At 58.0% G+C, this 42,820-nt stretch carries 36 protein-coding genes, 1 pseudogene and 1 riboswitch; of the genes and pseudogenes, 18 read left to right on the forward strand and 19 right to left on the reverse strand.

Annotated elements, in window-relative coordinates; translation table 11 throughout:
• The first annotated feature begins 199 nt into the window (after positions 1 to 199).
• A riboswitch (cobalamin riboswitch) is annotated at positions 200 to 412 on the forward strand.
• A 76-nt stretch (positions 413 to 488) separates the two neighbouring features.
• Positions 489 to 1,172: an energy-coupling factor ABC transporter permease gene (locus ACR0AY_RS20470; protein WP_170512128.1), complete on the forward strand. Its 684-nt coding sequence runs from the start codon at positions 489 to 491 to the stop codon at positions 1,170 to 1,172.
• Positions 1,173 to 1,277: 105 nt separating this feature from the next.
• On the opposite strand, the gene ACR0AY_RS20475 is transcribed toward ACR0AY_RS20470, so the two are convergent.
• Positions 1,278 to 1,517: a transglutaminase-like cysteine peptidase gene (locus ACR0AY_RS20475; protein WP_480454534.1), complete on the reverse strand. Its 240-nt coding sequence runs from the start codon at positions 1,515 to 1,517 to the stop codon at positions 1,278 to 1,280.
• Positions 1,518 to 1,774: 257 nt separating this feature from the next.
• Here ACR0AY_RS20475 and ACR0AY_RS20480 point away from each other — a divergent pair, with 257 nt between their 5' ends.
• Together ACR0AY_RS20480 and ACR0AY_RS20485 are read left to right on the forward strand one after the other, a co-directional pair.
• Positions 1,775 to 3,025, forward strand: a complete 1,251-nt coding sequence (locus ACR0AY_RS20480) for an aminotransferase class V-fold PLP-dependent enzyme (RefSeq protein ID WP_170511586.1) — start codon at positions 1,775 to 1,777, stop codon at positions 3,023 to 3,025.
• Between the two features lie 21 nt (positions 3,026 to 3,046).
• Complete coding sequence (locus ACR0AY_RS20485) at positions 3,047 to 5,491, forward strand: FAD-dependent oxidoreductase (RefSeq protein WP_170511588.1); 2,445 nt, start codon at positions 3,047 to 3,049, stop codon at positions 5,489 to 5,491.
• Between the two features lie 16 nt (positions 5,492 to 5,507).
• Here the strand turns inward: ACR0AY_RS20485 and ACR0AY_RS20490 are convergent, their stop codons facing one another.
• Positions 5,508 to 6,395, reverse strand: coding sequence for a LysR substrate-binding domain-containing protein (locus ACR0AY_RS20490; RefSeq protein ID WP_170511590.1), 888 nt, complete (start codon positions 6,393 to 6,395; stop codon positions 5,508 to 5,510).
• Positions 6,396 to 6,598: 203 nt separating this feature from the next.
• On the opposite strand from ACR0AY_RS20490, the gene ACR0AY_RS20495 reads away from it, so the two are divergent.
• From ACR0AY_RS20495 to ACR0AY_RS20530, 8 genes are read left to right on the forward strand one after another with little or no spacing between them, the layout of a single operon-like run.
• Complete coding sequence (locus ACR0AY_RS20495; protein WP_170511592.1) at positions 6,599 to 7,954, forward strand: MmgE/PrpD family protein; 1,356 nt, start codon at positions 6,599 to 6,601, stop codon at positions 7,952 to 7,954.
• A gap of 16 nt (positions 7,955 to 7,970) precedes the next feature.
• On the forward strand, positions 7,971 to 9,212 hold the full coding sequence (locus tag ACR0AY_RS20500; RefSeq protein WP_170511594.1) for an FAD-dependent oxidoreductase: 1,242 nt from the start codon (positions 7,971 to 7,973) through the stop codon (positions 9,210 to 9,212).
• A 1-nt stretch (position 9,213) separates the two neighbouring features.
• Positions 9,214 to 9,477 (forward strand): sarcosine oxidase subunit delta, encoded by a 264-nt coding sequence (locus ACR0AY_RS20505; protein WP_170511596.1) that lies wholly within the window; start codon positions 9,214 to 9,216, stop codon positions 9,475 to 9,477.
• Positions 9,477 to 10,010, forward strand: coding sequence for a 2Fe-2S iron-sulfur cluster-binding protein (locus ACR0AY_RS20510; RefSeq protein ID WP_480454535.1), 534 nt, complete (start codon positions 9,477 to 9,479; stop codon positions 10,008 to 10,010). The genes ACR0AY_RS20505 and ACR0AY_RS20510 overlap by 1 nt, the downstream gene beginning before the upstream one ends.
• Positions 9,971 to 12,313 carry a glycine cleavage T C-terminal barrel domain-containing protein gene (locus ACR0AY_RS20515; RefSeq protein ID WP_480454536.1) on the forward strand — a complete coding sequence of 781 codons (2,343 nt, stop codon included), beginning with the start codon at positions 9,971 to 9,973 and terminating at the stop codon, positions 12,311 to 12,313. The genes ACR0AY_RS20510 and ACR0AY_RS20515 overlap by 40 nt, the downstream gene beginning before the upstream one ends.
• Positions 12,314 to 12,315: 2 nt before the next feature.
• A complete protein-coding gene (locus ACR0AY_RS20520; RefSeq protein WP_170596374.1) occupies positions 12,316 to 12,864 on the forward strand; it encodes an aminomethyltransferase family protein in 549 nt (182 codons plus the stop codon).
• Entirely contained in the window at positions 12,861 to 13,826 is a 966-nt protein-coding gene (locus tag ACR0AY_RS20525) for a D-2-hydroxyacid dehydrogenase (RefSeq protein WP_170511600.1), read from the forward strand. The genes ACR0AY_RS20520 and ACR0AY_RS20525 overlap by 4 nt, the downstream gene beginning before the upstream one ends.
• Positions 13,827 to 13,830: 4 nt before the next feature.
• A complete protein-coding gene (locus ACR0AY_RS20530; protein WP_170511602.1) occupies positions 13,831 to 15,369 on the forward strand; it encodes a trimethylamine methyltransferase family protein in 1,539 nt (512 codons plus the stop codon).
• 42 nt (positions 15,370 to 15,411) lie between these two features.
• Here ACR0AY_RS20530 and ACR0AY_RS20535 read toward each other — a convergent pair whose 3' ends face one another.
• The 5 genes from ACR0AY_RS20535 to ACR0AY_RS20555 all read right to left on the reverse strand — a co-directional run bounded on the left by ACR0AY_RS20535 (position 15,412) and on the right by ACR0AY_RS20555 (position 22,826).
• On the reverse strand, positions 15,412 to 16,152 hold the full coding sequence (locus ACR0AY_RS20535; RefSeq protein ID WP_170511604.1) for an aspartate racemase/maleate isomerase family protein: 741 nt from the start codon (positions 16,150 to 16,152) through the stop codon (positions 15,412 to 15,414).
• A complete protein-coding gene (locus tag ACR0AY_RS20540) occupies positions 16,149 to 17,216 on the reverse strand; it encodes an aminotransferase class I/II-fold pyridoxal phosphate-dependent enzyme (protein WP_170511606.1) in 1,068 nt (355 codons plus the stop codon). Before ACR0AY_RS20540 ends, ACR0AY_RS20535 begins: the two co-directional genes overlap by 4 nt.
• Entirely contained in the window at positions 17,213 to 18,865 is a 1,653-nt protein-coding gene (locus ACR0AY_RS20545) for a hydantoinase B/oxoprolinase family protein (protein WP_170511608.1), read from the reverse strand. The genes ACR0AY_RS20540 and ACR0AY_RS20545 overlap by 4 nt, the downstream gene beginning before the upstream one ends.
• A complete protein-coding gene (locus ACR0AY_RS20550) occupies positions 18,865 to 20,961 on the reverse strand; it encodes a hydantoinase/oxoprolinase family protein (protein WP_170511610.1) in 2,097 nt (698 codons plus the stop codon). Before ACR0AY_RS20550 ends, ACR0AY_RS20545 begins: the two co-directional genes overlap by 1 nt.
• 257 nt (positions 20,962 to 21,218) lie before the next feature.
• A complete protein-coding gene (locus ACR0AY_RS20555; protein WP_170511612.1) occupies positions 21,219 to 22,826 on the reverse strand; it encodes an ABC transporter substrate-binding protein in 1,608 nt (535 codons plus the stop codon).
• Between the two features lie 218 nt (positions 22,827 to 23,044).
• Between ACR0AY_RS20555 and ACR0AY_RS20560 the strand changes: the two genes are divergently transcribed.
• From ACR0AY_RS20560 to ACR0AY_RS20570, 3 genes are read left to right on the forward strand one after another with little or no spacing between them, the layout of a single operon-like run.
• Positions 23,045 to 24,025, forward strand: a complete 981-nt coding sequence (locus tag ACR0AY_RS20560) for an ABC transporter permease (protein ID WP_170511614.1) — start codon at positions 23,045 to 23,047, stop codon at positions 24,023 to 24,025.
• Entirely contained in the window at positions 24,022 to 24,942 is a 921-nt protein-coding gene (locus tag ACR0AY_RS20565; protein ID WP_170511616.1) for an ABC transporter permease, read from the forward strand. The genes ACR0AY_RS20560 and ACR0AY_RS20565 overlap by 4 nt, the downstream gene beginning before the upstream one ends.
• Positions 24,932 to 26,572, forward strand: a complete 1,641-nt coding sequence (locus ACR0AY_RS20570) for an ABC transporter ATP-binding protein (RefSeq protein ID WP_170511618.1) — start codon at positions 24,932 to 24,934, stop codon at positions 26,570 to 26,572. The genes ACR0AY_RS20565 and ACR0AY_RS20570 overlap by 11 nt, the downstream gene beginning before the upstream one ends.
• 46 nt (positions 26,573 to 26,618) lie before the next feature.
• Here the strand turns inward: ACR0AY_RS20570 and ACR0AY_RS20575 are convergent, their stop codons facing one another.
• Positions 26,619 to 26,861 (reverse strand): hypothetical protein, encoded by a 243-nt coding sequence (locus ACR0AY_RS20575; RefSeq protein WP_170511620.1) that lies wholly within the window; start codon positions 26,859 to 26,861, stop codon positions 26,619 to 26,621.
• 506 nt (positions 26,862 to 27,367) lie between these two features.
• Here ACR0AY_RS20575 and ACR0AY_RS20580 point away from each other — a divergent pair.
• Positions 27,368 to 27,679 (forward strand): helix-turn-helix domain-containing protein, encoded by a 312-nt coding sequence (locus ACR0AY_RS20580; RefSeq protein WP_480454537.1) that lies wholly within the window; start codon positions 27,368 to 27,370, stop codon positions 27,677 to 27,679.
• Between the two features lie 83 nt (positions 27,680 to 27,762).
• Here the strand turns inward: ACR0AY_RS20580 and ACR0AY_RS20585 are convergent, their stop codons facing one another.
• The 7 genes from ACR0AY_RS20585 to dctP form a co-directional block, all read right to left on the reverse strand.
• Positions 27,763 to 28,437, reverse strand: coding sequence for an adenylate kinase (locus ACR0AY_RS20585; RefSeq protein WP_170511624.1), 675 nt, complete (start codon positions 28,435 to 28,437; stop codon positions 27,763 to 27,765).
• Positions 28,438 to 28,558: 121 nt separating this feature from the next.
• The gene (locus tag ACR0AY_RS20590; RefSeq protein WP_170423167.1) at positions 28,559 to 28,966 is read right to left on the reverse strand and encodes a universal stress protein; all 408 of its coding nucleotides are present in this window, start codon (positions 28,964 to 28,966) and stop codon (positions 28,559 to 28,561) included.
• A gap of 127 nt (positions 28,967 to 29,093) precedes the next feature.
• Entirely contained in the window at positions 29,094 to 30,608 is a 1,515-nt protein-coding gene (locus ACR0AY_RS20595) for a malonate--CoA ligase (RefSeq protein ID WP_170511626.1), read from the reverse strand.
• A gap of 5 nt (positions 30,609 to 30,613) precedes the next feature.
• Positions 30,614 to 31,870 (reverse strand): malonyl-CoA decarboxylase, encoded by a 1,257-nt coding sequence (locus ACR0AY_RS20600; RefSeq protein ID WP_170511628.1) that lies wholly within the window; start codon positions 31,868 to 31,870, stop codon positions 30,614 to 30,616.
• Entirely contained in the window at positions 31,867 to 33,183 is a 1,317-nt protein-coding gene (locus tag ACR0AY_RS20605) for a TRAP transporter large permease (protein ID WP_170423173.1), read from the reverse strand. The genes ACR0AY_RS20600 and ACR0AY_RS20605 overlap by 4 nt, the downstream gene beginning before the upstream one ends.
• Before the next feature lie 5 nt (positions 33,184 to 33,188).
• Complete coding sequence (locus tag ACR0AY_RS20610; protein ID WP_170423175.1) at positions 33,189 to 33,731, reverse strand: TRAP transporter small permease; 543 nt, start codon at positions 33,729 to 33,731, stop codon at positions 33,189 to 33,191.
• Between the two features lie 101 nt (positions 33,732 to 33,832).
• Complete coding sequence (gene dctP / locus ACR0AY_RS20615; protein WP_170511629.1) at positions 33,833 to 34,819, reverse strand: TRAP transporter substrate-binding protein DctP; 987 nt, start codon at positions 34,817 to 34,819, stop codon at positions 33,833 to 33,835.
• Between the two features lie 138 nt (positions 34,820 to 34,957).
• Between dctP and ACR0AY_RS20620 the strand changes: the two genes are divergently transcribed.
• Positions 34,958 to 35,614: a GntR family transcriptional regulator gene (locus ACR0AY_RS20620; protein ID WP_170511631.1), complete on the forward strand. Its 657-nt coding sequence runs from the start codon at positions 34,958 to 34,960 to the stop codon at positions 35,612 to 35,614.
• Positions 35,615 to 35,703: 89 nt separating this feature from the next.
• Here the strand turns inward: ACR0AY_RS20620 and ACR0AY_RS20625 are convergent, their stop codons facing one another.
• Entirely contained in the window at positions 35,704 to 35,883 is a 180-nt protein-coding gene (locus ACR0AY_RS20625) for a hypothetical protein (protein WP_170511633.1), read from the reverse strand.
• 510 nt (positions 35,884 to 36,393) lie between these two features.
• On the opposite strand from ACR0AY_RS20625, the pseudogene ACR0AY_RS20630 reads away from it, so the two are divergent.
• Together ACR0AY_RS20630 and ACR0AY_RS20635 are read left to right on the forward strand one after the other, a co-directional pair.
• A pseudogene (locus ACR0AY_RS20630) lies at positions 36,394 to 36,817 on the forward strand (IS5/IS1182 family transposase); the annotation flags it as partial.
• A 198-nt stretch (positions 36,818 to 37,015) separates the two neighbouring features.
• The gene (locus tag ACR0AY_RS20635; protein ID WP_170511637.1) at positions 37,016 to 38,995 is read left to right on the forward strand and encodes a bifunctional 2',3'-cyclic-nucleotide 2'-phosphodiesterase/3'-nucleotidase; all 1,980 of its coding nucleotides are present in this window, start codon (positions 37,016 to 37,018) and stop codon (positions 38,993 to 38,995) included.
• 89 nt (positions 38,996 to 39,084) lie between these two features.
• Here ACR0AY_RS20635 and ACR0AY_RS20640 read toward each other — a convergent pair whose 3' ends face one another.
• The 3 genes from ACR0AY_RS20640 to ACR0AY_RS20650 form a co-directional block, all read right to left on the reverse strand.
• Positions 39,085 to 40,233, reverse strand: coding sequence for an amidohydrolase (locus ACR0AY_RS20640; protein WP_170511639.1), 1,149 nt, complete (start codon positions 40,231 to 40,233; stop codon positions 39,085 to 39,087).
• 108 nt (positions 40,234 to 40,341) lie between these two features.
• On the reverse strand, positions 40,342 to 41,358 hold the full coding sequence (locus ACR0AY_RS20645) for a GlxA family transcriptional regulator (protein ID WP_170394570.1): 1,017 nt from the start codon (positions 41,356 to 41,358) through the stop codon (positions 40,342 to 40,344).
• Positions 41,359 to 41,675: 317 nt separating this feature from the next.
• Positions 41,676 to 42,671, reverse strand: a complete 996-nt coding sequence (locus ACR0AY_RS20650) for a helix-turn-helix domain-containing protein (protein ID WP_170511641.1) — start codon at positions 42,669 to 42,671, stop codon at positions 41,676 to 41,678.
• Positions 42,672 to 42,820: the final 149 nt, after the last annotated feature.

The raw sequence follows: 42,820 nt of genomic DNA on the forward strand, positions 1-42,820 counted from the left end.
CACAAGTTGAATGTATTTGCATCGCATTTTTGCGATCAAATTTGAGTCTTAAAGCCTCTAGCAGCTAGAGCTTCAAGAGGTTTCAGGTAACGCTTGGTTTACCCTGTCGATCAAGTGACCGGTTGCGTGAATCCTGCTTCGGTCGAGTTTACATTGGAATAGGTCGCAAAGACAATTGACACAGGCGAAGCCGCCATTGTAGCGGTGATTTGTTTTCGGTTCCTGATGGCGGAAGCCAAAAGGATTAAAAGGGAATACGGTTCGGTGCTTTCAATGGCGCCAATTCCGTAACTGCCCCCGCAACTGTGAGCGGAGAGCGATGCCAAGACACCACTGGTTCGTAATGGAACCGGGAAGGTTGGCGGAGCGAGCACCCGCGAGTCAGGAGACCTGCCGTAAAGCGCCGGGCTATGCCCAGACTGAACCTGTCGGCCTTGTGGTCGATTCAACCTGACAAGCCGCCGGGTGAGGCGGTAGGGAGAAAGAACATGCATATCGAACCGGGCATCGTGAATGGTGCCAAAATCGCGCTTTCCTATGTTACCGCCGCAGGTGCGGCTACTTACGCAGCGAAAGAAACGTTTTCCACATTGCGTGCGAATGGACCTGCATCTTTTGTTATGCGCTCGGTGCTCGCCACCGTTGGGGTTTTCCTTTTCTTCGAAGTCCTGCCGCATTTCCCGGTTGGTGTCTCTGAAGTCCACTTCATCCTGGGGTCGACGCTGTTTCTGCTTCTCGGTGCTGCACCCGCGGCTTTTGGATTGGCAGCTGGTCTCCTGATTCAGGGTGTGTTTTTTGCCCCGTTCGATCTTCCGCAGTACTTCATCAACCTGACCACTCTGCTGGTGCCGCTATTTGCGCTACAGGCACTGGCCAGCCGCATCATCGCACCCGGCACAGCATATGTTGACCTCAAATATGGCCAAGCTCTTGCCCTAAGTGCGACGTATCAGGGAGGAGTAGTCGCATGGGTTGGGTTCTGGGCCTTCTACGGCCAGGGTTTCGGCGCAGAAACCATGGCGTCGGTTCTGTCCTTTGGCGGCGCTTATATGCTGGTAATTGTCATTGAGCCGATTGCTGATCTGGCAGTGCTTGCGGCAGCCAAGGCAATGCGCGGTTTGAACAGTACAGGTCTGGTGACTCCGCGTTTGTACAACGCTGCGAAAACTTGACCAAAGTTTGAAGCGGTGTCCTAAACTTGGGTTGCCGCGAAACAACCAATAGTCGCAGGACCAAAATTTTATTGTGGCGCGTCTCGAGGGCGCGCCACATTGTTTTTAGCCGCTAGAAACCTGTACCCAACGATCAGGGTGATTTGGGTCCTGTATTCGTAGGAAAAGATACCTCGTTTCCTTCCACGATTTGATCCTGTTGGTGACACTGTCCAGAATCAAATCGCCATCACTCGAGCGACAAACTAGAACAGCATGGCCACTGCGATTGGTGTCCAAGTCGGTAGCAATCAGTAGCTTCGCAGGATCCAAGCCGTCCTGCATTAGCTCAAACTTCTTTTGCAAGGCGATGTCTCTAAAGCGACGCTCAGGTTACAGACCGTCGGCCTGACCAGCGGTTTCGCAACCGAGCGAAGGCATGCGCGAGGGTGTGATCGGGCCGACGAAATTGAAATTCGCGAACCATATTGTTCTTGTGGCTGAGCTCTCTTGGCTCGATGGTCTCAATTTCCACCCACAATGCCCCAAGTTTTTTTGTGAGTAGTTTTGCAAAAGGGCGCATATATCTTGCCAGAATGACATTTTCGCAGGAATGGTTCCCGATGACCAAGATCACTCCAGAATTGCTTGAACAAATCCGTGCCCGATTTGCGCAGGTTGACCACTGCCCGCAGCAGGGACCGCGTATTTTCTTTGAAAACGCGGGTGGGGCGCTGACGCTGAATTCGGTTGTGGGCACCTCGCAGGCTTATGCTGCGATCCCTGACAATCAGGGCCGCGACAACCCGGGAAGTCACGAACTGGTGCGGGTAATCAACAAGGCCAAAGAAGATATGGCCGTGTTCATGAACGCCCCCGGTGGCCAGTTCTTTGTCGGTGAAAGCGGGACCGAGCTGCTGTTTCGTTTGATCATGAACGCCTGTCTGGGCACCGCCACTGGTCGGGTACTTGGCACAACGCTGGAACATCCCGCGACCCGAAGCGCTTGCACGCGTTGGGCCGGGGTGGCCGGGCAAGATCATGTTCTGGTGGTCCATGACGACGCCACAGGCACCGTCACCGCAGATGCTTATGCGGCGCAGGTAACGCCGGACACAAAGGTTGCGACTATCGTGCACACCTCGCCGGTGACCGGTATGGGCGTGGATGTAGCGGCTGTGGCTGCCGAGATCCGCGCCGTTGCGCCCAATTGCTTCATCATAATCGACGGTATCCAGCACGCCGCGCATGGCCGGATCGACCTGACCGCCTATGATGTCGATGGCTATGTGATCTCGCCCTACAAGGTGTTCTCGCGCCATGGTTACGGGGTGGCCTGGATTTCTGACCGGCTGACCAAGCTGCCACATAACAGCTTGATCGACGGCCCCGCCGACAATTGGGAAATGGGGACGCGCGATACCGGCTCTTACGCTACAATGTCTGACGTAATCAGCTATTTCGAATGGTTGGGCGCACAGGTCAGCGACGCCACCGACCGGCGCGCAAAATTCGTTGCTGCCGGAGAGGCGATCCATGAGCAGGAAAAAGCGCTGACTGATGCGATGATCCACGGAACCGGCAACCTGCCCGGGCTGGCCGAGATGGAGAAGGTGACCATTCTGGGCGGTGTCGATAACCCAGCACGCGAGGGGCTGGTGTCACTGCAGGTCGAGGGCGTGCCGTCGGTCGATGTGGTCAAGCAACTGAACGAACAAGGCATCCGTACGCATTTGCGCAAGGCCGATCACTATTCGGGCAACATCCTCACACCGCTTGGCATGGACAGCTGCGTGCGTGTTTCGATGTGCCACTACAACAGCGTCGCCGAAGTGGCCCAGTTTCTGGGTGCAATGAAAACCATCGCCGCCTGAGGCATTTGAGAGGGTAAGCACATGAAAACGCATGCGCAAGCGGTTGTAATCGGCGGCGGCCTAGCCGGCTGTTCAATTCTGTATCATCTCGCCAAGTTGGGTTGGACCGATGTGGTCCTGCTAGAGCGGGACGAACTGACCAGCGGCTCGACCTGGCACGCGGCGGCCAACATTCATGGGCTGCATGACAACAACAATATTACCCGCATCCAGCACTATACGATGAATCTGTATAAAGAGCTGGAACAGGAAACCGGTCAAAGCTGCGGTGTGTTCCAGCCAGGTTCGCTCTATTTAGCGCAAACCGAAGAACGTGAGCATCAGCTGCGCCTGCAGGAAGCCAAGGCTAAATTTTATGGTTTGAACTTCCACGAGGTCAGTCGCGAGCAGGCCAAGGAACTGCACCCGCTGGCGCAGTTCGACGATATCCGCTGCATCATGTATGAACCCGATGGCGGCAATGTGGATCCCTCGGGCGTGCCCCACGCCTATGCTGCCGGTGCCCGCGCCATGGGAGCAACCATAGAACGGTTCTGTCCGGTGCTAGGTACGGATCAGCAACCCGACGGGTCTTGGATCGTGCGTACCGCAAAGGGCGATATTCACACGCAATGGGTGGTGAATGCCGCTGGTCTTTGGGGCCGCGAAGTTGCGGCGCTGGCGGGGCTGACTCTGCCGTTGCAACCGACCGAGCACCAGTACTTCGTGACTGAATCCATCGAAGAAGTTGCCAATCTGGGCCGTCGCCTTCCGTCAATTGCAGACCGGGATGGCGAGTACTATTTCCGTCAGGAAGGCAACGGATTGCTGATCGGGGCCTATGAGAAGGACATGAAGTTCTGGGCCGAGGACGGCACGCCGCTGGACTTTGCCCATGACCTGTTCCCCGACGATTTGGATCGGATCATGGAAAACGTGATCCGCGCTACCGAACGTGTGCCAGTTGCCGCCACCGCAGGGGTCAAACGGGTGATCAACGGGCCGATGATCTGGTCTCCGGACTCCAGCGCCTTGTGGGGTCCGGTGCCCGAACTGAAGAACTATTTCCTCTGCGGCGGACTGATCCCGGGTTTCTCGCAATCGGGTGGTCTGGGCCTGCTGGCGGCGCAGTGGATGATCGAGGGCGAGCCGCAATACGACATGTTTGCATGGGATCTGGCCCGCTTCGGCGACTGGGCCGACAAAAAATTCACCAAGGCACGGGTTGAGGACCAGTATACCCACCGTTTTGCCATCCACTTCCCGAACGAGGAGCGTAGTGCAGGTCGCCCCGCCCGAGTCCGCCCTGCCTATGAAATGCAGAAAGACATGGGCTGTGTCTTTGGTCTGAACTGCGGCTGGGAGCATCCCCTATGGTTCGCCGATCAGCCCGGCGTGCAGGAAACCAACGGCTTCACACGCCAGAACTGGTGGGAGCCGGTGGGACGTGAGGTACAGATGCTGCGGGAGAATGTGGGCGTCATCGACATATCGAATTTTGCGAACTACATCATCAAAGGACCCGGTGCGCAAGATTGGCTGGATCGCTTGGTCGCCAACCGCGTACCGACCGTGATTGGGCGGTCTTGCCTGACGCCGCTGATCTCTGTCCGTGGCGGCGTGGCTGGAGATTTCACCATAACCAAGGTGGCCGATGACGAATACATGATGATCGGATCGGGCATGGCCGAGCGCTATCATCAACGCTTTTTCAACATGATCGACCTGCCAAAGGACACAACCTTCGAAGTCGCCACCGACCGCATAGCAGGGTTCAACGTCGCCGGTCCGAAAGCGCGTGACCTGCTGCAGCGGCTGACCAATGCAGACCTGTCGAACGAGGCGTTCCGCTTTATGCGCTCGGCCACAATCGAGGTTGCAGGTGTCACCTGTCTGGCCATCCGCGTCAGCTTTACCGGCGATCTAGGGTGGGAGTTGCACTGCGCCGAAGAAGATCAGACCCGCCTGTACGCTGCGCTGCTGGATGCGGCCAAGCTGCTGGATGGCGGCCCCGTTGGCGGCCGCGCGCTGGGGTCGTTGCGGATCGAAAAAGGTTATGGCTCATGGGGCCGTGAGTATTCGCAGGAATACTGGCCGCAAGAGGTCGGGCTGGCGGGCCTGATCAAGCTAGACAAGGATTTCCTGCACAAGGATGCGTATCTGTCGGTCAAGGACAACGCCGCGCGCGAAGTGCTGTCAATCTTCGAGGTCGAAGTCTCCGAGGATGCCGACGCTACCGGCGGTGAGCCGATTTTTACCCCGGATGGTACCCCGGTTGGCCGCGTGACATCCGGTGCATACGGCTATTCGGTCGGCAAATCGCTAGCGCTTGGCTATATAAGTCCTGAGGTCGCGCAATCTGGTGATACGGTCGAAGTGTTCATCCTTGGCAAGCCCCATAAAGCGAAAATCCTGTCCGAGCCTCCTTTTGACCCGGATGGAAACCGCCTGCGTGATGTTAAACCGGCACTGGAAGGGGCTGCCTGAGCAGCCCCGTTGCAGGTCAGCGGTTCATGCTGGCGGCGGCGTTTAGCAGCCAGTCCTGAAACAGCCTGACCGACGGTGAAACGGGTTTTTCCTTGAGACGCACGAAATAGGCCCAGGGGCTGTCCAAATCGAATTCGAACGGTTCGATCAGCAGCCCCCGGTCCACATAAGACCCGGCCAAAGAGCGGGGTAGAGCGACGCAGCCCAACGACTGCGCCGCCATCTCCATTGCCAGATTTGAAGCGTTGGTCCGCAGCCCTTCCTTCTGGTTCAGGTCTGCCAGATCAAAATGACGTGCGACCCGTTCCCAATAAGCTGGACGACCCAAAATATGGATCAGAGGTGCCTCTTGCAGTTGCGCCGGATCGGTCAGCTGCGCGCCATTGACTGTGAATTCGGGCGCACACACGACCGCAAGCTTTTCGGCCCACAGCTGCCGTGCGCCCACCGTCACATCGTCAATATGATTGACCGTTATCGAAATGTCCGAGACGTTCGGCTCGACATCAATCCAGACGGTGCCGTGTACCGTCAGGTCGATATCCGGGTGCTGGTAGCTAAAGCCCCGGATTACGTCCGGTAGCCAATTCTCGGCCAGGCTGACCGGGCAAGACACGACGACTTTGCGGGTGTGTGACCGCTGGATGACCGATTGTGTGGCCACGTCAATCTCATGCAGAGCATGCCGCACTGAAGGCAGATACGCCTCGCCCACGTCGGTCAGCGACAATGACCGGGCATGGCGCACGAACAGAGGCCGCTGCAAAAACTCTTCGAGCGAACGCACATGGTTGCTGACGGCCGATTGGGTGCAGTTCAGCTCATCTGCCGCGCTGGTAAAGCTGAGGTACCGGGCGGCGGCCTCGAAGGATCGCAGGAAGATCAGGTGGGGCAGGTTCATCATGGCGACATATTCCTGGGCGGGCGGATGGGTGGTGCGCCGGGAATCCTGTTTCGCGGCGGGAATTGATCTGGTTCATATGCTACAATGGAGCGGAGCCAAAGCTACAAATTTTCCGGGGCCATTGCCCTCGTATTGTTTTCGTGCTGCGATGGGCAAACACACTTAGGTTTTGGCCGAACCCGAAACCTCATCTGTAGGGCATCGTGACCAACACATTTCAAACTATCGCAAAGTTTGCGCTAAATCGAAGGGTGCAGGATTTCCCCGACAGCGCGCTCGAAGCGGCAGCACTGATGCTGCTGGACACGCTGGGGATCACCATCGGGTCCGGACCGATGCAGGCCGGTCAGATCGCGCGTGACAGCGCAGTGGCGCTTTACGGTGCGGGCGATCCGGGCCTTAGCGCACGGATGCTGTTCGATGGCCGCAAGGTTAGCGTTGCCGGCGCGGCTTATGCCGCTGCGACTCAGACCGATAATCTGGATGGCCATGACGGCTATAACCCCACCAAGGGCCATATCGGTGTTGCCGTTGTGCCGGCTCTGGCGGCTTTGGCGGAAACGGTCGCGGATTTTTCCGGCCCCGAGGCGTTGGCGACCGTAACTATTGGATACGAAATCGCCGGGCGCGCCGGGATTTCGTTGCATGACACAGTCAGCGACTACCACACTTCCGGCGCATGGAACGCGTTGGGAGTTGTGGCCGTTGCCGCCCGTCTGCGCGGGCTGAGCGCAGAACGGATGCGGCAGGCCATGGGCATCGCCGAATATCACGGGCCGCGCAGTCAAATGATGCGCGAGATTGCCAACCCCACCATGCTGCATGACGGCTCGGGCTGGGGCGCGCTGGTGGGTGTATCCTCGGCAGTGCTGGCCGAGAAGGGATTTACCGGCGCGCCGGCGATCACCATAGAGGCGGATGAGGTCGCGCATCACTGGCGGGATCTGGGCAGCTTCTGGCAGATGGAAAATCAATATGTGAAGCCCTATCCGATCTGTCGTTGGGCCCATGCAGCGATCGACGCCACCAGGGCGCTGATGCGTGAATATGGCCTGTCTCATCAGGACATTGCCGCGATTCAGGTGAACACTTTCCACGAAAGTGCCTGCCTGTTTCAGGGTATGCCGGATGACACTTCGAAGGCGCAGTATTCGCTGCCCTTCGCTGTGGCGACGATGGTCGCGCACGGCCGTATCGGGGTCGAGCATATCACCGGCGCGGGCCTCTCCGATCCGCTGGTCGCGGCGATTGTCGACCGTATCTCGGTGGCCGAGACCGCGCGCCATTCCGACCGCTTTCCTCAAAGCCGCGTTGCTGATGTCGTCATGACCTTGACGGATGGGCGGGAACTGGCGTCGGGCGACGTCCACGCGCGCGGCGGGCCCGAGGCACCCATGGACCGTGACGACGTGATTGCCAAGTTCATGGAGTTCGCCACTCCACCGCTGGGGGTCAGCCGTGCCGCCGCCATACGCGACGCGGTTCTGGGGTTGCAGTCGCCGGACGCCAAATTCTCGGATCTCGGCGCGCTGATTTATGACGCCGCTGACAACCGCTGAAATCAGGACAACAAAAATGCCGCTAAGGCTGCTGAAATACGGGCTATCCGCCGATTACCCTGTCACCGGAGACATTCCGGCCACGCCAGAGCTTAAATCCAGTTACGATGTGGTCATCGTAGGTGGTGGCGGCCACGGACTGGCCTGTGCCCACTACCTATCAAAGTATCACGGCATCACCAATGTGGCTGTGCTGGAAAAGGGTTATCTGGCGGGCGGCAACACCGCGCGGAACACCACTACCATCCGCTCGAACTACATCACCAAAGAGGGCATCGCGTTCTACAAGGAAGGTGTGCAGCTTTACGGGGAGATGAGCGAAGAGCTGGATTTCAACGTCATGTTCAGCCAGCGCGGTCAACTGACGCTGGCCCATACCGAGGCGACGCTACGCTCGTTCCATCTGCGGGCCGAGATGGGTAAACACGCGGGCACCCGGATCGAGGTCGTTGATGCACAGACGGTCAAGGACCTGTCCCCGCATCTGAATATGGATGAGGGCGGGCCGCTGGAAATCATCGGCGGTTTGTGGCACGCCGATGGAGGCACTGCGCGGCATGATGCGGTGGCCTGGGGCTATGCAGCGCAAGCCAGTAGGCGCGGGGTGGAAATTCATCAACGTACCGAGGTTGAAGGGTTCGACGCTGCCGGCGGCAAGATCACAAAAGTGCGCACCAATCGCGGTGATATCAGTGCCGGGCAGGTGATGATTGCTGTCGGGGGCATGAACTACGATATGGCGATGAAAGCCGGGGTAGAATTGCCGATCCGTTGCTATCCGTTGCAGGCGATGGTCACGCAGCCGCTGAAACCGTGGCTGCACACGCTGGTCAGTTCGGTCAGCCTGCAAACCTATCTGGTGCAGTCATCGCGAGGCGAGATCGTGATCGGCGGTGGCTCGGACCCTTATCAGCTGTATTCCACCCGCTCGACACTGGACATGAAAGAACATCTGGCCGAAGGCGCGGTACATTTGTTCCCGTTCCTGCACGGGGTGCGTCTGCTGCGACAATGGGCCGGGATTACCGACATGACGCCCGATTACTCACCCATCATGGGTGCCAGCCCATTGTCCAACCTATGGCTAGATTGCGGTTGGGGCACCTGGGGGTTCAAAGCCACTCCGGTGGCGGGCAAGTACATGGCGCAGTCCATCGCCAACCAGAAGGTCGCGCCGATACTCGAACCCTTCACAATGGAGCGTTTCGCCACCTTTGATCTGCTCAATGAAATGGGCGCAACTGCCGCGAGCCACTGACATGAAGATCCTGATCTGCCCGATGAACGGGCCCCGCAATATTAATGAATTCCAGAGCTTCGGCCCCCTGCGCGCCAACCCCGACCCGGATGCAACCAGCGATCAGGACTGGGCACGTCACCTGTTCCGTGCCAACAATTCACGTGGAACGCTGGTGGAATGGTGGCGGCACGTGCCCTCGAACTATTTCTTTCTGGCCGAGCGCAACGCCACCACGAACGAGGTGATCCGCACTTTTGACCCCTCAGAGCTGGAGCAAAGGTGATGGCCCGACTTCCCGCACCCTGGGGCAACAGGATCAATCGAGATGCGCCGGTATCGTTCGGCTTTGAAGGGCAGGCGTTTCAGGGATACGAAGGTGATGTGATCGCCTCGGCTTTGGCCGGGCAGGGGAAGTGGATGCTGTCGCGCTCGTTCAAATACCACCGACCGCGCGGTGCGATGTCGATGGCGGGCACCGAGGCCGATACGCTGGTGCAACTGCCCTCGGACCCGAACGTGCAGGCCGACCGGCATCCGATTTCGGCAGGGCTGCAAGTTAAGGCGCAGAACGTCAACGGATCACTGGCGCGAGACCGCGACGCATTCATGGACAAGCTGGGGCGATTCATGCCGGTGGGGTTCTATTATCGCACCTTCATGGGCCCGACGCGCAATAGCTGGCTGAAACTGTGGGAGCCGCTGATCCGCAAGAAGGCGGGGCTGGGCGTTCTGGATATCAACGCACCGCATGAAGACTACGAAAAGGCCAACCTGTTTTGCGATCTGCTGGTCGTCGGCGCGGGCTGGCCGGGTTGACCGCCGCCATCGAAGCCGCCGAAGCCGGGGCTGACGTCATCCTGGCCGAGCAGGAGCCGGTCTTGGGCGGTGCGCTGACCTATGGCCGCGATGCCGACAGGCTGTCCGACCTGCTGGCGAGAGTGCAAAGCCTGCCGAACCTCCGCATCATGACCGGTACAGTGGTGAACGGCTGGTTCGAGGACAACTGGCTGCCGCTGATCCGGGGCAACAAGCTGTTCAAGACGCGCGCGCGCGAGGCTCTGCTGGCCACCGGCTGCATCGAACAGCCCGCGATCTTCCGAAACAATGACCTGCCGGGCAACTTGCTGGGCACTGGTGCGCAACGGCTTATGCGGCACTATGGTGTGAATCCGGGCAAGCGCGCGGTGGTTCTGGCCGCCAATCTCGACGGTTATCGGGTGGCGCAGGATCTGTTGGACGCAGGCGTAGAACTGGCGGCGGTGGTTGATCCGCGCCCCGGCGGCAGCGGCGGCGAGCTTGGCCAGCTACTGTCAACAAGGGGGACGCGTGTCATTCACGGCACCGTGGGCGAGGCGCGTGGCAAGACCCATGTTACCGGCGTAAAGGTCGGCGGCGACTGGATGGATTGCGATCTGTTGGTGATTTCGGTCGGCTATGCGCCAATGTGGCAACTGCCCTGTCATGCTGGCGCGAAACTTGGGTACAATGAAACGGCGGCGCGGTTTTCCCTGTCTCTGCCAGACGCTCCGCTGGGCATTGCCGGGGGTGTTGCCGGAGTCTTTGCGCCTGATGCGGTGGTAGCCGATGCGCAACGCGCGGCACAGACGGCGTTGACTCGTCTGGGGCTGCCAACCCGCGACATCGCGCAGGTCGAAGATGTCGAGGCTGCGTTGACGAATTTCGAACCTGCAATCGCCGGGCATCCCAAGGGCAAGGATTTTGTCGACCGGGACGAGGATATTCAAATCAAGGACCTGCAAAACGCGGTTAAGGAAGGCTATCGCGAGTTGGAGCTGATCAAGCGCTTTACCACCGTCGGTATGGGGCCGTCACAAGGGCGGCACTCGGCGCTGGCCACCGCCCGGGTGGTGGCCAAGGCGACCGACCGCACCATCGGGCAGATCGGCGTGACTACGGCCCGTCCGCCCTTTGGCCCCGAAACGCTGGGCGTGCTGTCCGGTCATCATCACCCGGCAGACAGGCGCACAGCGCTGCATCACGAACATATCCGGTTGGGGGCGGACATGCGCCCGGTCGGAGCGTGGTGGCGGCCTTATTTCTACGGCCCCAAACAAGACGCCAAGCGCCTCATCGAAGAAGAGGTGCATGCGGTGCGCAATGGGGTCGGCGTGCTGGATGTTTCAACTCTGGGCGGGCTCGAGGTGCGTGGCCCGGATGCGGGCGAATTCCTCAACCGCATTTACACCATGGCCTACAAAAAGCAGCCTGTGGGCCGTTGCCGGTACTGCCTGATGACAAACGAAATGGGCACGGTGATCGACGATGGCGTGGCGTATCGACTGGCCGAGGATCTGTTCTATGTCACCGCCACCACCGGGGCCGTGGCGCGGGTTTATTCGGATATGTTGTTCTGGAATGCGCAGTGGCGGTTGGATGTGGATGTGCTGAACGTCACCTCGGCCTTCTCGGGCTTCAACATTACCGGTCCCAAGGCGCGCTCCGTAGTCGAAGCGCTGGACAGCGACATCGATTTCTCGCGCGATGGCTTTGCCTATCTCGACGGACGTAGCGGCATGGTGGCCGGGGTGCCGGTGCGCGCCATGCGGATTGGGTTCACCGGCGAGTTGAGCTACGAGCTGCACTGCCCCACCAGCTATGCCCACACCCTGTGGGATGCGGTGATGACGGTGGGTCACGCGCACGAGTTGCGCCCTTACGGGCTGGAAGCCAGCCGGATTCTGCGGTTGGAGAAAGGCCATATCCTGATTGGTCAGGACACTGACGCGCTGACCTCGCCCGATGAGCTGGGATTCGAATGGGCGATCTCGAAGACCAAGCCGTTTTTCGTGGGCAAGCGCTCAACCGAGATGCGCCGAAACAAAGGCCTGCCGCGCAAGCTGGTCGGGCTGACATTCGACGGGCCAGATGTACCGGGGGAAAGCTGTCTGGTACTGAGGGACGATGTACCGGTGGGGCATGTGACCTCGGTCCTGTGGTCGCCGACGCTGAACACTCATATCGCGCTGGCATATGTGCATGGTGATGACGCTACGCAAGGATCGCAGGTCAAAGTGAAGTGCCGCAATGGCAAGCGCGTCGTAACAACTGTGCGCGGCCACACCTTTTTTGATCCTGAAAACAAACGGCAGGAGGTGTGATGATGCGAACCTATCCGCTTGATCCAAAGGGCGCTGCTGAAGGCACACCACTGGTTTCCGGGCAGATTATCGTGCAGGACCTGACCCATACGCCGCGTTTTGGCCTCAAGGGCCGAGGCACCGTGGCGTTTTTGCAATCGCAGGGCCTGAAGGTGCCAGACGTCAACGAAACCGCCGATGGCCTTCTGCGTCTGGGTCAGGAAGAGGTGGTGGTACTGGATGCGCCTGCCGACCTGTATGCCCGGTGGCAGGTCGCCGCCACGCCAAAGGGCTATTATTCCTGGCGCGAGGAAACCTGGGCCATGATGCACCTGACCGGCCCGCGCCTGTTCAATCTGCTGGCCAAGATTTGCCCGGTCGACCTGTCGCCCGGTGCCTTTCCAGTGGGAAAGATCGCCCAGACCCGCGTGGGCTATGTCGAGGCAATCACATGGCGCAACGACCGCAAAGGTGTGGGGTTCGATGTCCTTTTCGACATCGCCGCCACTGCTTTTTTCGCCAACGCGGTAGCCATTGCCAGCGCTGAGTTCCAACCGGAGGTACCCGCATGAAATCCCCCACCGTGATCTTGCACACCGATAACCCCGACGCTGCCCGTGCGGTTCTTGCTGAAGGTCATCCCGATCTGCCGATCCACACCTGCGACAGCTATGAGGCGCTCACGGGTTTGATCGAGGATACAGGAGCTGAGGTTGTATATTCCGTTCGCTTTGCGGGCACCCCCGGCTTTCCACGCGCAGCACTGGTCGAGAACCCGCAAATCAAATGGGCTTCGGTCGGCGGCTCGGGCACCGATCACCTGAACCCTTGGAACCCTGATGAGGTAACGGTGACAAATGCCGCCGGGGTCGCCGCCGATATGATGGCACAATATGCGCTGGGGGCGATGCTGCATTTCACGCTGGATTTCCCGGGCTTTCGTGCCGCGCAGGCGCGGCGGGACTGGATCGGCGGCAAAGTCGAGCCCATCGACAGCAAGACGGTGCTGATCATCGGCCTTGGCAAAACCGGAGAGGCTGTTGCGGCACGGTCCAAAGCCATGGGGCTGAACACAATCGGTGTACGGGCCCGCCCGAAACTGACCCCCAACGTGGACGAGGTACACGGGATGGAGGTTTTGCCCGATCTCTGGCCACGCGCTGACTTTATCGTCGTTTGCGTACCACTGCTGGACAGCACGCGCGGTCTGGTCAGGGCGGAGGCCTTCGCCGCCATGAAACCGACGACGGTGATAATCGACGTCTCGCGAGGTGGGGTAATTGACGAAGCACCTCTACTGGCCGCGCTGGAACAGAACCGGATCAGAGGCGCGGCGCTGGACGTGTTCGTTACCGAACCGCTGCCTCAGGGGCACAGGTTCTGGGAACTGGACAACGTGATCGTCACACCGCACTGCAGCTCGGTCTATGACGGCTGGGATCTGAAATCGGTCCGCATGTTTTCCGAGAACCTGATGCGCTATCGCAAGGGCGAGGTGCTGAACAACATCGTAAATCCACAACGGGGATACTAGGTCAATGGCACGAGACAGACGCAGCGGCGGGCGACGCGGCAAATCCGGGCGCGCGGCGGCGGGAATCGAACAGCTGCCCTGGCAACAGGTGCGCAACAGCTATCCGCCGTTCGAGCTGTTGAACCCTGAACAGATGGATCAGCTGCATACAACCTCGATGCGCATTCTGTCCGAGGCCGGTATCCGGGTGATGGGCGACAATGTTATGGACATTTTCGAACGCGCGGGGGCCATCGTAGACCGCGACACCAAGACCATCCGTATGGACGAAACCATTGTCGCCGAAGCGTTGAAAACGGTGCCCTCGGAATTCACGCTGACCTCTCGCAACCGCGCGAAACAGATTACGCTGGGCGGCGATCATGTGAATTTTGGTTTGGTTGCCGGGCCGCCGAACGTACATGACTGTATCAATGGCCGCCGTCAGGGTAATTATGATGACTATTGCAACTTCATCCGGTTGGCGCATCACTTCAACGCTATCCATCTGATCGGCAATCAGGTGATGGCCCCGATCGAAATGCCCGCCAACAACCGCCATCTGGACACCTACAACGCCAACCTGAGCTATAGCGACCTGAGCTTTCACTGCACCGCTATCGGGCGCGGGCGGGCGATGGATGGCATCAACATGATGGCGATTTCGCGCGGTCAGAAACCCGAGGACATGCGCGGCGATCCGGGGGTGATCACAATCATTTCGGTGAACTCTCCGCGCCTGTTCGACGATGCCATGGGTGACGGCCTGATCGCGATGGCCGAGTATGGTCAACCGGTGACGGTCACGCCGTTCACTCTGATGGGGGCCATGACACCGGTCACGCTGCCTGCCGCGCTGGCGCAACAGAACGCCGAGGCGCTGTTCGGTGTGGTGCTGACGCAGTTGGTCAGCCCGGGAGCGCCTGTCATGTATGGCTCGTTCACCTCGAATGTGGACATGAAATCTGGGGCTCCGGCCTTTGGTACACCGGAGAATGCCAAGGCGAATATTGTCGGCGGGCAGTTGGCGCGGCGCTATGGCATTCCGTACCGGACATCGAATGCAAATGCGTCCAACGTGGTGGATTTGCAGGCGGCATACGAAACGATGATGGCCACCTGGGGCGCGGTTCTGGGAGGGGCTAATATCGTCTATCATGCCGCCGGCTGGCTTGAAGGCGGGCTGACCGCATCTTACGAGAAATTCGTTATGGATATCGAGATCATCCAGAACATGATGGAATTCCTCAAACCGATGAAATTTAACACGGATGAACTGGGCCTGGACACCATCAAATCGGTGCCCACTGGCGGCCATTTCTTTGGCGTCGATCACACGATGGAACGCTATGAAACCGCGTTCTACAAACCGATGCTGTCCGACTGGCAGAACTATGAAAACTGGGAGGCGGCCGGAGCCAAGGACGCCCTGCAACGCGCCACCGAGGTTTGGCAGCAGGCGCTACGCGAGTATCAGATGCCCGAGATGGATCCCTCCGTGCGTGAGGAGCTGGATGCCTATATCGTAAAACGCAAGGAAGAGATCGGCAGCGGCGAACCCTGATGGAATATCGGGGCAGGGGGGTCGACCGCTGCCCCGGTTCGGTTACAGCAGATCGAACAACCGGCCCGGCAGCGCCTCGTGGCGTGGCAGACCCAGCGCCCGCATCATGCAGAACATCATCGCCTGATTTGAGGTCACTACCGGCTTGTCCAGCGTGTCCTCGATCTGCGCGATGGCCTCGACTGCGCGCATGTCGGTGCAGCTGAGCACGACGGCTTGCGCGTCCGGGTGGTCTGCCTCACAGGAGAGGTCGTAAACCTCGTCCGGGGTCAGCTCTCCCTGCCCGTAATTGCCCAGCTCGCGGCCAACATCGGCGCAGCGCACGGTTTCGATGCCGTTTGCGGCCATGAAATCCATCGCCTGCGTGTTGATTTCGCCCAGATAGGGCGAGGAAAAGCCCACTTTCGTCACCCCAAGCGCCTGAATGGCGGCGATCAGCGATCCGGCGGCTGTCAGCGATTGCGCTCCCGATCCGGCCTTGATCTGCTGCGCCAGATCGGCGTCGAATGACGGCCCATGGGTCAGCGTGGCCGAGGTGCAGCCGTACAGCACCACATCTGGCCGCACGCCCGAAATCATCCGCAAATCGTGGCTGATGTCCGAGGCCCCAAGCCCCGCCATCTGGTCAGAACCGGGGATTTCATCGACATCATAACCACCCATGCGCTGGAAATGCACGGTGGTGTCCTGGCAGCGCATCAAGGCCATATCGGCCTCGAGGTTGGTGTTGGTGAAGGGCACCAGAACGCCGATCTTGGCCCGGGTACGCGTTTCGTGGCTCATGACGTTACCTTTCTCAGAACGGCCAGACAGCGATCCATCACCGGTGTGTTGCAGATCGTGGCGCGCAGGCAGTCGGACAGACCATAGCCGCCCATACCGCGCATCAGCAGTTTCTCGGCCCGTAGCGCGGCGTCGGCCTGTTGCGCCTGCTCGGTCGAGGCAAAGTGGATCAGCACGAAATTGGTGTGGCTGTCCGGCACGATCAGCCCCAGATCGCGGCAGTCCTGCGCGAACCGATCGCGAATGGTTGCCGTTTTCGCGACCACGTCCCGCATATGCGCCTGATCGCGCATCGCCGCCGCTGCCGCAGCCTGCGAGGCAATCGAGATGTTGTTGGGGTTCAACAGCTTGCGCAGCTCTCTGGCGATGTCGGTGGGGAAATAGCCCCACCCGGCGCGTGCCCCGGCCAGCCCGTAAGCCTTGGAGAAGGTGCGCGTGATAACGGTATCTCCCCGGTCCGCCAGCCCGAAAACCTCAGTCGGATCGTTGGCGGCATCGGCGAACTCGGCATAGGCCTGATCGACCACCAGCAGCACGTCGCCGGGTAGCGCGTTGCGCAGGCGGGTGATTTCGGTGTTCGGGATCAGGGTGCCGGTGGGATTGCCCGGGTTACAGACAAACACGATACGGGTCGCCGGGGTGACGGCGGCCAGAGCCGCGTCGACGGATACGGTCAGATCGACCTCGGGCGCGGCGACGTATTTGGCCTGCGCCTGCGCCGTGGCCGAGGCCACGAAGGCATAACCATATTGCGTGCCCAGCACGTGATCGCCGGGCCCGGCAAAGGCGCGGATCAGGCAGCCGATCAGCTCCATCGAGCCCGCGCCACACAGCACCCGCGCCGGGTCGACCCCGTGTACCCCGGCAATGGCCGCGCGCATGTCGGGCCATTCGGGATCGGGGTAGAGCGTCAGATCAGCCAGCGCTGCCTGCCCGGCCGCCACGGCGGACGGACTGGCCGGAAAGGCGCTTTCGTTCTGCGCCAGCGAGATGGTGCCTTCACCACCCAGATCGGCCAGCGCATAGGCACCCATGGCGCCGACATGAGAAACCGGACGGATCATGCGTCACCTCCGTAGGCTTTGGCGCCCTCGGCGCTGACCAGACCGCGTTTGAGGTCCAGTGCCAGCGCGTCGGGGTCGCGGTCTGCCGGGTCGCCGAAACCGCCGCCGCCCGGGGTGTCGAAGATCAGGTAATCGCCACCTTCGACCCGCAGCTCTCCCTTGCCGGGAATGTCGCTGTCGCCATCACGGAACCGGATGCGCCCCGGCGCGCCGGGCTGACCGCCCATGCGGCCCAGGGCGGGGAATTTCAGCCGCTCGACCGACAGGAACACGATGAAGGGCGCGCCGTTGGCCGATGTCATCTCGATCCGCTGCCCAAGCCCGCCGCGATACTTGCCCGCGCCACCGGAATCCGCGCGCAGCTCGCGTCGCCAGATGGTCACCGGCGCGACGCTTTCGGTGATCTCCACCTGCGAACCGAACACGCCCGAGGGGTAGGCGGTGGCTGACAGACCATCCGCATGCGGCCGTGCACCGGTGCCGCCATTATGTACCGGTTCCACTGCGAATTCGCGCCCACCGTCGCGGGCCACCTCGGGGGCGTGGCGCATGGGCAGGTCGAACATGCAGCTTGCGCCCTCGGCGGGCACTGCATCAGGCAGTGCCTGATGCAGACAGCCCAGCACCAGATCGGGTGTCACCTGACCCAGCGTGTGCCGCATCGCGACCGGCACTGGGCGCTGTGCGTTAAGGATGCAGCCCTTGGGGCCGTCGACGGTGAACGGCTCCAGCGATCCGGCATTGTTGGGGATGTCCGAGCCGACGATGCAGCGCAGCGCGAACACCGTATAGGCGGTGGCATAGTTCAGCGGCACGTTGATGCCCTTGCGCGAACAGCCCGAGGTGCCGGTGAAATCCACATGCATCCCCGATTTACTGACGGTCAGCGCGGCGTGCAGTTCCAGCTCATTCTCATAGCCGTCCATTTTCAGGACGTTTTTGTAGATACCTTCGGGCACCTCGGCGATGGCCTCAAGCGTGCCACGGCGCGAAGTGTCGATGATATAGGACCCCAGCGCATCCAGATCGGTCAGGCCGAACTCTTCCATCATCGCAACCAGCCGGTTCACCCCGGCCTCGCAACAGGCGATCAGGGCATAGATGTCACCCTCGTTGGCGATGGGCTCGCGGCTGTTGGCGCGGATGATGTCCAGCAGCAGCGCGCTTGGGGTGCCTTCCTCGACCAGTTTGCAGGGCGGAATCAGCAGCCCCTCGTCATAGATGTCGGAGCCTTCGGGGCCCATGCCCAGACCACCCAGATCAACTAGATGCGAGGTGCACGAGGTAAAGCCCACCACCTTGCCATCCTTGAACGCGGGCATCATCAACAGGAAGTCGTTCAGATGCCCCGAGGCCAGCCACGGATCGTTGGTCATGTAGATATCGCCCGGTTTCATGGTCTGAACCGGGAAGGCGGCGCGCAGATGCTGCACCGCTTCGGCCATGGTGTTGATATGGCCCGGCGTGCCGGTTACCGCCTGTGCCAGCATCCGGCCGTTGACGTCGAAGATCCCGGCGGAGATATCGCCGCATTCGCGCACGATGGGCGAAAAGGCGGCGCGGATCAGGGTTTGGCCTTGTTCTTCGACCACTGCCAGCAAACGGTTCCACATCACTTGTAGGCGGGCGGGGGAAAGATCGGTCGCCATCATGCGCCTCCTTTCTGGTCCTGAACCAGGACGAGGTTTCCTATGGCGTCCACATGGGCCGAGAAATCAGTCGAGACCAGCGTGGTGGTCTGCGGCTCGTGGATCAGCGCCGGGCCGCGCACATGGTCGCCGGACTTCAGATCGGCCCGCGCCACGAAGGCGGCCTGTTTCAGCGCGCCGTCCACATCGCAGGTAATCGGGCGAGTGTCGGGTGCGGTGAAGGTCGTCAATGCAGGTGTAGCGGGCACTGGTGGCACGGCGCTGTCAAGGGTCGCGACGCGCACCGCCCAGTTGAGAATCTCAATCTGCATCCCCGGCACCGGGCGTGAGAACTGCTTGCGATATTCTTCCTCAAAGGCGGTGGTCAGCGGTGCAATATCGTCTGCCGTCAGATGCCGGTCGGGCAGAGTGATCTCGATCTCGTGACCCTGACCGTTGTAGCGCATGAAGGCGGTGCGCTGTGTTTCGGTCGGGGCATCGCCCGCGCCCTGGGCAACCACGCCTTTGGCTTCGGAAATCATTGCGTCGAACATCGCGTTGATCTCATCCATGTCCATGCTGTCCAACAGCGAATAGCGCGAGCGGACGATTTCGAACGAAACGGGTGCGAACAGGAAGCCCACGGCAGACCCCACGCCCGGATTGGGCGGGATTACAATGCGGCTAACCCCGGCGGATCGTGCCACCCGGCTGGCATGCAACGGCCCGTTGCCGCCAAAGGCAATCATCGTGCGCGGTCCAAGATCCTTGCCCGATTCCACCGCGTGCATCCGGCCCGCGCTGGCCATGCTTTCGTCGACGATGCGGCTGACGCCGTCGGCTGAGCCAACGGCATCGAGATTTAGTTTCGACCCGATCACCCGGCTCAGCGACTGTTTGGAGCCTTCGGGGTCCAGCTTGATATGCCCCTCGGCAAATGTGTCGGGCACGATGTAGCCCAGCGTAATGTCACTGTCTGTCACCGTGGGCTCGGTGCCGCCGCGCATGAAGGCCACGGGTCCGGGTTCAGACCCCGCCGATTTCGGACCCACGATCAGGCGTCCCAACCGATCCACCCCGGCGATGGAGCCACCGCCCGCGCCGATCTCGATCATCTCGATCACCGGGATGCGCACTGGCATGCCCGAGCCCTTTATGAATCGCGCGGCGCGGGCGATCTCGAACTGGCGCGAGGTCTGCGGGCGGGCCTTGTCGATCAGGCACAGCTTAGCGGTGGTGCCGCCAACGTCAAAGGACAGCACCTGATCCAGCCCGGTGCGGGCGGCGATGCGGGCGGCCAGAATGGCCCCTCCGGCGGGGCCGGATTCCACCAGCCGGATCGGAAAACGCGCGGCGGTGCGCACGGTGCACATGCCGCCGCCCGCCGTCATCATCAGGATCGGACAGGTCACGCCCTCGGCCTCGAACCGGTCGACGAAACGGGTCAGATAGGTCTGCATCAGCGGCTGGATATATGCGTTGGCGACGGTGGTGCACAGCCGGTCGAACTCGCGCGCCTCGGGGCTGACCTCGGACGAGATCGAGACGGTCAGACCGGGCCGCTTCTCAGCCAGCACATCGCGCAGGCGGCGTTCGTGGGCGGGGTTGGCGTAGGCGTGCATCAGGCAGATCGCTATGGCCTCTGCGCCGCTCGCGTCGATATCGGCCAGCAGTGCGTCGATGGCCGAGTCTTCGAGCTCGATCAATACCTGACCACCCGCCGACATGCGTTCGCGCACGGTCAGCGCACGCTCGCTCGGCACCAGCAGGTCAGGCTTCTCGAGGTTGATATCGTATTGCGAATAACGCCGCTCATACGCGATTTCCAGGATGTCGCGAAAGCCTTCGGTGGTCACCGTCGCCACCACCGCGCCGCGACGTTCGATCAGCGCATTGGTCGCCAGGGTGGTGCCGTGGATAAAGCCGGTCACCTGATCCAGCGTCCGGCCCGATTGCTGCATTACTCGCGCGGCCCCTTCCATGGCGCCGTCGGCAGGGTTCTGATGGGTGGTCAGGGTCTTGGTGGAGGCCAGGATTGTCTCTTCGCCAGAGACAAGGACCGTATCGGTGAAGGTGCCGCCAATATCGATGGCCAGGCGCAGCGTTTGAGTTGTCATGAGGTCTTCCGAAATTTCTGTAATCGCAGCGTAAAGCAAAAGGCCCGAGGCCCTGCTTTATGCAAGGATCACAAGATCACAGCCGGTTGCGCGGCGGTCCGTAGGATTCGGAATGTCAGTCTGTGTCATGGGCGAAATGTGCAGTTTCAAGATAGCGGCAGCAAGCTGGATTACGACAGAAAGGCCTGCAAGCGACATCTATCGTCTCTGCAGGCCAGAAATCTGCCGACACGGGCCACCAGACGGAGAGCGCGCGATCAGGCAAGCCACCAGCGTTCAGGGGCTTTGGCACCATCCATTTCCCAATTCGCGGCGATCTCGCCCTGGGCGACGGTTTTGGCAACACCCATGATATGATTGGCGAACATCGGAACGATCGCACCGCCATCATCATGAACCAAAGTCTGCGCTTCGGCATACAGAGTGCGGCGTTTGGCGTCGTCCAGCTCTGCACGGGCCTCGACCACGATGGCGTTGAAGCGATCGGCGGCTTCGCCTGTGCGCCAGGCGGTCTCGTTCCATTCGGTGTCGTTGGTATAGGCCGATGCAAACATCCAGTCCTCGGTCGGGCGGCCCGACCAGTATGAGAATGACCAGGGTTTCTTGTTCCAGACATTCGACCAGTAGCCATCCGAGGGTTCGCGAACCACTTCGATTTCAATACCTGCTTCGGCCGCGGATGCGGCGATCAATTGAGCCGCATCTACTGCGCCAGCAAATGCCGCGTCTGAAGATGACAGCTGCAGCGCGCCGCTATGGCCTGATTTCTTATAGTGATATGTGGCCTTTTCAGCATCAAATTCGCGTTGCGGTAGATCGCCGTCGAAATAGCGGTTGGCGGTCGAGATCGGATGATCGTTGCCCAATGAGCCATGACCCAACAGGATCTTGTCGACCAGTTCCTGGCGTTTGACTGCCAGCTTCAGCGCCATGCGCAGATCGTAATTGTCGAAGGGCGCGGCATCGACCCGCATTGGTATCGTGTAATGCAGGGTCGAGGTTTTCTCGAGGATGTTGATATGTGGTGCCCGCGATAACAGGGCGACCGTCTTGGGATCGACCCGGTCGATTGCCTGGACTGATCCGTTCATCAGCGCAGTCTGGCGCGCAGTCGGGTCGATGATAGTAAGGAACTCGACCTCATCGAAATGGGCCCGATCCTGTTTGAAGTAATTCGGGTTGCGGCGCGCCTTTACCCGCACGCCCGGCTCGTACACCTCAATGATATAGCCACCGGTGCCGATACCGGATTGCGGGTCGGTCAATTTGCCATCGGTCGAAGGCATTATGACCAAGTGATAGTCCGACAGGATGTATGGGAAGTCGGCATTGGCTGATTCCAGCTCGAACACCACGTTGTTGCCATCGGCGCGCATTGATTTGATTTGGGCGACCAAGCCGTTTACCGCAGATTTCGATCCCTCGCCACGGTGGTGGTCGATAGTGGCGATGACATCGGCAGGGCTAAGGATTTGGCCATTGTGGAACTCGACCCCTTCACGCAGGGTGAATACCCAAGTGATCGCGTCGTCCGAGGAATACTCGGTCGCGAGTTCGGGCACCAAATTGCCGCTTGCATCTACTTCGACCAAGTTGTTGCCGAACAGATAGGCGACAGCGGTGTTGATCGTACCTTCATAGGTTGCTGGATCTAACGAGTCGGTGGTCGAACCGCTGCCAAAGCCAAATTTGATCGCTCCGCCTTTTTTGGGGACCTGCGCAAGTGCTTGTCCGGATAGGCTCAATGCTGCTGGAACGGCAAGGCCTGCAGCCAGTGCGCTTGACATGAAGCTGCGACGTGAAACCCGACCGCTCTGCAGTTTCTGCATCTGAGAGGACAGGAAATGTGATCCGGGCTTTTTCATTTGGGGCCTCCTGGTTGAACCTGTTGTTCACAATGTTCTTTGAACCGCAGCACGCAGGCCCGTTCCGAACGTCCAAGCGAAGATCACTCGGCTGTACGGCTTCAACAAACGAAGAAAACGGGGACATAGGTCATGTTTTCTTTGTCAGTGTTGCGGAGATGATCTGTCTAGACTGCGCGCACCCGCCGAATGAAGCCCCGCAGACGCAAGGAGTTCAGATGCATCCGGTTCTGGTGACTATACTGAAACGCCTGGGACTTGGCGTAGTGACCCTAGTTGTCGTTTCCATCATTATCTTCTGTTCAATCCAAATGCTGCCCGGCGATTTCGGTGAGGCTGTACTGGGCCAGGCCGCGACTGAGGAAACGGTGGCGGCGTTCCGGGCCGAGCTTGGCCTCGATAAACCTGCCTATATCCGATATTTCGACTGGATCGGTGCGTTGGCGACCGGGGATCTGGGAACGTCGTTCTCAGGTCGGGCGAGTTCGGGTGTGGATCGATCACGTCCGGTAGTGGAACTGGTCGCACCGCGCTTATGGAACACATTGTTTCTTGCGGGTATGGTGGCGCTGATCTCGGTTCCGCTAGCGCTGTTTCTGGGCATCACCACCGCGCTGTGGCGCAATTCGCGCTATGATAAGCTGGCCAGCGCCAGCACCTTGACGGCGATCTCTTTCCCCGAGTTCTTCGTGGCCTATATCCTGATTTTGCTGTTCGGAACGCTATGGCCGGTGTTGCCGTCGTTGGCCAATGTGGAGCTAGGGATGCCGCTGGTCGAGCGGATCGTCAAATGCATATTACCTGCGCTTACACTGACACTTGTAATCGTCGCGCACATGATGCGTATGACGCGGGCTTCGCTGATCAGTCTTCTAGCTTCACCCTATGTCGAGATGGCGCGGTTGCAAGGAGAGAACGCCCGCCGCGTGGTTCTGCATCACGCGCTGCCCAATGCGTGGGCGCCAATTTTAACGGTGGTCGCGTTCAACCTGGCCTATCTGGTAGTTGGAGTGGTCGTGGTCGAGGTGGTGTTCGTCTATCCCGGCGTCGGCCAACTGATGGTCGATGCGGTCAGCTCGCGCGATATCCCGGTGGTTCAGGCGTGCGCCCTGATATTCGCCGCCACATATGTCCTTCTGAACCTGATTGCCGACATCATTGGAATCGTCACCAACCCGAGGCTTCTGCACCCAAAATGAGCCAGACAAGCAAGACATATTCAGCCGCCGCCGAGGTGGGTCGCGTGCGGACCCGTCGCAGCAAGCGCGAGCGTATTTGGATCGAGCTGAAGAAAGCGCCGCCGACAGCAATTTTCGGCATGTTTGTGATCCTGTTCTATCTAGTCATGGCAATCGGAGCGCCGGTCATCGCGCCTTATGGTGAGGCCGAGGTATTCCCGACGCCTTACGCACCCTGGTCGTCCGAGCATTGGCTGGGTGCCGACCAGATCGGGCGTGATATCCTGTCGCGGCTGATCTATGGTGCGCGCAACACCATTGGTATCGCTTTTGTCACTACGCTGCTGGCGTTCTTCATTGGAGGTGGTCTGGGGCTGATCGCTGCGATTAACCGCAGTTGGCTGGATCAATTGATCAGCCGTGGCGTAGATGTATTTATGGCCATTCCCAGCCTGATTTTCGCGCTGATGCTGCTGTCGATTTTCGGCTCGTCGGCGCTGTCGTTGATTTTGATTATTGCGATTCTGGATTCAACCCGCGTGTTCCGCCTGACTCGCGCTGTGGCGGTGAACGTGGCAGTGATGGATTATGTCGAGGCAGCCCGGCTGCGCGGCGAAAAACTGCCTTGGGTGATGCGTCGCGAGATTTTGCCCAACATCATGCCTCCGCTGGTGGCCGAGTTCGGGCTGCGATTCTGTTTCGTTTTCCTAACCATCGCTGCGCTCAGCTTTCTGGGCGTCGGTATTCAGCCCCCCACCGCCGATTGGGGCACAATGGTGCGCGAGACCGCCAACCTGATCCAGTTCGCCAAATATGATTTCAAGGCCGGGATCACGCCGCTGCTGCCCGCTGCCTCGATCGCGTTGATCACTGTGGCGGTCAACTTTGTCGTCGACTGGTTCTTGCACAAAACAAGTGGATTACGCGATGAACACTGAGACTGACCTTCTACTGGATATGCGCGACATCCGTATCGAGGGGTTCTCGGACGAAAAGTGGAATCCGATCATCAAAGGTGTCAACCTGACCCTGAAGCGCGGTGAGGTGCTGGGCCTGATAGGCGAAAGTGGCGCGGGCAAGTCGACGCTGGGCAAAGCGGCTATGGGATACACGCAGCCCGGCTGTCGTATCACGGGCGGTTCGATCCGGTTCAAGGGGCAGGAGTTGCGGGATCTGGACGACCACGCGCTGCAGCATCTGTGGGGATCGCGGATAGCCTATGTGGCCCAATCGGCGGCTGCGTCGTTCAACCCGGCGCATAAGTTGTTGGATCAGACCGTTGCTGCAACGGTGCGCGAAGGACTGCAACCCGAGAATGTCGCGCGTGAGGATGCCCGCGCGCTTTATGCCTCGTTGTCGTTACCGCATCCCGAAACGATTGGTGACCGCTATCCGCATCAGGTCTCCGGTGGCCAGTTACAGCGGATCATGACAGCCATGGCGATGTCACCCCGTCCCGATCTGATCATTTTCGACGAACCGACAACTGCGCTGGATGTGACGACCCAGGTCGAAGTTCTGACTGCTATGCGCCGGATCGTCGAAGAATTTCATACCGCCGCAATCTACATAACCCATGACCTGGCGGTGGTCGCGCAGATGGCGGACCGGATCAAGGTGCTGCGCTATGGAGAAGAGGTAGAAGAGGCGGAAACGCGCAAAATGCTGTCTGCGCCCGAGCAAGAGTATACCAAATCCCTCTGGTCCGTGCGTCTGTTGCAAAAACAAGCCGAGACTTCGGATGATATCATCCTTAAAATTGACGGTGTGGATGCGGCCTATGGCAAGAGCGCCAAGGTGTTGCACAATGTGTCAATCAGCCTGCCGCGGGGGCGCACGGTGTCGATTGTCGGCGAATCCGGATCTGGTAAATCGACCACGGCGCGGGTGATCACCGGCTTGCTGCCCGCCACAAGCGGGCAGGTCACGTTCAATGGCGAGGTCCTGCCAAACGAACTGAAAAACCGCAGCCGTGATCAGCTGCGCAGAATTCAGATGATCTATCAGATGGCCGATACCGCGATGAACCCGCGTCAAACCGTAGGCGAAATCATTGGACGTCCGCTGGAATTTTATCATGGTCTGCGGGGCCGGGCGCAGGAGGACCGGGTCATCGAACTGCTTGAAGCCATCGAGTTGTCGGAAGACTTCTATGATCGTCTTCCCAGCGAATTGTCCGGCGGACAAAAACAGAGAATTTGCATTGCTCGCGCTCTGGCCGCCGACCCTGAGGTGATTATTTGTGACGAAGTGACGTCCGCACTGGACCAGATTGTGCAGGAAGGCATACTGCAATTGCTGATGCGCCTACAAAAGGAGCGCGGAATTTCCTATCTGTTCATCACGCATGACATTGCCACGGTCGAGGCTATTTCGGACGAGATTGTTGTGATGCTGAATGGTCAAGTCGTCGAGCAGGGATTGAAGAATACCGTTCTATCCGAACCCTTCCCGGACTATACAAAGCTGCTGCTAAGTTCGGTTCCCGAGATGGACCCGGATTGGTTGACGAACCTGCTGAAAGAGCGAAAAGAAAATCACTTAAATACAAAACATGACACTGCGTAGGCGCGGGCAATAACAACACTTGCGAAGCTCAGTCGCAGTGGACTTCTCATTTTGCTTGTATTCCGAAACTCTTTTTTACCGGCATAACAATAGATCGATACGCAGATAACCTGAAACTCAGGAGCAACTCGCGAATTAAGGTGGCTTTTGACTGGATCGCATTGATGTTCTTGTTCACAATCAGTTCGATCCTCTTTTGGGCTGCCATAGGGTTAATACTTGAGGTCACCGCAGGCCGTGTAATTGCCCCGTTCTTCGACACCCCATTGGTGACATGGGCTGCAGTCATCACAACCTTCCTCGCCGGGTTTTCCTCAGACAGTGCGCGCGAAGCCTTGTCGCAAAATACGAGTGCAAGGCTGCGATCAATAATGTGCGAGCGGCGCTTGTCGTGATGACTGTCCCAATGGCATCATCTCCGACGGTCATGGGACTGCTCTCCGTAATGGGTGCTCAAGTAGTGGCTGGAATGCTGCAGAGCGCACCTTACATGCGTCGCAAAGATCTTATCGACTAAACCTCCTAGCACGACATCGTCCAATTTGGTGATGCCTTATGAACAATAGATCTGGGACCGAGTGAACGTCGATCTCAATCTGGCATCCCCTGTCTTGTTCGTTGGAGGTGGTAGTAGCACTTTGCCCACCAACCTGCTCGCACCGCGACCACTGATGCAGGTCGCCCGGTTTTTTTCTGATCGACCCTGGCGAGCGGGCGCAGAGCTTTTACATCTCGTTTTCGCCCAACCTGACTCATGGGGGCAACGCAATCCTTCGAACGCAGCATTGGGTGCAAATGCGTTATGCGGGCCCGATCCCGGTTTCCGAATTGGCCCGCACCGCTCGACTTGAGCTGCGCACTTTTGGATTCCGATTCCTGACGGCCACGGGTTTCACGCCATCGGAATACCTGCGACAGCTTCGCATCACCAATGCCTGTCAGAGGCTGGAACTATCCCAGTCCAGTATCGAAACCATCGCGCGGGATATGAGGTATATGGATGTTTCAGCATTCCGCCGAATGTTTCACGAAGTAGTCGACCTCTCGCCGGGAGATTACCGCAAGCGCTTTTCTTTTCTCAAAGACGCTTCGCATTTAAGAAAATGACGTCTGAACAGCCTTTCTTGGGTCTGTTTTTGCTTTGGCCAAGCGTAATTGCGAAGGTCTGATACCTCTGCTTTCTTTTGTAATCACGACCTTGACGATATGGCGGCCTCGATGCTTCGATTGATTGCCTCGATCGGTCCCATTGCGTTAACACTCGCCAAAACGCCCATATGGCTATAGTAGTCGATCAAGGGTGAAGTCTGTTCACGATATTCGATCAGACGTGCAGCGACTGTTTCGGCCTTGTCGTCAGCACGGCGCTTAAACTCAGAGCCTCCGCAATTGTCGCAGCGTTCCGCTGCCTCAAGCGGTTTGAATGTATCATGGTAACCTTCGCCACATCCTGCACAGGTAAAGCGACCGGAAATGCGGTCGACCATTTTTTTGTCATCCACCGCAAGACTGACGACAGCACTGATCTGCTGCCCCGTTTCCGCCAATAGTTGATCCAATGCGCGCGCCTGACTAAGCGTGCGTGGAAATCCGTCTAATATCACCCCTCCGGCACAGTCCGAATCGCTCATACGGTCACGCAAGATCGAAATGACGATGTCATCTCCGACGAGCCTGCCTTCAGCCATGATAGATTCCACCGCCTTGCCTGTTTCGCTGCCGCTTTCAATCGATCTGCGGAGCAAATCGCCTGTCGACAACTGAACCAAGTCAAATTTTTGCTCAAGCAGTCGGGATTGCGTTCCCTTACCGGCACCAGGAGGGCCCAGAAGGATTAACACTTTAGACGTATTCGGGCTGGTCACTCTTTTTCCTCTTAGAGAATATCGTAAACACGACTTGGAATAGACCGCTCAGTGCCATTTCAGATGTATTAGCGGTGTATGACTGTCGTGTGTGGGCGTTGCGTCTGGTCCGTAGACCAGACTATCGCACCACATGTACAGAACAGTTTGCATGCCTGACTACGCGTGCCGCTGTGGACCCCAGAAGATAATCCTGCAATCCAGGCTGGTGGCTTGCGATAACGATGCAGTCTGCATTGTTATTCGTTGCATAATCGAGAATTCCACGGCCCGACTGTCCTTCGACAATTTCAATTTTGGAGTCCGCTACCCCGTCGACTAGTGGGCCCAGTTTGTCAGTAACACTGGTCTTTGCGATATCCAGATGGTTTTCAGGAAGCAGGTCGCTTGTGTATTGCGGAAGGTGCTCAATGACATGCAATAGAGTGATATGACCACCATCCGAGCGGAGAGTTTGTGCGACATCCAGCGCTCTTTGCGCGTCGCGGTCGGTATCAAAGGAAACAGGGACTAGAATATTTCCATACATTTCTGATTCTCCAGCAGGTAGAAAAATTCAACAACCAGAGCAGGGAACAGGTCCGCCTGCCCTGGTTGTTGAAGTTAGGCCCGTAGCATTATCGAGAAGAGGGGCTACTGGGCCGGGGAGGGTCATCTTACGCTGCCACGAACATGTCTTTGTATTGGTCGCGCAGGATGTTCTTTTGAACTTTGCCCATGGTGTTGCGGGGCAGTTCGTCCAGCAGGATCAGTTTGCGTGGATGCTTGAACCGCGCCAAGCTACCGCGCACGGCCTCCATCATTGCATCCAGATCGGGGGTTTGGCCCGGCTCTGCAACGATCACGCCCAGAACAGTTTCGCCGAAATCGGGATGTGGAACGCCCACCACGGCGCTTTCCAGCACGCCGGACTGGTCATCCAGAACCAGCTCGATTTCTTTGGGATAGATGTTGTAACCGCCTGAAATAATAAGGTCTTTGTTGCGGCCAACAATATGAACATAGCCGTCTTCGTCGATCCGGCCCAAATCGCCAGTGATGAAGAACCCGTTCTCGCGCAGTTCGGCGGCAGTCTTCTCCGGCATCTGCCAGTAACCTTTGAACACGTTGGGCCCGCGTACCTCGATCTCGCCGATCTCGCCCTGAGCCAGCGCATTGCCGTCTGAATCACAGATCTGCAGCTCGACCCCAGGCAATGGAAAGCCCACCGTGCCTGCGCGGCGGTCACCGTCATAGGGGTTCGAGGTGTTCATGTTGGTTTCGGTCATGCCATAGCGTTCAAGGATGCGATGGCCAGTGCGTTCTGCGAACTGTACATGGGTTTCGGCCAGCAAGGGTGCCGAGCCTGAAACAAACAGGCGCATATGTGCGGCCAGATTCTTGGTGAAGCGGTCATCGTCCAGAAGGCGGGTGTAGAAGGTTGGCACACCCATCATGGTCGTGGCATTGGGCATCCGCCCGATGATCTCATCCAGATCGAACTTGGGCATAAAAACGATGCTGCTGCCTGCAGCCAGCGTGACATTGGTGGCCACGAATAGTCCGTGAGTGTGAAAGATCGGCAGCGCATGCAGCAGCACGTCGTCGGATGTGAAGCGCCATTCTTTGACCAGCGTCTGTGCATTCGACAACAGGTTGTTCTGGGTCAGCATCGCACCCTTCGATCGGCCTGTGGTCCCCGATGTATAGAGGAATGCGGCCAGATCGTCGTCATCACGGTCAACGGTGTCAAAGCTGGCAGGCATTGCTGCAGCCTGCTCCATCAGGCTGCCGCTGCCATCAGCGTTCAGGGTTTCCACCTTCGCGCCTAGCTGCGCACCAACCGGGGCGAGTTTCTCTTCGCTGCGGCTGTCACAAACGATCAGCGAGGCGCCACTGTTTTCGATGAAATAGGTCAATTCATCCACAGTGTAAGCGGTATTGAGCGGCAGGAATACAAGACCTGCCTGCGCACAGGCAGCATATAGCGCCAGCGCTTCGGGCGATTTCTCGATCTGCGCCGCAACCCGGTCGCCGGGATTCAGGCCCAGCTGCGTCGCCACATGGGCGATTTGTGCGGCGGTGCTCAGGAAGTCCTGATGGGTGATGGTCGTTCCGTCGAGCAACTGCAAAAAGGCTGTGTCTTTACCGGCATGTGCGCCGAACAAACCGTCATAGAGAGGATTGGCCATAAGGGTTACCTTTCCTGTGTCGTGGTGAGAGAGGCTGACGCGGCAAGCGATTTGGCCTCGGACGAGGCGATTACCTCGCGGGTGTTGGCGAACTGTTCGTGGTTCTGCGCTACGCGGCCAAGGTCATAAAGATAGTTGACCATGGTGCCACCGGACTGTGCCCGGCCCTTGTCCGAAACATCTGCGTCGGCATGAACCGCATGGACCAGCGCACCGTTGCCAAGATGGAACCGTGCCACCGGATCGAACGGCAGATCGCCCCGACCTTTGGCGTTCAACAGGTAATGTGCGGCCAGTGCTTTCATCTGATCAGGCTCTTCGATGTTCCAATCGATGCCTTCCTGCGACAACCATTTGGTCAGCCCCGGAATCGGCGAGAGCGTGACGAAGGTTTTCAGCCCCGCCAACTCAGCCGACAGGTCCGAGGCCACCTGTTTGATCAGCGAATTGCCGAAAGAGATGCTGGCCAACCCGGCCTGACAGTTGGAGATCGAGTAGAACACAGCCGTATCGGCCTGATCTTCGGGCAACGGATCGCGGTCTTCGGCTAGCAAGGCCTGTACGGAACCCGGAATACCGCTGTTCAGCGCCACTTCGACAAAGATCAGCGGCTCATCAGGCATCGAGGGATGAAAAAAGGCAAAGCAGCGCCGGTCAGTGGGTTCCAGCCTGCGGCGCAGGTCGTCCCAGCTGTCGATGGCATGGACCGCCTCATACGCAATGATCTTTTCCAGAATATGCGCCGGGCTTTCCCAGTTGATCGGGCGCAGCACCAGAAAGCCACGGTTGAACCAGCTGGCAAACAGGTGCCGGAAGTCCAGGTCAAGCGCCTGCAGTTCCGGTTCCTTGCCGCCCAGCCGCAGCAGATCAGCGCGCATCTGTACCAGTGCGCCGGTGGCACCGGGCACGCGGTTCAACCGGCGGATCATTTCCTGCCGGGCCGGTTCCACCGCAGCCGCAAAGGTGCGATAGGTCGCTTTCGAAGGGTTGCGCTCGTATTCGTCCAGTGACGAACGTACCGCCTCGGGATCGATATTCATGGCGGTGGCGAGATAGCGGAAGAACTCCAGCTTGTCGTCATCACTCAGCGTATCGAACCGGGTCAGGATTTCCTCGGCCAGCGCCAGCCCCGAAGTTTCCCCCGCTGACCCAACCAGCGCGTCGGCCAGTTCGGTCAGCGGTCGGCCATCCGGAGCCACCGCGCTGTCGCGGCGGTAACGACGCTCGAACACGGTGGATAGAAGATCCGCCAGCAGGGTCATACCGCTGCTCCCATCACCAGGTCAGGCAGCCATGTGGCCAGACCGGGGAACAGGCACAGCAGGACAATCGCGATCACCATGCAGGCCACGAAGGGGAGAGAGCCTGTCAGGATGGTCTTGAGCGAGATGTCGGGCGCAATGCCGTTGATCACATAGAGGTTCAGGCCGACAGGGGGCGAGATCAGGCCAATCTCCATGTTGATGGTCAGTACAACCGCAAACCAGATCGGATCGAAGCCAGCGGTGGTGATGATCGGCAGCAGGATCGGTGCCGCCATCAGGATCACAGCGACGGGCGGCAGGAAGAACCCGGCGATCAGCAGGAACACGTTGACCGCACCCATCAGAACCCAGCGGTTCACGTCCAGCGTACCGATCCATTCGGCAATCGCCTGTGTGATGAACAGCGAGCTGAGCATGTACGAGAACACACCGGCAGCGGCGATGATGAACAGGATCATCACGCTTTCCTTGGTGCTGTCGCGCAGCACGACCCAGATGTCCTTGGGGTTCCACAGCTTGTAGATGATCATCGCGATCAACAGGCAGAGCAGGGCACCGACAGCAGCCGTTTCCGACGGGGTGGCGATACCGCCATACATGGCGTAAAGCACACCCAGAATGATGCCGAGGAAGGGCAGCACGCGCGGCAGAATCTCGAACCGTTCGGCCCAGGTGTAGCTGCCCGAACCCAGACGGGTCGCGTCACCGGATTTCCAGGTCGAATACAGCGACCAGGCCATGAACAGACCCACCAGCATAAGGCCCGGGATCACACCGGCCAGAAACAGACGGCCAATCGAGGTTTCGGTGGCAATACCGTAAACGATCATGGTGACCGATGGCGGGATCAGGATTCCCAGAGTACCGCCTGCAGCGATCGAACCGGCGGCGACGCCGTCAGGATAGCCACGTTTGCGCATCTCAGGGATGCCCATCTTGCCGATGGCGGCACAGGTCGCGGGTGACGAACCGGACATAGCCGCAAATAGGGCACAGGCACCGAGGTTTGATACGACGAGACCGCCGGGAACACGGGTCAGCCAGCGTTCCAGCGCTTCGTACAAATCTGCTCCGGCTCTGGTAGAGGCGATTGAGGCCCCCATGATGATGAACATCGGTATAGATAGAAGGGCGAAGTTATCGAGTTTGCCGAACAGGATTTCCGGCATCAGTTCCAGCGAGCGCGGGCCGTCGAAGACGATCAGGAACCCAGCCGAGACGATCAGCAGGCCGATGGCCACGGACACGCCCGAGAAAAGAACAAGGATGGTGGCGATGGCGACAATAGCGCCGAGCAGAAGGGGATCCATCGGCTTTACTCCAGACCAAATGGTTTATCGATGCCAAGCAGGACGGCGACGAGATCGGCGATCAGTTGCAACAACAGCAGACCAAAGCCAACTGGGATGGCGAGGTAGGGGATCCACAGACGAACGCCCCAAACGGTGTCGGATTTCCATCCGCGCTCCCATGCGAAGTGCCAATATTCGTAGCCGTAGAACAGCATGACTGAGACGATGGCGATGGACAGAACCGAAGTCAGGATCGCCATGTAAAAGCGGGCTCGAGGTGCGAGCGAAATCGGGATCAGGTCAACATTCACGTGACCGCGCAGGCGCTGCACATAAGGCAGACCGACCAGGGTTGCGGCGATGACCAGATAAATGACCGCTTCGGTTTGCCAAATGGTCGATTGATTCAGCACGAAGCGCACGATGATCATCTGGCAGGTGATGGCGACAGCAGCGACGATCATGCCTGCGGAACACCATCCAGCCAGAGTTGAAAGTGCAGCGACAAAGCGAAGGAAGGGATTGTTCCCTGTGTGGGAAGCAACGGCAGAGCTATGACCGGCCATTTGCGCCTCCTGTGATTGAGATGCAATTAAGTCTGAAGATCAGAGAAGATCAGAACCAAGATCGGATGCCGAGCGGCGGTAGGCCGCCCGGCAAGATGGGGTCATTCGACTGCCAGAGCCTTGTCCAGCAGGTCCTGCCCATCAGGAACCTCTTCTACGAAGGCCTTGTAAGATGTTTCCATTGCCAGCGTACGCCATGCTTCGAAGTCTTCGGCGCTCATCTCCGCAATCTCAACACCGGCGTCGGCAAAAACTTTCGCCGAGTTGGCGTCCTGTTTCTTGGCCTCTTCCAAATAGAAGGCCTGTGCCTTTTTCGATGCAGCCAGCAATGCGGCTTGCTGATCTTCGTTCAGTCCGTCGAAGGTGGATTTGTTCATCAGCAGCGGCTGATACATGAACCACAGCGCCACATCGCCGGCTGGGGTATAGCAGGCAACCTGCTCGTAGATGCGGTAGCTGACAAAGGACGAGGACGACGTGTTGGCCGCCTGCAAAACGCCGGTTTGCATGGCGTTATATATTTCTGACGACGCCATTGATGCGATCGAGGCATCAGCGCCGGCCAGCATCTGCTCAAAAGATTTACCTGCCGCGCGGGTCTGCAGGCCTGCGACATCCTCAGGGTTCGTGATGCACTTGTCTTTACCGGCGAAGCCACCGGCCAGATAGCCATGCACCAGCACCATCACGTCGTCCTGAGCCATTTTCTCTTCCAACGCCTCCATGAAGGGCGAGTCGGCCAGACGGGCAGCGTGATCGTGGTTTTTCACCAAACCCGGCATCAGCGTCAGATTATAGGCAGGCTGCTGACCGCCGGCGTAGGACAGCGGCAGTATGGTCATGTCCAATTGACCGCGGCTGAGCGGCTTGTACTGCTCGCGCGGCTTGAACAGCGATTTCGAGCCGAAAATCTTGATTTCCAGATCAACGTCCGCCGCCGCAACCTCGTCTGCAACAATCTGTGCTACTTGATGGCGAATGTCCTTGTTCGACCACTGATGTGACAGGCGCAGTTCCTCCGCTGACCCTAATGTACCAGCGGATGCAAGCGCCAACGCAGCGACGGCCGTTTTGAACACTGATTTCATTTTTTCCTCCCGTTTTCAGTCCCGGATGCGCCGGGGATGAATAGAAGCATAGGGCAGCAATGTTTTTTTAGTCAAGGTTTTTGTATACAAGATTTGATTTCTTGAGTTCTCGCCTAATCACAAGTAAAACAGAAACCTATGGACCAACGACTTGCAGATACCATCGCTCAGGATTTGGAAGAGCTGATTTTTGACGGGACATTTTCGGACGGTGACCGTCTAGATGAGGTCAAACTGGCTGAGCAGTTCGGGGTCTCACGAACGCCACTTAGGGAAGCATTCCAGAGACTTGCCTTGTCGGGGTTGGTCGATCTGATAGCGCGGCGGGGCGCTTTTGTCCGACAGCCCGGCCCGGTGGAACTGATGGAGATGTTCGAGGTCATGGCCGAGCTTGAAGCCGTTTGCGGTCGACTTGCGGCGTTACGTATTTCCGATGAAGCTTTGCTTGAACTGACCGAAGCTAACAGCAAATGCCAACTGGCCGTGGATGCGGGCAATCCCGATGCGTACTACCTGGAAAACGAGCGGTTCCATCGAATCATCTATCAACAGTCCGGCAATGCATTCTTAGAGCAAGAAACTTCCAAGCTGCACAGAAGGCTCAAACCATTCCGTCGACAGCAGCTTCGGTTCCGTGGTCGTATGGCCCAGTCCATGGCCGAACACGAAGAAATTGTCACAGCCCTGAAAAAAGGCGTACCGGAAGAAACAGCGAATGCGCTGCGTGACCATGTCGCCGTACAGGGTGAGAAGTTTCGCAACCTTATGGCTTCACTAAAGAGCGCAGCTGAGTAGCAGTTGCCGTTAATACACGCGGAATTTCATTGTGAGCGCGACTGGGCTGGTCAGCTAACGTGGATGCCAGTGCGCCTTTGAAACAGATCTCAAGTATAATCGAGCCAAATTTCGAACCCCATGTAGGTGAAGATGATGACCGTAAGATAGACCATCCCGGCTACAAACGAAGGAATGATGGTCGGTAGGATGATTTCATTGGTGAAGCCACATTGAATGCTCCCAAGGATACCGCAGACCAGCAGCAGGATCATTATGGCGGATTTCATCACCCAGCCAACATTTAGAATCCAAAGTATCTTTTAGATAATCTGTATAGTGATCAGTATCATGAACCAACCCAACACGATGGCAATGATCGTAACGCCTCCAGGGCAGAGCTTGAAACCCTGAATTCGCACCATAACGAGGCCAAACAGATAGAAAACCGCTGAAACCTGAAGCGCACGAGTGGCTCGATAAAGCCAAGAGTACCGCGCGCTTATCCCATCGCCGAATGCCCGCTGCACCTAGTCGATCAGCCCGCCTTCATCCGGATAAGTGGTGCCCAATTCGGTTTTGATCACCCGTGCGGAACAAACAAATATTGGTGAAGATGATGAGCCGCCAGACCAGCAATGAGGGTCATATGACTACTGACGCGGCAACGATAACGAGCACCAGAATCGAACTGACGGCGATGAATACAGCTCTGAATATGTTTACTTTGGGCGGGCCGGACACGGGAATGTTCTGAAAGAAAATTGATGTAAGCAAGTTGCAAGTGTTTGTTAATTTTTGAAAACGGCGCAGGGGGGCGTCTGATTGGTCGAGCCAAGCGCGGCACGAACACCAAGTCACACGCCATCTGCGATAGCCAGAGGCGTTCGCTTAACCTGATTGTCACCGCCGGACAGGTCAGCGTCGGCATTGGCGCATGCGCGATGCTTGGCGACCTTCTAAATGTCGAATGATTGCCCAGGGAACGCGGCCACGATGCCGACCGGTTCCGGGAAGCATTGCAAGACAAGGGGATACGTGCCTGCAATGCAGGCTGAACGCAAAGCAAGACCCCGGTCAAATATGACAAGCGTCGGTACAGACGGCAAAACCGCGTCGAGATCATGTCCGGCAGGCTCAAGGGTCTAATGCGCGTTGCGACGCGCTTTGACCGCTGTCTGTCTCTCAGCCATCGCTCTCGCGGGAACCGCCATCCATCGGTTGGAAGGCCTGACGATGCGGGCAGTTCACTGCAATCGCCTTTGGTGCGTAAAGTGGCTTGGACTGTGCAATTCAATACAATAGGCTTTTAGGATCCTACCCCCAAGTTCGACATGTTTGATGCAAAGATCTTCACTGTCATACCCTTGTTGTGAAAAGCATCCAGAACACGCGTCGATCCACAAACCTGAGAGGTGCCTTATGTCCTATTCCAATCGTAGTTTGATTTCGCGCCGTCAGTTTCTTGCCACTACGACCGCCAGCGCTGCTGCCATCACCTTGCATCCCTTTTCGGCGGCGGCGGCCAACAATCAGGCGCATCTGAGGATCATGGAAACCACTGACATCCATGTTCACGTGTTCCCATACGATTACTATGCGGACAAACCGCGCGATACTGTCGGGCTGTCGCGGACCGCTTCGATCATCAATGAGATTCGTTCCGAGGCGACAAATTCGCTGCTCGTCGATAATGGAGATTTTCTGCAAGGCAATCCGATGGGCGATTACATCGCCTATGAGCGTGGCATGAAAGAAGGCGACAGCCATCCGATCATCACTGCCTTCAATACTGTTGGTTATGACGCTGCCACTTTGGGCAATCACGAGTTCAACTATGGCCTAGATTTCCTTGAAAAAGCGCTTGCTGGTGCAGAATTCCCCGTGGTTCTGGCCAATGTTGCAAAAGAGACTGGGGCGTCCCCCCGCGATGATACGACTCTGGTGAAGCCCTATGCCATCCTTGAGCGTGAGATTGAAATGGGGGATGGCAGCAAGCATCCGATCAAGGTTGGTGTCATCGGATTTACTCCGCCTCAGATCATGAACTGGGATCGCAAGCATCTGGAAGGCAACGTGCAGGCGCGTGACATTGTCGAAACTGCGCAGGCTTACGTCCCCGAGATGCAAGAGCAGGGTTGCGACCTGGTCATCGCCCTGTCGCATTCCGGCATTGGGGATGCGGATCACGCTGATGGAATGGAAAATGCTTCAGTCGTTTTGGCAGGGGTCGATGGCATCGACGCGCTGGTGACCGGGCACAATCACCTCGTATTCCCGTCCGCTACCTTTGCTGATCGTCCCGGCATTGATGTCGACAAGGGGACCTTGATGGGCAAACCGGCGGTGATGGGCGGCTTCTGGGGGTCGCATCTTGGCCTGCTGGACCTGCTGCTTGAGCGCGACGGAAACGAATGGCGCGTGGTGACGACCACGTCTGAAGCGCGCCCGATTTCAAAGCGCAACGAAGATCGTTCGATCACGGCACTTGTTGGCGACGATCAGAAGGTGCTGGACTCGGTCGCGAAAGATCACGACGAAACACTGGCCTATGTACGCCGCGCGGTCGGCAAGACTTCGGCTCCGCTGCACAGCTACTTCGCGTTAGTTGCGGATGACCCATCGGTGCAAATTGTCTCGATCGCGCAGAAATGGTACGTCGAAGAGATGATGAAGGGCACCGAACATGAGGGTCTGCCCATTCTATCGGCTGCAGCGCCGTTCAAGGCCGGGGGTCGCGGCGGCCCGGACTATTACACAGATGTTCCGGTGGGCGATGTTGCGATCAAAAACGTGGCTGATCTTTACCTGTATCCCAATACCGTGCGCGCGGTGCGGGTGAACGGTGCACAGGTTCGGGGTTGGTTGGAACGCTCGGCGGGTATGTTCAACCAGATCGAGGCGGGATCCGAGGATGCGATTTTGCTAAACCCGGACTTCCCGTCTTACAATTTCGACGTGATGGACGGTGTGACCTACCAGATCGACTTATCGCAACCGTCGCGCTTTGGACCCAAGGGGGAAGAGATCAACCCGGATGCAGCCCGTATCGTAGATTTGGCCTTCAACGGTGAGGCGGTCACGGATGACATGGAGTTCATCATTGCCACCAACAACTATCGTGCTTCGGGCGGCGGCTCTTTCCCGGGCGCAATGGGTGATACCGTCGTGTTCGAAGCCCCTGACACCAACCGCGACGTGATCGTGCGGTATATCGTCGAGCAAGGAACAATCGATCCCAAGGCCGATGCAAACTGGTCGTTTGCGCCGCTTTCTGACACCACCGTGTTGTTTGAAACTGGTCCAAAGGCGCGCGACTACATGGGCGAAGTCAAAGGCGTCACCATCGAGGACGCCGGTGAAGGCGCTGATGGGTTTGCGGCATTCCGCATCAGGCTCTAGCAAGGGTAAGGTCCAAATTATAGTGTGAGCGGCCGTCTTAGATCATTCATCTGACGGCCGTTCGAAGGTGCTATGTCGCTGGGCCCCGTTCAGTCTTCATCTTGAAGCGGAAGCCTATCGCGCACGAGATTTGCCCAGTATTCCGCGCCGATCGGCAGTAACGCATCGTTGAAGTCGTAGTCGTTCGAATGCAGCGGTTGACCGTTGGAGCCGGATTCACCGTTGCCCAATAGGATAAAGCAGCCGGGTACGGCTTTGCAAAAATGCGCGAAATCCTCTGAAAAGCTCATCGGTTGACGATTGGGAAGTGTGTCCAGCCCGGATAGCTGCGCGACGCGGATGGCAGCCTCGGTCGGGATCGGTGCGTTGACTGTTTCGATGAATTCGGTTTTGAAATCCACTTGGACTTCGACGCCATGCGCGGATGCGATGCCATGCGCAATCTTGCGCATGTGTTCTTCAATCATATTTCGATCTTCAGGGCTGCGAGCCCGCGCATCACCCTTTAGCGTTGCAGTTCCAGGTAGAACGTTGCGCTGCCCGTCGGTCAGAAACTCGGTCACTGACACAACCGCCCCGGCGCCCGGGGCCAGCTTGCGCGCGACAATTGTCTGAAGCGCCAGAACGATTTCTGACCCAACGGTTAGCGCATCACGTCCAGACTGCGGCATGGATGCATGGCCGCCTTGTCCATTGATCGTAATTTCGAAAAGGCTTTCTGATGTGCATATTAAACCGGTTCGGGTCGACATCTGCCCGACGGGTGCCCCAGGCAGGTTATGTATGGCGTAGACTTCTTCGATTGGAAATCGCGTCAAGACATTCTCGTCCAGCATTGCTTTAGCCCCAAGGCCAAGCTCTTCATTCGGTTGAAACAGGAACACCACCGTGCCGCTGAAACCGGGATCCGAGGACAAAGTCTTTGCTGCGCCCAACAGCATCGTCATGTGACCATCATGGCCACAGGCGTGCATAATGCCGGGATTTTGCGACACGTAATCATGATCGCTGGCTTCCTGAATGGGTAGCGCGTCCATATCTGCGCGTAATCCGATCGCGCGGTTGCCTTGACCGGCCCTGAGGATACCCACTACGCCCACGCCTTCATGAACTTCAAGCCCGTATTGACGCAGCAGCGCCGCAACTTTGGCTTTGGTTTTCGTTTCATTGAAGCCCAATTCGGGGTGTCTGTGGAATGACCGCCTAAGTTGGCGCAGTTCGGTTTGGTTCAATTCCATGGCGGTTAATGTTCCCAGATTACAGGTGCTATCCGAGCGGGGCGAACTCAGACTCTAGCCCTGATTGGTAGAGTACGATGGCAGACGGGTCCACCGGCACGGCATCTCTCAATCGTTCTGTCCCGACCAGCCCCGCCTGAATGAAGTCGGCGCTGCGCCGTATCGTTTCTTGAACCGAACTGTCAGTTGGGTCGCGCTGCCAAAACCCGTGGCGGCCGCAATTTCAGCAACGGTCATTTCTGTTTCGCTTAGCAACGCGTAGGCGCGCGCCACACGCAACTCGATGTAGAATTGTACCGGGGAAACCTCGACATACTTTTGAAACAGCCGCTCCAACTGTCGGCGAGAAATCTGAACGATCTTGGCGATCTCAGAGATATCCAGAGGCTCTTCCAGATTCTCATGCATGATCTGGATGGCGTTGATCAGGTATTGGTTCCGACTGCCCAACGCGACAGAAAACGCGGATTTCTGGAGCGTTTTCTGATTGTTGGATCGTGAGTGGATGCACATGTCCGAGACGATGATGGCCAGATCCTTTCCGAAGTCGGTTTCAATCATGTCCAGTACCATGTCGGTTGCCGCGTTACCTCCACCGCAGGTCATCAGATCATTGTCAATCTCATACAGGTTAGCCGATGGTGTCAGGTGTTCGAAGTGTTCAACAAAGGCGGGTTGGTTTTCCCAATGCAGTGTGAACCTCTTGCCGGTCAGCATGCCTGCCTTGGCCAGCGTAAATGCGCCGGTACAAATTCCACCAAGCTTGCAGCCAAACGCTTTCTGACGGCTGATCCACGAAAGGATCGTTGAATTAATGCTTTCCGATGGTTCGATCCCTGAACACACAAACAATCTGGATGATCGCGGTAAATTATGCAGAGCCAAGTCAGCTGCTATTTCGACTCCATTGGAGCATCGAACAGGGTTCCCATCCTCAGAGATCAGAAACCACTTGTAGAGCTCTTTGTTGGTGACCTGATTGGCGATCCTCAGCGGTTCAACCGCTGCGCTAAAGGCAAGCATGGTGAGTTTCGGCAGCAACAGAAAATAGATCTCGTTGGATGATCCGTCATAATCGATGTCGAACGTCGCGGCCCCTTTCGGAACGAAATTCCTAGGTTTCATGCTCTCTTTTCCCAGTGCGGACCTGGATGGATAACCGGCCCGTACAATATCGTATCGATCGAAACACCAGCGTATCAACTTCGCAGATCTCAAGCGAGAGGTTCTACGACAACAATTGGCCAGCGCGTAGCTGCGAGCTTGTCTGAAAGACGGCAACTGAGGATTTAGCCGGGCCAATATTTGGGCCGGTGGCAAAGCATTGTTAACTGGACTAACAATCGTATCTGTCGTCAACCTCATGAATGGTGAATGCCAAAAGTTCAGGCCCAGTGTGATATCAACCGCATTCGACTGCGCTGTCGATTCACACGAACAAGCTAAACAGCATGAGTTTTGCCTGCAAATCGCCGATTTCGTACACTTTCGGGCGATGCATCATAGTGATCCCGGAACGCACGCACCAATGCACTTGTGGAAGAAAAGCCCGTAGCGGTCGCCACTTCAAGATAGGTCATCTCGGTAAATTGAAGCAGACCATAGGCCCGTTCTAGGCGAAGTTCCCGATACGTCGTCAGCAGTTTTACACCCGTTCTGTCCAGAAACCGCCGCTGTAACTGGCGCGTTGATGCACCAAGCGCCATCGCAAGTTCCGGTATCCTAAGCGGATCCTCCAGATTGTTCTGCATCTTTTCAACAACCTGTCGCACCATTGGGTCGGCTTTTGAACGTCTGATCAATCGAGCTGCCAGTTGGCTTGCGCATGTAGTTTGCCTGTCGGCCAACCCGATATAGCTGCGTACTGACTCGGCCAGATGCTCGCCGTGATCAAAGGCAACAAAATCGGACAACAAACGCAACGTGCCCAATCTGGTTGATGCGCTATGGGTGCGGCTATCTGAGGACCAATATGTACCCGAACCGACGTCGATCAGGCCAACCTCTTGCGCTGCGGCAGAAAAATTGGGGTGAACCGATGCAATCCGCTTGGTAGCGCGACTAGTCTGGGCGAGAAGAAACGCTGCACCGCCAACGAGAATTGATCGGTAGGACAGGTTCAATACTTGGGCGATCCAGGTTTTGTCCGACGGTGTCAGAGGCCAGCTTTTGTAGATGTCCCCCCAGAAAATCGCGGTTCGCCCGGCCCAGTGCAAGGGTCCGCCCGCCGCGCCGTCGGCAATGGTGCGGATATTTGTAATGTATGTATGGCCTTCGTTCAGTTCATTCAGGGCACGATAGAAATCAACCAGCATATCTGCCGATGCTTCCGCTTCGGCCTCGCAAAGAATGATCTCGATATAATGATCTCGTTTAGGTCTTGCCAACGTGGTTTCGGTCAAATGCGCATGGTCATTTGCAGGGACATAATGCTTCATTTCTCCTCCACCTTCTTTAGCGCTTCGGCCGCGAGCAATCGTTCCCGAACTCGGATTGAAACCCCCGCCAGTTGGCGGGGGTTTATTGATTGAGGTTTACTCTGCTGCGTCCATGTATTCGGTCATTGGAGGGCATGTGCAGATGAGGT

The organism is Ruegeria sp. A5, from assembly GCF_056543005.1.

Excerpts from the sequence above, each read along its gene's own strand:
- ACR0AY_RS20470 (WP_170512128.1), top strand. The coding sequence starts at position 489 with ATGCATATCGAACCGGGCATCGTGAATGGTGCCAAAATCGCGCTTTCC.
- ACR0AY_RS20480 (WP_170511586.1), top strand. The coding sequence starts at position 1,775 with ATGACCAAGATCACTCCAGAATTGCTTGAACAAATCCGTGCCCGATTT.
- ACR0AY_RS20485 (WP_170511588.1), top strand. The coding sequence starts at position 3,047 with ATGAAAACGCATGCGCAAGCGGTTGTAATCGGCGGCGGCCTAGCCGGC.
- ACR0AY_RS20490 (WP_170511590.1), bottom strand. The coding sequence starts at position 6,395 with ATGATGAACCTGCCCCACCTGATCTTCCTGCGATCCTTCGAGGCCGCC.
- ACR0AY_RS20500 (WP_170511594.1), top strand. The coding sequence starts at position 7,971 with ATGCCGCTAAGGCTGCTGAAATACGGGCTATCCGCCGATTACCCTGTC.
- ACR0AY_RS20505 (WP_170511596.1), top strand. The coding sequence starts at position 9,214 with ATGAAGATCCTGATCTGCCCGATGAACGGGCCCCGCAATATTAATGAA.
- ACR0AY_RS20510 (WP_480454535.1), top strand. The coding sequence starts at position 9,477 with ATGGCCCGACTTCCCGCACCCTGGGGCAACAGGATCAATCGAGATGCG.
- ACR0AY_RS20520 (WP_170596374.1), top strand. The coding sequence starts at position 12,316 with ATGCGAACCTATCCGCTTGATCCAAAGGGCGCTGCTGAAGGCACACCA.
- ACR0AY_RS20525 (WP_170511600.1), top strand. The coding sequence starts at position 12,861 with ATGAAATCCCCCACCGTGATCTTGCACACCGATAACCCCGACGCTGCC.
- ACR0AY_RS20530 (WP_170511602.1), top strand. The coding sequence starts at position 13,831 with ATGGCACGAGACAGACGCAGCGGCGGGCGACGCGGCAAATCCGGGCGC.
- ACR0AY_RS20535 (WP_170511604.1), bottom strand. The coding sequence starts at position 16,152 with ATGAGCCACGAAACGCGTACCCGGGCCAAGATCGGCGTTCTGGTGCCC.
- ACR0AY_RS20540 (WP_170511606.1), bottom strand. The coding sequence starts at position 17,216 with ATGATCCGTCCGGTTTCTCATGTCGGCGCCATGGGTGCCTATGCGCTG.
- ACR0AY_RS20545 (WP_170511608.1), bottom strand. The coding sequence starts at position 18,865 with ATGGCGACCGATCTTTCCCCCGCCCGCCTACAAGTGATGTGGAACCGT.
- ACR0AY_RS20550 (WP_170511610.1), bottom strand. The coding sequence starts at position 20,961 with ATGACAACTCAAACGCTGCGCCTGGCCATCGATATTGGCGGCACCTTC.
- ACR0AY_RS20555 (WP_170511612.1), bottom strand. The coding sequence starts at position 22,826 with ATGAAAAAGCCCGGATCACATTTCCTGTCCTCTCAGATGCAGAAACTG.
- ACR0AY_RS20560 (WP_170511614.1), top strand. The coding sequence starts at position 23,045 with ATGCATCCGGTTCTGGTGACTATACTGAAACGCCTGGGACTTGGCGTA.
- ACR0AY_RS20565 (WP_170511616.1), top strand. The coding sequence starts at position 24,022 with ATGAGCCAGACAAGCAAGACATATTCAGCCGCCGCCGAGGTGGGTCGC.
- ACR0AY_RS20570 (WP_170511618.1), top strand. The coding sequence starts at position 24,932 with ATGAACACTGAGACTGACCTTCTACTGGATATGCGCGACATCCGTATC.
- ACR0AY_RS20575 (WP_170511620.1), bottom strand. The coding sequence starts at position 26,861 with ATGACTGCAGCCCATGTCACCAATGGGGTGTCGAAGAACGGGGCAATT.
- ACR0AY_RS20580 (WP_480454537.1), top strand. The coding sequence starts at position 27,368 with ATGCGTTATGCGGGCCCGATCCCGGTTTCCGAATTGGCCCGCACCGCT.
- ACR0AY_RS20590 (WP_170423167.1), bottom strand. The coding sequence starts at position 28,966 with ATGTATGGAAATATTCTAGTCCCTGTTTCCTTTGATACCGACCGCGAC.
- ACR0AY_RS20595 (WP_170511626.1), bottom strand. The coding sequence starts at position 30,608 with ATGGCCAATCCTCTCTATGACGGTTTGTTCGGCGCACATGCCGGTAAA.
- ACR0AY_RS20600 (WP_170511628.1), bottom strand. The coding sequence starts at position 31,870 with ATGACCCTGCTGGCGGATCTTCTATCCACCGTGTTCGAGCGTCGTTAC.
- ACR0AY_RS20605 (WP_170423173.1), bottom strand. The coding sequence starts at position 33,183 with ATGGATCCCCTTCTGCTCGGCGCTATTGTCGCCATCGCCACCATCCTT.
- ACR0AY_RS20610 (WP_170423175.1), bottom strand. The coding sequence starts at position 33,731 with ATGGCCGGTCATAGCTCTGCCGTTGCTTCCCACACAGGGAACAATCCC.
- dctP (WP_170511629.1), bottom strand. The coding sequence starts at position 34,819 with ATGAAATCAGTGTTCAAAACGGCCGTCGCTGCGTTGGCGCTTGCATCC.
- ACR0AY_RS20620 (WP_170511631.1), top strand. The coding sequence starts at position 34,958 with ATGGACCAACGACTTGCAGATACCATCGCTCAGGATTTGGAAGAGCTG.
- ACR0AY_RS20625 (WP_170511633.1), bottom strand. The coding sequence starts at position 35,883 with ATGAAATCCGCCATAATGATCCTGCTGCTGGTCTGCGGTATCCTTGGG.
- ACR0AY_RS20635 (WP_170511637.1), top strand. The coding sequence starts at position 37,016 with ATGTCCTATTCCAATCGTAGTTTGATTTCGCGCCGTCAGTTTCTTGCC.
- ACR0AY_RS20640 (WP_170511639.1), bottom strand. The coding sequence starts at position 40,233 with ATGGAATTGAACCAAACCGAACTGCGCCAACTTAGGCGGTCATTCCAC.
- ACR0AY_RS20645 (WP_170394570.1), bottom strand. The coding sequence starts at position 41,358 with ATGAAACCTAGGAATTTCGTTCCGAAAGGGGCCGCGACGTTCGACATC.
- ACR0AY_RS20650 (WP_170511641.1), bottom strand. The coding sequence starts at position 42,671 with ATGAAGCATTATGTCCCTGCAAATGACCATGCGCATTTGACCGAAACC.